Origin of the sequence: Gilliamella sp. B3127, assembly GCF_026536935.1 — a bacterium.
In the GTDB taxonomy this organism is placed as follows: Bacteria; Pseudomonadota; Gammaproteobacteria; order Enterobacterales; family Orbaceae; genus Gilliamella; species Gilliamella apicola_E.
In genome coordinates this window covers 1-57671 of record NZ_JAFNNI010000008.1, presented here as the reverse complement: position 1 = coordinate 57671, position 57671 = coordinate 1, and the positions used below count along the sequence as shown (strand labels likewise).

At 35.3% G+C, this 57671-nt stretch carries 51 protein-coding genes (1 of these 51 running past the window's edge); 30 read left to right on the top strand and 21 right to left on the bottom strand.

The features are described from left to right. The 4 genes from purB to syd all read right to left on the bottom strand — a co-directional run. Positions 1-987, bottom strand: the 5' portion of a protein-coding gene (gene purB, locus J3U00_RS10830) for an adenylosuccinate lyase (protein WP_267332393.1). Its footprint begins 375 nt before the window's first position; only the first 987 of its 1362 coding nucleotides appear in the window; it begins with the start codon at positions 985-987; its stop codon lies off the left edge, out of view. 482 nt (positions 988-1469) lie between these two features. Further along, positions 1470-2057: a hypothetical protein gene (locus J3U00_RS10825; RefSeq protein ID WP_267332392.1), complete on the bottom strand. Its 588-nt coding sequence runs from the start codon at positions 2055-2057 to the stop codon at positions 1470-1472. A gap of 99 nt (positions 2058-2156) precedes the next feature. After that, positions 2157-3332 (bottom strand): aromatic amino acid transaminase, encoded by a 1176-nt coding sequence (locus tag J3U00_RS10820; RefSeq protein WP_267332391.1) that lies wholly within the window; start codon positions 3330-3332, stop codon positions 2157-2159. A 128-nt stretch (positions 3333-3460) separates the two neighbouring features. Then, on the bottom strand, positions 3461-4012 hold the full coding sequence (syd, locus tag J3U00_RS10815; protein WP_267332390.1) for a SecY-interacting protein: 552 nt from the start codon (positions 4010-4012) through the stop codon (positions 3461-3463). 700 nt (positions 4013-4712) lie between these two features. Between syd and rne the strand changes: the two genes are divergently transcribed. From rne to pgi, 7 genes are all read left to right on the top strand, one after another. After that, complete coding sequence (gene rne, locus J3U00_RS10810; protein ID WP_267330997.1) at positions 4713-7349, top strand: ribonuclease E; 2637 nt, start codon at positions 4713-4715, stop codon at positions 7347-7349. A 62-nt stretch (positions 7350-7411) separates the two neighbouring features. Then, positions 7412-8341 carry an ABC transporter permease subunit gene (locus J3U00_RS10805; protein WP_267332389.1) on the top strand — a complete coding sequence of 310 codons (930 nt, stop codon included), beginning with the start codon at positions 7412-7414 and terminating at the stop codon, positions 8339-8341. Then, the gene (locus J3U00_RS10800) at positions 8334-9194 is read left to right on the top strand and encodes an ABC transporter permease subunit (protein WP_065735240.1); all 861 of its coding nucleotides are present in this window, start codon (positions 8334-8336) and stop codon (positions 9192-9194) included. Before J3U00_RS10805 ends, J3U00_RS10800 begins: the two co-directional genes overlap by 8 nt. A 2-nt stretch (positions 9195-9196) precedes the next feature. Further along, positions 9197-10186: a putrescine export ABC transporter ATP-binding protein SapD gene (sapD, locus tag J3U00_RS10795; protein WP_065561781.1), complete on the top strand. Its 990-nt coding sequence runs from the start codon at positions 9197-9199 to the stop codon at positions 10184-10186. A 15-nt stretch (positions 10187-10201) separates the two neighbouring features. Then, on the top strand, positions 10202-11014 hold the full coding sequence (locus J3U00_RS10790) for an ATP-binding cassette domain-containing protein (RefSeq protein WP_065561782.1): 813 nt from the start codon (positions 10202-10204) through the stop codon (positions 11012-11014). A 208-nt stretch (positions 11015-11222) separates the two neighbouring features. Then, positions 11223-12152 carry a homoserine O-acetyltransferase MetA gene (metA, locus tag J3U00_RS10785; RefSeq protein WP_267332388.1) on the top strand — a complete coding sequence of 310 codons (930 nt, stop codon included), beginning with the start codon at positions 11223-11225 and terminating at the stop codon, positions 12150-12152. Positions 12153-12327: 175 nt separating this feature from the next. Further along, positions 12328-13977: a glucose-6-phosphate isomerase gene (gene pgi, locus J3U00_RS10780; protein ID WP_267332387.1), complete on the top strand. Its 1650-nt coding sequence runs from the start codon at positions 12328-12330 to the stop codon at positions 13975-13977. 94 nt (positions 13978-14071) lie between these two features. Here the strand turns inward: pgi and crr are convergent, their stop codons facing one another. From crr to J3U00_RS10760, 4 genes are all read right to left on the bottom strand, one after another. After that, a complete protein-coding gene (gene crr, locus J3U00_RS10775; RefSeq protein ID WP_065561785.1) occupies positions 14072-14575 on the bottom strand; it encodes a PTS glucose transporter subunit IIA in 504 nt (167 codons plus the stop codon). A gap of 9 nt (positions 14576-14584) precedes the next feature. Further along, complete coding sequence (ptsI, locus tag J3U00_RS10770) at positions 14585-16312, bottom strand: phosphoenolpyruvate-protein phosphotransferase PtsI (protein WP_220225519.1); 1728 nt, start codon at positions 16310-16312, stop codon at positions 14585-14587. A 52-nt stretch (positions 16313-16364) separates the two neighbouring features. After that, positions 16365-16622: a phosphocarrier protein Hpr gene (gene ptsH / locus J3U00_RS10765; protein ID WP_065561787.1), complete on the bottom strand. Its 258-nt coding sequence runs from the start codon at positions 16620-16622 to the stop codon at positions 16365-16367. Positions 16623-16762: 140 nt separating this feature from the next. Then, complete coding sequence (locus J3U00_RS10760; RefSeq protein ID WP_065561788.1) at positions 16763-17089, bottom strand: hypothetical protein; 327 nt, start codon at positions 17087-17089, stop codon at positions 16763-16765. A 129-nt stretch (positions 17090-17218) separates the two neighbouring features. Between J3U00_RS10760 and J3U00_RS10755 the strand changes: the two genes are divergently transcribed. Then, positions 17219-17761 carry a YecA family protein gene (locus tag J3U00_RS10755; RefSeq protein ID WP_065561789.1) on the top strand — a complete coding sequence of 181 codons (543 nt, stop codon included), beginning with the start codon at positions 17219-17221 and terminating at the stop codon, positions 17759-17761. Positions 17762-17794: 33 nt separating this feature from the next. After that, positions 17795-19108 carry a Xaa-Pro aminopeptidase gene (gene pepP, locus J3U00_RS10750; RefSeq protein ID WP_267332386.1) on the top strand — a complete coding sequence of 438 codons (1314 nt, stop codon included), beginning with the start codon at positions 17795-17797 and terminating at the stop codon, positions 19106-19108. Between the two features lie 91 nt (positions 19109-19199). Here pepP and J3U00_RS10745 read toward each other — a convergent pair whose 3' ends face one another. Then, positions 19200-20015, bottom strand: a complete 816-nt coding sequence (locus J3U00_RS10745) for a TonB family protein (RefSeq protein WP_267332385.1) — start codon at positions 20013-20015, stop codon at positions 19200-19202. A 154-nt stretch (positions 20016-20169) separates the two neighbouring features. Between J3U00_RS10745 and ispB the strand changes: the two genes are divergently transcribed. Then, entirely contained in the window at positions 20170-21153 is a 984-nt protein-coding gene (gene ispB, locus J3U00_RS10740; protein WP_065561792.1) for an octaprenyl diphosphate synthase, read from the top strand. Between the two features lie 153 nt (positions 21154-21306). Continuing rightward, complete coding sequence (locus J3U00_RS10735) at positions 21307-22179, top strand: EamA family transporter (protein WP_267332384.1); 873 nt, start codon at positions 21307-21309, stop codon at positions 22177-22179. Between the two features lie 68 nt (positions 22180-22247). On the opposite strand, the gene ffh is transcribed toward J3U00_RS10735, so the two are convergent. After that, positions 22248-23615: a signal recognition particle protein gene (ffh, locus tag J3U00_RS10730; RefSeq protein ID WP_065561794.1), complete on the bottom strand. Its 1368-nt coding sequence runs from the start codon at positions 23613-23615 to the stop codon at positions 22248-22250. 146 nt (positions 23616-23761) lie between these two features. Here ffh and J3U00_RS10725 point away from each other — a divergent pair, with 146 nt between their 5' ends. The 6 genes from J3U00_RS10725 (at position 23762) to galU (ending at position 27782) form a co-directional block, all read left to right on the top strand. After that, the gene (locus J3U00_RS10725; protein WP_267332383.1) at positions 23762-24145 is read left to right on the top strand and encodes a RidA family protein; all 384 of its coding nucleotides are present in this window, start codon (positions 23762-23764) and stop codon (positions 24143-24145) included. A gap of 264 nt (positions 24146-24409) precedes the next feature. After that, entirely contained in the window at positions 24410-25606 is a 1197-nt protein-coding gene (locus J3U00_RS10720) for an aromatic amino acid transaminase (protein WP_267332382.1), read from the top strand. 63 nt (positions 25607-25669) lie between these two features. After that, complete coding sequence (locus J3U00_RS10715) at positions 25670-25780, top strand: entericidin A/B family lipoprotein (RefSeq protein ID WP_370632592.1); 111 nt, start codon at positions 25670-25672, stop codon at positions 25778-25780. 47 nt (positions 25781-25827) lie between these two features. Then, the gene (locus J3U00_RS10710; protein WP_267332381.1) at positions 25828-26325 is read left to right on the top strand and encodes a hypothetical protein; all 498 of its coding nucleotides are present in this window, start codon (positions 25828-25830) and stop codon (positions 26323-26325) included. 10 nt (positions 26326-26335) lie between these two features. Then, positions 26336-26866, top strand: a complete 531-nt coding sequence (locus J3U00_RS10705; RefSeq protein WP_267332380.1) for a DUF2569 domain-containing protein — start codon at positions 26336-26338, stop codon at positions 26864-26866. A gap of 1 nt (position 26867) precedes the next feature. Continuing rightward, positions 26868-27782 (top strand): UTP--glucose-1-phosphate uridylyltransferase GalU, encoded by a 915-nt coding sequence (gene galU, locus J3U00_RS10700; RefSeq protein ID WP_267332379.1) that lies wholly within the window; start codon positions 26868-26870, stop codon positions 27780-27782. Positions 27783-27862: 80 nt separating this feature from the next. On the opposite strand, the gene J3U00_RS10695 is transcribed toward galU, so the two are convergent. The 5 genes from J3U00_RS10695 to orn form a co-directional block, all read right to left on the bottom strand. Then, complete coding sequence (locus J3U00_RS10695) at positions 27863-29284, bottom strand: cation:dicarboxylate symporter family transporter (RefSeq protein ID WP_267332378.1); 1422 nt, start codon at positions 29282-29284, stop codon at positions 27863-27865. A gap of 122 nt (positions 29285-29406) precedes the next feature. Next, positions 29407-30732: a CoA-disulfide reductase gene (locus tag J3U00_RS10690; protein WP_267332377.1), complete on the bottom strand. Its 1326-nt coding sequence runs from the start codon at positions 30730-30732 to the stop codon at positions 29407-29409. A 154-nt stretch (positions 30733-30886) separates the two neighbouring features. Continuing rightward, positions 30887-31864 carry a ferrochelatase gene (hemH, locus tag J3U00_RS10685; protein WP_065561802.1) on the bottom strand — a complete coding sequence of 326 codons (978 nt, stop codon included), beginning with the start codon at positions 31862-31864 and terminating at the stop codon, positions 30887-30889. Next, positions 31861-33138 (bottom strand): lipid IV(A) 3-deoxy-D-manno-octulosonic acid transferase, encoded by a 1278-nt coding sequence (waaA, locus tag J3U00_RS10680; protein ID WP_267332376.1) that lies wholly within the window; start codon positions 33136-33138, stop codon positions 31861-31863. The genes hemH and waaA overlap by 4 nt, the downstream gene beginning before the upstream one ends. Positions 33139-33140: 2 nt before the next feature. Beyond that, entirely contained in the window at positions 33141-33695 is a 555-nt protein-coding gene (gene orn / locus J3U00_RS10675; RefSeq protein ID WP_416379918.1) for an oligoribonuclease, read from the bottom strand. A gap of 81 nt (positions 33696-33776) precedes the next feature. On the opposite strand from orn, the gene rsgA reads away from it, so the two are divergent. Next, complete coding sequence (gene rsgA, locus J3U00_RS10670; RefSeq protein ID WP_267332375.1) at positions 33777-34802, top strand: small ribosomal subunit biogenesis GTPase RsgA; 1026 nt, start codon at positions 33777-33779, stop codon at positions 34800-34802. An 81-nt stretch (positions 34803-34883) separates the two neighbouring features. Here rsgA and J3U00_RS10665 read toward each other — a convergent pair whose 3' ends face one another. Together J3U00_RS10665 and dauA are read right to left on the bottom strand one after the other, a co-directional pair. Beyond that, positions 34884-35435, bottom strand: coding sequence for an HdeD family acid-resistance protein (locus J3U00_RS10665; RefSeq protein WP_267332374.1), 552 nt, complete (start codon positions 35433-35435; stop codon positions 34884-34886). A 176-nt stretch (positions 35436-35611) separates the two neighbouring features. After that, complete coding sequence (gene dauA / locus J3U00_RS10660; RefSeq protein ID WP_267332373.1) at positions 35612-37285, bottom strand: C4-dicarboxylic acid transporter DauA; 1674 nt, start codon at positions 37283-37285, stop codon at positions 35612-35614. A 185-nt stretch (positions 37286-37470) separates the two neighbouring features. Between dauA and J3U00_RS10655 the strand changes: the two genes are divergently transcribed. After that, positions 37471-38838 carry a histidine-type phosphatase gene (locus tag J3U00_RS10655; RefSeq protein WP_267332372.1) on the top strand — a complete coding sequence of 456 codons (1368 nt, stop codon included), beginning with the start codon at positions 37471-37473 and terminating at the stop codon, positions 38836-38838. A gap of 3 nt (positions 38839-38841) precedes the next feature. Here the strand turns inward: J3U00_RS10655 and dtd are convergent, their stop codons facing one another. From dtd to rpsT, 4 genes are all read right to left on the bottom strand, one after another. Then, positions 38842-39276: a D-aminoacyl-tRNA deacylase gene (gene dtd, locus J3U00_RS10650; protein WP_065561808.1), complete on the bottom strand. Its 435-nt coding sequence runs from the start codon at positions 39274-39276 to the stop codon at positions 38842-38844. A gap of 8 nt (positions 39277-39284) precedes the next feature. Further along, positions 39285-40127 carry a virulence factor BrkB family protein gene (locus J3U00_RS10645; RefSeq protein WP_267332371.1) on the bottom strand — a complete coding sequence of 281 codons (843 nt, stop codon included), beginning with the start codon at positions 40125-40127 and terminating at the stop codon, positions 39285-39287. A 12-nt stretch (positions 40128-40139) separates the two neighbouring features. Next, positions 40140-40724 (bottom strand): SPOR domain-containing protein, encoded by a 585-nt coding sequence (locus tag J3U00_RS10640; RefSeq protein WP_267332370.1) that lies wholly within the window; start codon positions 40722-40724, stop codon positions 40140-40142. Between the two features lie 117 nt (positions 40725-40841). After that, complete coding sequence (rpsT, locus tag J3U00_RS10635; RefSeq protein WP_025316521.1) at positions 40842-41105, bottom strand: 30S ribosomal protein S20; 264 nt, start codon at positions 41103-41105, stop codon at positions 40842-40844. 229 nt (positions 41106-41334) lie between these two features. Here rpsT and pgk point away from each other — a divergent pair, with 229 nt between their 5' ends. The 11 genes from pgk (at position 41335) to J3U00_RS10580 (ending at position 57406) form a co-directional block, all read left to right on the top strand. Continuing rightward, on the top strand, positions 41335-42498 hold the full coding sequence (gene pgk, locus J3U00_RS10630) for a phosphoglycerate kinase (protein WP_267332369.1): 1164 nt from the start codon (positions 41335-41337) through the stop codon (positions 42496-42498). A gap of 73 nt (positions 42499-42571) precedes the next feature. Then, entirely contained in the window at positions 42572-43651 is a 1080-nt protein-coding gene (fbaA, locus tag J3U00_RS10625) for a class II fructose-bisphosphate aldolase (RefSeq protein ID WP_065561812.1), read from the top strand. Positions 43652-43821: 170 nt separating this feature from the next. Then, positions 43822-44250 carry a 50S ribosomal protein L11 gene (gene rplK, locus J3U00_RS10620; RefSeq protein ID WP_034884321.1) on the top strand — a complete coding sequence of 143 codons (429 nt, stop codon included), beginning with the start codon at positions 43822-43824 and terminating at the stop codon, positions 44248-44250. A gap of 3 nt (positions 44251-44253) precedes the next feature. Continuing rightward, positions 44254-44955, top strand: coding sequence for a 50S ribosomal protein L1 (gene rplA, locus J3U00_RS10615; RefSeq protein WP_065561813.1), 702 nt, complete (start codon positions 44254-44256; stop codon positions 44953-44955). A gap of 223 nt (positions 44956-45178) precedes the next feature. Beyond that, positions 45179-45676, top strand: coding sequence for a 50S ribosomal protein L10 (rplJ, locus tag J3U00_RS10610; RefSeq protein WP_065561814.1), 498 nt, complete (start codon positions 45179-45181; stop codon positions 45674-45676). A 58-nt stretch (positions 45677-45734) separates the two neighbouring features. Further along, positions 45735-46103, top strand: a complete 369-nt coding sequence (rplL, locus tag J3U00_RS10605; protein ID WP_065561815.1) for a 50S ribosomal protein L7/L12 — start codon at positions 45735-45737, stop codon at positions 46101-46103. A gap of 243 nt (positions 46104-46346) precedes the next feature. Then, positions 46347-50375, top strand: coding sequence for a DNA-directed RNA polymerase subunit beta (gene rpoB, locus J3U00_RS10600; protein WP_267331018.1), 4029 nt, complete (start codon positions 46347-46349; stop codon positions 50373-50375). Between the two features lie 90 nt (positions 50376-50465). After that, positions 50466-54683, top strand: coding sequence for a DNA-directed RNA polymerase subunit beta' (rpoC, locus tag J3U00_RS10595; RefSeq protein ID WP_267332368.1), 4218 nt, complete (start codon positions 50466-50468; stop codon positions 54681-54683). A gap of 80 nt (positions 54684-54763) precedes the next feature. Continuing rightward, complete coding sequence (locus tag J3U00_RS10590; protein WP_267332367.1) at positions 54764-55075, top strand: antibiotic biosynthesis monooxygenase family protein; 312 nt, start codon at positions 54764-54766, stop codon at positions 55073-55075. Positions 55076-55511: 436 nt separating this feature from the next. Next, the gene (locus tag J3U00_RS10585; protein WP_065561819.1) at positions 55512-56108 is read left to right on the top strand and encodes a LemA family protein; all 597 of its coding nucleotides are present in this window, start codon (positions 55512-55514) and stop codon (positions 56106-56108) included. A 371-nt stretch (positions 56109-56479) separates the two neighbouring features. Further along, positions 56480-57406 carry a TPM domain-containing protein gene (locus tag J3U00_RS10580; protein ID WP_267332366.1) on the top strand — a complete coding sequence of 309 codons (927 nt, stop codon included), beginning with the start codon at positions 56480-56482 and terminating at the stop codon, positions 57404-57406. Positions 57407-57671: the final 265 nt, after the last annotated feature.

Genomic DNA, 57671 nt, shown 5'->3' with positions numbered 1-57671 from the left:
TGGCAGGGCAATCCATTCTGCTCGCCAGCTCATAGCATCACGTTCATGTTCAACTTTCATTGATTCATGAATAAGTGCCACACTTTTTAATAAAGGCGCGGTAAGACTAGCTAAACCTTCTAAGGCTGCTGGATTACGCTTATGTGGCATGGTAGTTGAGCCAATTTTACCATCTGAAAAGGGTTCTTCCACTTCATTAATTTCCGTTCGCATAAGGTTGTAAAATTCGTTACCAATTTTGCCAAGCGAACCGCTAATAAGAGCAATAACTGATGCGTATTCAGAAAAACGATCTCGTGCAGATTGCCAACCAATATTGGGTGTATTTAGTCCAAGTGAAGTTAATGCACGATTTTCCACTTGTGGACCCAATTCACCCATTGATGCATAAGTACAAATAGCTCCGCTAATATTGCCGACTAAAACTCTTTGTTTTATTTCAGATAAACGTTGTAAATGACGAACAAACTCGTCTAACCAAACCGCTAATTTAAAACCAAATGTCGTCGGTAATGCTTGCATACCATGGGTGCGGCCTACCATCGGTAAAAATTGATATTTTTTTGCTAACCGTTTGAGTTCATTTGCGATCAGTTTGGTATCACGTTCAATTATTGCAAATGATTGTTTTAGTTGTAAGACTGTCGCCGTATCAACAATATCTTGGGTCGTTGCACCATAATGAATAAATTGACCCGCTTCACCCACTTGTTTCTGCAGTGCATTAATGGTTGACATTAAGGAGTGTTTGGCTTTAGCTGCTTCATCGGCTATTTGTTCAATAGATAGTTGAGATGCATCGGCTTTTTCAATAATTGCATCGGCAACCTCGCGTGGAATCACACCTAGTTCACCTTGTGCCTGCGCTAGGGCGACCTCAACTTGTATTTGTTTTTCTAAACGATGTTGTTCTGACCAAATGGCGCGCATTTCACTCGTGCCAAAATTATTACCTAAAATCAAAAAATCTATAACGTGTGATGCCACTAAATCACCCTCAATAATTATTCTCTACTCTGTTTAATAATTATTCATAATAATTCAATCATCGTCTAATAATCAGTTTGTCTATTGATATAACAAAAAGGAATAAAAACGTTGAGTTTTAGCTCATTTTGGTTTCAACCGAACCATTATTGCTAATCATTGATGAACTGATTGGATTTTGGTGTGATACTCCATATCAATTTATATATTTGCTATCAGACGACTACTTAAGTGGGGATTTATAAAAGTGAATAAAAATAAGAATTAGACTTTATATAATTAAAAGATAATCGACAATTATTTTTGTTAGCTCAGTATGTTTAACTTCATTTTGTTACACTTATTTATCTTTGCATTAAAATAATTTAGCACGGATAATATTCAGGTTACTGCTTGATGAATCGGTAAATAGTATGATTCACTGTTTTTGATGATGATTCTTGACAGCAATAGAATAGACGATATTGCTGTCATACTTAGTTCTATGATGCAATATGCAATTCTAATTTTGCTTTCCAGTTTCTGGCATCATTGCCATTTTTTATCGGAATTGAAATTCTTGGCATATTAAAATCATTGGTAAAAAGTATTAAACTATAATGCTCTTTTTCTTTATAATGCGTTTTTGCTGAATTTCTATTACCCTCTGTTTTAGCTACCGTTTTTGTCGTTACTTCCAGTTCAACATTTCTGAAAAAATCATGAGGAACGCTAGCATATATATTTGCTACTGGATTCACAAAATAAAAAGTCTTACTATTGGGATAATATATAACAGAAGTTGCATTTATTTTTCCTATAGTAAGATCAGGCGTCCAACTCATATTTAAATTTTTTGCTAAAAATTTTATTTTATTTGAGTTTTTTAGATTTACATAAATACTAAGTATGAAAGTCACGACAAAAATCACAAAGAAAAGATAACCGATATTCCTTAGTATATTTGAACTAACAAAGAGATTAACGAATAATATAATTAGAGATATAAAAAAATAAAAAAAATTTGCGTTAATTAAACCAATAATTATCGAACCCGCATTTAAAACTGAGCGTAAATCTTTACTAATCATTTTACAATCCTTGATGCTTTAAATAAAAAATGCCTATATATCATGATACAGCCCTTACAACTACAAATTAAATCATCCAAAATTTTGCTAATAATATTTTTATAACACTTCAACTATTGATTCACAAAGTCTAGACATATTATCAATAGTCATTCCCGCAACATTGATACGACCTGAATTGACCATATAGATGCCATACTCATCACGCAATTTTATTACCTGTTCTTCACTTAAACCACTAAATGAGAACATACCATTTTGTTTAGCAATAAAGCTGAAGTCTTGGTTAGCACTTTTATCTTGTAGTGTTTTTACAAATAACTGTCGCATACGATGAATTCGTTGTCGCATACTGGTTAATTCGTCAATCCACTCTTCTTTTAGCTCATCATTATTTAAAATATAAGAGACAATTTTGGCGCCATGTGCTGGTGGATTAGAGTAATTGGCTCTAATAATAGTTTTTACTTGACTAAATGCTCGATCGGCAATTTCGCTATCAGCAGCAATTAAAGTAAATGCCCCAACACGTTCATTATAAAGTCCAAAGTTTTTTGAGTAAGAACTAGCAATTAGGAGTTCTGGTTGGTTATTGGCAAATAGTCTAAGTCCATATACATCTTCTTCTATTCCTTGTCCAAATCCTTGATAAGCTAAGTCGAATAGTGGTAACCAACCGTTTTTTAACGCTAATTCCGAAATAGCTTGCCATTGTTCAGGCGTTGGATCGATACCAGTTGGGTTGTGGCAGCAGCCATGAAATAGTACCGCATCACCAGCGACAACTTGACTTAAATCAGTCATTAAACCATCAAAATCTAGGTCTCGCGTTAATGAATTGTAGTAACGATATTCACGAACTTCTAAGCCTGCGGTTTGAAATACGCTACGATGATTAGGCCAAGATGGATTACTTATCCATACTCGTTTTACTTTGGTACGTCGAGATAAAAAATCAGCCATAATTCGTAATGCACCAGTGCCTCCAGGTGCTTGAGCTGTTCTAGCTCGTTGATTTTCAGTACCAAATAGTAGAATTTGGGTAGCATTATTAAATGAGTTAAGACCATCAATTGGTAAATAACTTTTTGTGATTTCATCATTTAAAATCAGATGCTCAGCTTTTTTTACACTTTCTAAAATAGGTGTTTTGGTCGTCTCGTCTTTATAAACACCAACACTTAAATTGATTTTGTTAGTGCGTTCGTCCTTGTTATAAAGATCCGCTAAACCTAAAATGGGATCTGCAGGCGCTGCTAATAAATATTCAAACATAATATACCTATTTCTTTTTTTGAGCTTCAATGCATTATATACACATTGTTTGGCAAGTTACAATTTCGTTAACAATCAGGCTTCAAAGCAATAATTTTACCACTATGGGTGTTTTCAAATACAAATTGTTAACTTTCAATTTCAAGTTTTTCAAGAAATGATTTTAAATCAGGTGCTAATGTGATTAATTGTCCTGTTATTAAATCTTCTTTAACAATTTCAGCAGTTAAATTATTTATTGCAATAATTTCAGTGTCCTTATTAGTTGAGCCAATAAAAAGAGTCGGTTGGCGTTTTAATTTTTTTTGCTGTGATAAATGCGCAATTAAATTTTGCTCTAAATTAGAGAAGTCGTCATCACTCCATGGTTGAAGTAAAATTACATCAATATCGGCAAACTTTGCAGCCATATTAGCCGCATATTGTGTCCCATAATAAATATGAGCGCTTTGATGTATTTTTATATTAATTACTTGTTCAACGATGGTTAAATTTCTTGGTGGAATAAGTAAATAAGGCTGCCAATAAACAGTAAGATTTTCGGTTTTTATAATACAAGGAGAAGGTAATGAATGTAACTCTTCACTTTGGGGTACACCATCAAATTGAGCAATCCAACGATGGGTAAAATCAATTAAGGCAATTTTTTCAGGTAATTCCATAGATAAATATTTGTTCATTTTGTAAGCAAATCTAAATTATATTATACGGATAAAATTGGGATATGCACCTGTGTTAATGTTAGGTTTGTAAATTACTAAAATAGGTCATAAAACTATCAGTAATGATGTAGAAAATTTAGACAAAATCAAATTTAGAAAACTAGCGACTAATGCTGCATTTTATTATACTTTTAGCCTATTTTATTGAGCGTTTAAAATTAATACTTAATTGTTTATAAAATAATCACTTTAATTTACTTGCTATCCTCTGCTGAAACGTGAATAATAGACAAGGATAATTTATCCTTGTAATGCAGCAATGGCGTTAGACATTACAGTTTGTCAAAATAAAATAGCGTAAGTAGAATTATTATAATTAATTAATATGTTTATTTTAAACAATCATATAAAGATTTAGTGGTTTGTTAAATTGTAGAAATTTGCAAACTCATCATTGAAATAATATCAATAATTGTATGTTTAGTGGTGTTCAAAAAGTATATAAGTGTTTTGAATGTAATATTACCTCTAAAAATGTATTGATGTTGTATATACGGATTTCACATAAAATAATAACAAAAATAACATAAATAAAATAATGAAATACTGTATACAAAATATTAAGTTAAGTACTATTGTTTATCATTGTTAAAATAAGCATTTATTAATAATAAGATTCTACCTACAGTTAATTTAGATTAATGAAGAGTGTAGAATAATGAAAAGAATGCTAATCAATGCAACCCAGCAAGAAGAGCTGCGAGTTGCCCTTGTTGATGGCCAACGCTTGTATGATTTAGATATCGAAAGCCTTGGTCACGAACAAAAAAAAGCCAATATATATAAAGGCAAAATCACTAAAATCAACCCTAGTTTAGAAGCCGCTTTTGTTTCATATGGTGGTGAGCGAGATGGTTTTTTACCATTAAAAGAGATCGCAGAAAGCTATTTCCCTTCAAATATTTCTGGCCGGCGTAGTATTAAACATCTGCAAGAAGGCCAAGAAGTCCTTATCCAAATTGAAAAAGAGATTCGTGGTAAAAAAGGTGCTGCTTTAACGACTTATATTAGTTTAGCTGGTAGCTATTTAGTTTTAATGCCAAATGACCCAAGAGCAGGTGGGGTTTCGCGCCGTATTGAGGGAGAAGAGCGTGCAGATCTAAAAAGAGTTATCGATGCGCTAGAAAAACCAAAGGGCATGGGTGTAATAGCTAGAACAGCGGGTGTGGGTAAAAGCCAAGAAGAGTTACAACAGGATTTAAATGCGTTAGTTAATTATTGGACAGCGATTCAAAATGAGTCAAAAAATCATCCAGCACCAAGCTTAATTCATAAAGAAAGTGACATTATTACTCGAGCATTTCGTGATTATTTACGTGATGATGTGGGTGATATTCTTATTGATAATCCTAAAGTACTGGAAATTGCAAAAAAACGATTAGCTGATTTAGGTCGTGTTGAGTATGTTAGTCGTCTTAAACTTTATGAAGGTGATGTACCATTATTTAATCATTTTCAAATCGAAGGTCAGATTGAATCGGCATTCCAACGGGAAGTTCGCTTACCATCTGGTGGTTCGATTGTTATTGATGCAACTGAAGCATTAACTGCGATCGATATTAACTCAGCTAAATCTATTCGTGGTAGCGATATTGAAGAGACTGCATTTAATACTAATCTTGAAGCGGCAGAAGAGATTGCTCGCCAATTGCGATTACGTGATTTAGGTGGCTTGATTGTCATCGACTTTATTGATATGACGCCAATTCGTAATCAACGTGAAGTGGAAAATCGCTTAAAAGAAGCGATGAAAACCGATCGAGCAAGAATCCAAACCACTCGTATTTCCCGTTTTGGTTTGCTCGAAATGTCTCGTCAACGTTTAAGCCCATCTCTACGTGAAGCAACTCATCATATATGTCCTCGTTGTCAAGGAACAGGTACAGTTCGTGATAATAATTCATTATCACTTTCAATTCTTCGCTTAATTCAAGAAGAGGCGATGAAAGATAATACGGTTCAAATTGATGTGATTGTGCCAGTACCAATTGCTAGCTATTTGCTTAACGAAAAGCGTCGTGCGATTAATAATATCGAAAGAATGCATCCGGATGTTAAAATCGTCATTGCTGGTGATGAAGAAATGGAAACACCACTTTATAAAGTGATTCGTAAACGTAGTGGTGAAGAGACAGATGTATTAAGCTACAATTTACCTAAACTAATCCGTGAGCTTGAAGAGGAAGAAGAAGATCAAGTCGCTGAATTAGTGGTAGAGCAAGCTGTATTATCAGGTCCTAAAGTAGAAGCGAGTAAAGCATCTAAAGCGAAAAGTGAACCGAAAAAAGTTGAAAAATCTAGTGGCTTATTTGGTGGTTTATTTAAGAAAATTCGTCAGTTATTTGTTTCTGAAAAGGTAGAACCTAAACCAGAAGTTAAGCCTCAATCAAATAAAAAACGAGATAATCAACGCTCAAATAATAGACGTCAGCGTAATAATCGTAACAATTCAGCTGCAAATAATAATGTTGCAACTGATGAAGTTAAAGAGACTACACGCTCTAATCGGCGTACAAAACAAAATAATAATTCATCTAATGCTGCGAATAATATAAAAGCTGATAAAGTCGTTAATGAGGCGGCACAACCACCTAAGCAAAAAGAAGCGAAACCAAGACGTCAACAGCGTGCATTAACGAAGAGTGTTCGTGTTAAAAATAGTGATGTACCTGCTCAAGCTGAAAAAGTGTGTATCCCTACTTTATTATTGCCAGTTATTGTTCCTGAAACAGGCGATAATGCTGTAACTAACGATTCACAACCGAAGCGTCAACGAAGAACATCTCGTCATTTGCGTATGAATACACCACGGACTAAACGACGCGGTAAAAATAGCGAATTAAAACAGTCTGCAATGCCATTGCAATTTGCTGCTGCGTCATTAGAGCTTGCATTAGGCCGTGTATCGGTTGATTATAGTCAAGTTAGCCATGATGAATCGTGTAATGCTGTTCCAGTGATCCCTTCACTTTTATTACCAATTGTAATTAAAGATGATGTAGACATCGCTAAAAACGTAGTTGCTAGTGAATCTCAATCAAATATCACAACTCAAGCAAATATTGAGAAATCACCTACAACTCAGGTAACAACAGAATCTACAGCAGATCCTGCAGCGGGTTATTCATCATCAATAATGACTAAGGCTCCAGCTCCGGACTATGTGGAATCTGATAGTGGAATAAAAACACGAGAAGAGTTGGATTATCGTTATGACGGTAAAGGTAATGCTGGTGGATTAAGTGCTCAAGATCATGCTTATGCCGCAGCAAGTAAACCGGTCATACCTGAATAGCAGATAACGAAAACAACAGTGATAGATATCACTGTTGTTTTTACTCATAATAAAGATAAACAATGATTATCTATATTTTAAAAAAAATAGTGACGTTTTCATTTATTATCTGCGTACTTGCTCAGATCAGCTTTTGTCTGGTCTATTTTGATCCTCAATCTATTTTTAATGATTTAACTTTTGTTGATGCCTATAATGCTTTTTTTAAACAATTACTACAAGGTCAATTTAGGTTAGTATCAGGTGAAACTTTGCCATTTTTAGATACCTTATTAACAACGTTTGAACTTTGTATTTTAGCATTGCTTGTAGCTTTACTTATTGGATTACCTTTGGGTATTTTTCTAGGTTTAAGTAATATAAATTGGTTGAATACTACCATTCGTTTAGGCTGTTTAATCTTTTATTCTTGCCCGATTGTTATGCTCGCAACAATTGTAATGTTTTATCTTTCCTCGACAATGCCGATTTCAATGAACTTTGATATCGCACCATCAGTAACCGGAAGTTCTTTGCTAGATATTTTAATTTCATCAAGGCCAGATAAATTCACTGCATTGTTAGATCAGCTTCACTATTTACTTTTGCCAACAATTATTTTAGCTATTCAACCAAGTATTATGACCATTCAACTAGTTAGTGAAAATGTCAAAAATACTTCAAGACAAAATTATATTAAAATGGCAATTATCCGGGAACGTTCACCGTTTAAAGTGTTACGTCGACATTTATTACCAAATTCAATTCCGGTAACAATTCCACAATTGACATATAACACCACGACTTTATTATTTTTAACTATGGTTATTGAAATTTTATTCAATCGAGTTGGTTTAGGCCAATGGGTGATGATGGCTTATCGTAACCATAATTATTTTATTATTGCGATAGCAATTCTTGCGTGTGGAACAGTAATTAGTTTATTGACTTTATTAGGTGAGATAACAGCTATCGCTATTTATCCATTACGTCATAAGGAACATTATGTCTAGGATAATTTTGTTAGGTAAGCGAATAAATTCATGTTTCCAAAGACTTCATAGCAATTTATATCTGATCATAAGTTTTTATGGGGTTTTAGCAATTGCTTTTATTGCATTATCAACCAAATGGCTTTTTCATGCTCACTTGAACCCTATCTATGCAACTTCATTGCCTCCTGCTTGGTGGCCTAATGGAGATATTAATCACATATTAGGAACAACTGATCAAGGGCAAGATATTTTTGATTACTTATTAATTGGTTATCGGTCAACCATTTCAATGACTTTAAAAGCGGTTTTTTATGTCATCATAATCGGTGGAGTGATTAACTATTTAATGTTTTTTGTTTCATTTATTAGGCCTTTTATTTTATTTATTTTTAGATTTTTTATGGTCGTTCCGCCATTACTTGGTGTAATTGTTATTAGCTTGTTATTGGAAGATGATATTACCAATATTTTAATTGTGATTGGTTTATCCTATTCACCGCGCTTCATTTATAATATCCATCAACGTGTTATTAAGGAATGGAATAAAACCTATATTACTGCGTATCGACTCGATGGATTATCCTCATTTTCTATCTTAAATCATTATATTATCCCTAATATTTTACCCGTTTATTTGGCTGAAATTGTTTCATTATTTGGTTCAGTTATTTTAGCGATAACAACAATTACCTTTTTGGGTTTTGCTAATGATTTTTCTCGGCCAGATTTAGGCATGATGATGTTTAAGATGAAAGATATGATGGATGTTAATTTGCTTGCTTTTTTAGCTCCGGGTATTGCTGTGTCTACTACAATTACTTTGGTTTATTTATTCAATTTTGGATTATTTGGCCAGCGAGTAGGACATTAATTATGGCATTATTAGACATTCGTAATTTAACTATTGAGTTTATTACTCCTGATGGCCTTTTACGCGCAATTGACCGCGTGAATTTGAAGCTGTCTGAAGGCGAAATTCGAGGTCTAGTTGGCGAGTCTGGTTCTGGTAAAAGCCTTATTGCTAAAGCTATATTGGGTGTGACAAATCATAATTGGAAAATATCTGCTGATCGTTTTCATTTTAATGATATCGATTTACTTAAATTAACACCAAAACAACGTCGAAAAGTCATCAGTGACCATATTTCGATGATTTTCCAAGAACCGCAGTCTTGCTTGGATCCCTCAATGAAAATAGGGCAACAGTTAATCGAGGCTATCCCACGAAGAACCTTTAAAGGACATTGGTGGCAGCGTCTATTTTGGCGTAAACATCGAGCTGTTGAATTATTACATCGCGTTGGAATTAAAGATCATAAAGAAATCCTTAAATCATATCCTTTTGAATTAACGGAAGGTGAATGTCAAAAAGTGATGATTGCAATTGCATTAGCAAACCAACCTAAGTTACTTATTGCAGATGAACCAACTAATGCTATGGAAGCAACAACTGAAGCGCAAATCTTCAGGTTATTAGCGAGTATGAATCAGAATATGGGGACGACTATTTTACTTATTAGCCATGATTTACAAATGGTTACTCGCTGGACAGATCGTATCAATGTCCTTTATTGTGGACAAACCGTTGAGGTTGCGGATAGTGAAGATTTAATAAAATCGCCTTATCATCCTTATACTCAGGCATTGATTTATGCTATACCTGATTTTGGTAAAGCCATGCCACATAAAAGTCCATTGAACACGTTACCAGGGGTTATCCCTTCATTGGAGCATTTACCTATTGGTTGTCGATTAGGGCCACGATGCCCTTATGCTCAAAAAAAATGTATTCAAGCACCTGAACTTATTCTTATAAAAGATCATTCTGTGGCTTGCCATTTCCCATTAAATACTGATGAGTAAATACAGGAATAGTTAATGAACCCAATATTAAAAGTCCGAAATTTATCAAAACGATTTAAAATTCCTAAAGGGCTCTTTGGTCATTTACAAATTGATGCCGTTAAACCATTATCGTTCTCGCTCAACGAAGGTAAAACACTTGCCATTATAGGGCAAAATGGTTCAGGAAAATCGACACTAGCCAAAATGCTGGTGGGTATGATAAAACCAGATAGTGGGGATATTTGGATTGACGGTAATAAAGTTGAATATGGTGATTTTGTTCATCGGTCACAACTTATTAGAATGATTTTTCAACATGTTGAAAGCTCTTTTGACCCAAGACTTCGTATTGGTCAATTACTTGAAATTCCACTTAAACGCAATAGCAATTATAGCGCTCTTGAACGTGAAAAATTGATTAGTGATGTTTTAAAACAAGTAGGGTTACTGCCTGAACATGCTTCTTATTATCCATCAGTGATGGCAGCAGGGCAAAAACAACGCGTCGCATTGGCTAGGGCCTTAATTCTGAAACCCAAAGTTATTATTCTCGATGAAGCTTTAGCTGCGTTAGATATTTCAATGCGTTCACAGATTGTTAATTTGATGTTGTCTTTACAAGAAGAACAGAATATTTCTTATGTCTATGTAACTCAAGATATTGGTATGATGAAACATATCAGTGACCAAATTTTAGTTATGCATAATGGTGATTTAGTTGAATATGGTAATACTGCTGAAGTCTTAGCTTCGCCATTAAGCGAAATCACACAAAAACTGATTAATAGCTATTTTGGTGAGGCTTTAACCGCAGATACTTGGCGGACCGATACTCGAATCATTTAAATTTTATTTTTACTATTTATATTACTATCATCACACTTATTTGTTAATTCATATAATCTGCTATTGTTCTGATTTTGTTTAAAATATTATATCTATTTTTTCTAACAAAACGCTCGACAATCTTTCTAAAAAACACTATATTTAGCTATATGGATTTCTAGACGTCTATTTGAAATATTATAAAAAGTAATTAATAGGAGCTTTTAATATGCCTATATGTATTCCAGATTCATTACCGGCAGTAGATGTGTTACGTAATGAAAATGTATTTGTGATGACTTCAACTCGTGCTAATACTCAAGAAATTCGTCCACTAAAGCTTCTCTTCTTAAATTTAATGCCTAAAAAGATCGAAACTGAAAATCAGTTTTTACGTTTGCTTTCCAATTCATCTTTACAAGTCAATATTCAACTCTTGCGTATTGATCAACGTGAATCCAAAAATACCCCTGTAGAGCATTTAAATAGCTTTTATTGTGATTTTGAAGATATTCGTGAGCAGAATTTTGATGGTCTTATCATAACTGGAGCACCATTAGGTAAAGTCGCATTTTCAGATGTAGTGTATTGGCCAAAATTAGCTGAAATAATTACTTGGGCAAAAGATCATGTTACTTCAACAATGTTTGTTTGCTGGGCTGTACAAGCTGCATTAAATGTACTCTATGATATGCCAAAATTTACTCGCTCACAAAAATTGTCAGGCGTCTATCAACATCAAATCATACAACCTAATGCACTTTTAACTCGAGGTTTTGACGATACTTTTTTAGCGCCACATTCACGTAATGCTGATTTTCCAACAGATAAAATTAAAAGTTATACTGATTTGACGATTTTAGCTGAATCAGATTTAACCGGTCCATATTTGATGGCAACTGCTGATAAACGTATGGCTTTTGTAACAGGGCATCCAGAATATGACTCCTTCACCTTAGCTAATGAATATAATCGAGACTTGAAAGCTGGAATAAATCCGGAAATTCCTTACAACTATTTTCCTGAAAATAACCCAAATTTAACGCCAAAAGCCACATGGCGAAGCCATGCTTATTTATTATTTAGTAACTGGCTCAATTATTATGTTTATCAATTAACACCATTTGATTTAACAACTCGCAATTTGACAATTGATTAAATGGGAAAGTAAATAAATTTATAAACTAGATACCTACTGGTAAAAAAGTTTAATTAATTACCAGTAGATAGAATTTTTCAACTAACTTAATTTGAATGGATAAATCCTTATCTTGCATCATGTTATCCATAGTTATATCATGGTTAATAGTGCTATATTAATTAAGGAATAAGTTATGTTAAAGTCAATAGATCCAACTACTACATCCGCTTGGAAGTCCCTTCAAGTTAGTTATCAGAAGCATTGCGATAAGACGATTGCTCAAATTTTAAAAGATGAACCTAAACGAGTTGAAAAGTTAAGTATTCCTTTTGAAGATGAGTTCTTGGTTGATCTGTCTAAAAACCGCATTACTGAGGAGACCTTAAAGCAACTTTATCAGCTTGCTGACGAGTGTGATTTAAGCGGGGCTATTAATGCCATGTACAGTGGTGAAAAAATTAATCGTACCGAAAATCGAGCCGTTTTACATATTGCGCTTCGCAATGTATCAAATTCACCAATTTATGTTGATGGTAAAAATGTTATGGATGACGTCAATGCTGTGCTGGCTAAGATGGAATCCTTTAGTAAAAAAATTATTAGTGGTGAATGGAAAGGCTATACTGGTAAAGCGATTACTGATGTAGTTAATATCGGAATTGGAGGTTCAGATTTAGGACCAGTGATGATTACCGAAGCATTACGCCCTTATAAAAACCATCTAACTATGCACTTTGTTTCTAATGTCGATGGTACTCACATTGTTGAAGCTTTAAAAGGTTTAAATCCAGAAACAACGCTATTTTTAGTTGCATCGAAGACCTTTACAACTCAAGAAACTATGACTAATGCACAAACCGCTCGTCAATGGTTACTTGATGCTGCAAAAGATGATAAAGCTGTTGCGCTTCACTTTGTAGCTTTATCAACCAATGCCAAAGAAGTAGAAAAATTTGGTATTGATACTGCCAATATGTTTGAATTTTGGGATTGGGTTGGTGGTCGTTATTCTTCTTGGTCTGCAATCGGCTTATCAATTGTACTTTCAATTGGTTTTGAAAACTTTAAACAGTTTTTAGCTGGTGGACATGCGATGGATAAACATTTCCAAAGCACACCAATTGAAAAAAATATCCCAACATTACTTGCTTTAATTGGGATTTGGTACAATAACTTCTATGGTGCAGAAACCGAGGCAATTCTACCTTATGATCAATATATGCATCGCTTTGCAGCTTATTTTCAGCAAGGGAATATGGAATCAAATGGTAAAAGTGTTGATCGTAATGGCAACAAGACTACTTATACTACAGGTCCTATTATTTGGGGTGAACCAGGGACAAATGGTCAACATGCGTTTTATCAATTAATTCACCAAGGTACTAAACTTATTCCTTGTGATTTTATTGCACCGGCAATTAGTCATAATCCAGTTGGCGATCATCATCCTAAATTGCTTTCTAACTTTTTTGCTCAAACAGAAGCTTTAGCTTTTGGTAAGACTGCTCAACAAGTAGAACAAGAGTTTCTTGCTGCTGGTAAAAAGCTTGAAGAAGTTAAATTTATTGTTCCATTTAAAGTTTTTGAAGGCAATAAACCGACTAACTCTATTTTAGTGAAAAAAATTACACCGTACACTTTAGGCGCATTAGTGGCGATGTATGAGCACAAAATCTTCACGCAAGGCGTTATTTTAAATATCTTTAGCTTCGATCAGTGGGGGGTTGAATTGGGTAAACAGTTAGCTGGTCGCATTTTACCTGAACTTGCTGATGATAAACCAGTCAGCTCGCATGATGAATCAACCAACAGCTTGATTAATCAATACAAAAAATGGCGTTAAACGAATTATTTGAACTCTATGTTTGATTATTTTCAATAAAAAACCTTCAGTGAAAACTGAAGGTTTTTTTTATGAGTAGTAACGTTGTGCGATGTTATTTTTTAACACGCATAATTGGTGTTTTACCTGCTTCAACTGAGCCGGATAACTTAGTTAATTCAACAACAGTTTCCATATTAGATATCACGACTGGTGTTAACACTGATTTGGCTTTACTTTCAAGTAAAGGCAGATCGATTTCGATGATGGTATCTCCAATTTTAACTTGTTGTCCTTCTTCGGCAACTCGTGTAAAACCTTCACCTTTTAATTCTACCGTATCTATACCGAAATGAACAAAAAGTTCGATACCTTCATCTGATTCAATAGCAAATGCATGATTGGTTTCAAAAATTTTACCAATTTTACCATTTAATGGTGCTACAATTTTATTACCAGAAGGTTTTATAGCAACACCATCACCAACGATTTTTTCTGCAAAAACTACATCTGGCACATCTTCGATCTTAACGATTTCACCACTAAGAGGTGCAATAATTTCGATGCTGTTTTTGTTATCATCAGATACAAATTGCTTTATTTTATCGAATAAACCCATCATTGCCTCCTAACAAATTTGCTTTTCAGCAGTATATTTTTCAATTAAATCGGTTATTTCTTTAGCTGTTGCTTTTTCAAGAACAGTATCAGCAAATTTCTTCGCTTCTTCATAATTAGTATTACGAATTAATTTTTTGATTTTAGGAATTGATACCGCACTCATACTGAACTCATCAAGCCCCATACCTAGTAATAAAATTGTTGCTCTTTCATCACCAGCAAGCTCTCCACACATTCCTGTCCATTTACCTTCTTTGTGAGAAGCATCGATTACATTTTTAATCAATGTTAATACTGATGGTGAAAGTGGATTATAAAGATGTGAAATAAGCTCATTACCACGGTCAACAGCAAGTGTATATTGGGTTAAATCGTTAGTTCCAATACTAAAGAAATCAACTTCTTTAGCTAAATGTCTAGCAATAACCGCAGCGGCTGGTGTTTCGATCATCACACCAATTTCAATGCTTTTATCGAATGCTTTACCTTCAGATGTTAATTGTTCTTTAAGGATATTAATTTCAGATTTTAGAATACGAATTTCTTCTACCGAAATAATCATTGGGAACATAATACGCAATTTACCAAATGCAGAAGCACGTAAGATTGCTCGTAACTGTGCATGTAGTATTTCTTTACGATCTAAACAGATACGAATTGCACGCCAACCTAAGAATGGATTTTCTTCTTTTGGTAAATGCATATATGGTACATCTTTGTCACCACCGATATCCATTGTACGAACAATAACTGATAGGCCATTAGTTGATTCAGCAACTTCTTTATATGCTTTGAATTGTTCATCTTCATTAGGATAAGCTTCACGATCCATGAATAAGAATTCTGTACGATAAAGCCCAACACCTTCATAACCATTACGATCTGCACCAGCAATATCACGAACAGTACCAATATTTGCACAAATTTCAACTTGATGACCATCAAGTGTTACAGCGGGTAGATCTTTTAATTTTGCTAACTCTTCTTTATCAGCAAGATATTTTGTTTGTACTTGTTTTAGTTTTTCTTGAGTTGCATGATCTGGATTAATGTAGATAGCATTGTTGATTGCATCTAAAATAACAAAATCACCTTGTTTGATTTCTTGTGTCGCATTAGATGTCCCCACGATTGCTGGAATTTCTAATGAACGGGCCATGATTGATGTATGTGAAGTGCGCCCTCCCGCATCAGTGATGAAACCTAACACCATATCTAAATTTAATTGAGCAGTTTCAGACGGTGTTAAATCAGTCGCAACTAAAATACAAGGTTGGCTAATAGCACTTAGATCAACAATTTCGATGCCTAAAATATTTTTTAGCAGTCGTTTACCAATATCACGGATATCGGCAGCACGTTCTTTTAGATATTCATCATCTAAATTTTCTAACTCTTTTGCTTGGGTTTCAAATACAGATTGGACAGCTGCGTCAGCACTTGAGTGTTTACTTTTAATGCGTGAAATAACTTCTTGTTCAAGATCTTCATCTTCAAGAAGCATGATATGACCTTCAAAAATAGCAGCTTTATCCTCACCTAAAGTGGTTTTAGCTCGTTCCATGATCGCATGTAATTGTTCGCTTGATTTTTCACGTGCTTCTTTAAAACGATCAATTTCAGCGTCAATTTTGTTATCAAGAATTTGCCTATTATTTATAACAATAGGTTCTTCTTTTAATAATAGCGCTTTTGCAAAAGCGATACCTGGGGAAACAAGTATACCTGATACCATAACATTTAATCCTTATCTAATATTAAAACCGTTCAACGCTAACATGGGAGTATTATTCCAATTCAGGAATTAATTTTACTAAATGAGTTACTGCTTCTTTTTCATCTTCACCTTCGGCTGAAATAGTAATAGTTGTACCTTGAGTTAAGCCTAATGTTTGTAATTTGAATAAGCTTTTAGCACTTGCACTTTTTCCATTTGATGTGACAGTAATTTCAGAATTGAAGTTTTTAGCTTCCTTTACAAATTGTGCAGCAGGGCGGGTGTGAAGACCGTTCGATGCAGTAATGGTTACATCTTGCTTGTACATAATTATTTTACTCCCAAAAATATATTTGTTCATGCGACAATATAAATAAAAACAGCTTGAAAGGCTAGTAAGATTTCACGGATATGTGACAATTAGTCAATCTTATTAGCGATACTTTACAAAGTAAGCTGAAATATTTATTAATATCGGTAAATTCGAGTGACTCTATCACTACATTTTTTAAATTCAACCTGACCGTGAATTCCTCGTTTGATATTTTCAAATACCATCTCTTCACTACCATCTAGTTGTGAGGCACGGATCTCGTCTCGGCAGAAAGCTTCAAACTTATCAAGTTCTTGTTCTCCATTGCCTAACTGATAATCTTTAGGTAAGTCTTGGCTGGTTATATAGGTATTATTCTGTACATCAAGAACAATCACACCTTTATTTTTCAGCCATGAACTACAAGCAGTTAACGATATAACTATATACAGTGATGTTAAAATTAATCTAAAAATGTTCAAAATAATTCCTTTATAAAGCACAATAACCTGTTTATTATTTACAGCTAGGCACAAATTATATACTAATAATGAGTGAAAGTGCAGAGGGATGTATTTTCACTATTATTACAAACTAATAAGGTGGAGTTAATGACTAATACCAAGATTTATGACGAGCTTAATCGTCAACTTATCCAAAATAAAGTTGGCATAACTGCAGCCGAGTTACATGGATTCTTATCTGGCTTATTAGCTGGAGGAAATCATGACGAAAGTTGGAGAGTGTTAGTTCAAGACATGTTGAATGATGGGCAAAAAATAGCTGAACCTTTAAATAAGGAAGTGGAAGAATTATATCATACAACTAAACAACAATTTATTGATGAAGATTTTGAGTTCCAACTTCTACTTGGTGAGCAAGATTTGTTTACACAAATTGACGATTTAGTGGGATGGGTAAATCATTTTTTATTGGGTATTGGTTTAGTTCAACCTAAACTTAATCGAGTCAAAGGTGATGTGGGTGAAGCAATATATGATCTAAGACAAATAGCTAAACTCGGTTATGATGAAGATGAAGATCAGCAAGAGCTGGGCTTTGCATTTGAAGAGATCAAAGAGTACGTTCGCATTACGGCGATGTTATGTTTTGATGAATTTAATGAACCCGATATCACACCAACACTTCACTAATATACGATATTACTGATTATCAAGGTAAACGCTATGATAGATATTCAGACCAAGACAGAACTGCTAGATCGGCGAAATAAATTATTGGCTCAGATGGAGCCAAATAGCATTGCCTTATTTTTTGCTTCACCAGAAGTTAAACGAAGTAATGATACCCACTATCCTTATAGACAAGATAGTGACTTTTGGTATTTTACTTTTTTTGCAGAGCCAGAAGCGCTTTTGGCAATAATTAAGCAACAAGACGGTCAAGGACGATATATTTTATTTAATCGCAAGAAAGATCCTTTAGCCGAAACATGGACTGGCTATCGCTTAGGCCAGCAAGAGGCATTAACAAAGATTTTAGTCGATGAGGCTTATCTTTTCGATGATATAGAGAGTGTTCTACCAAATTTAATAAATGGAAAAAAAGCAATTTATTATGCAGACCAGCTATATGATTATGCTGACGAGATAATTAAGAAAGCAATCAATACATTACGGCAAGGTGCTCGATTTAAACTTTCTGCGCCGAGTACAGTTATTGATTGGCGACCAATTGTTCATGAAATGCGAATGTTTAAGTCTGAATATGAAATGGCTCTTTTACGTAAAGCGTGCGAAATCAGTGCTCAAGCACATATTCGGGCAATGCAAAAATGCCAGGCTAATTGGTATGAATATCAATTAGAAGCTGAAATATTACATGAGTTTGCATGGCATGGCGCTCGATGGCCGTCATATAATACTATTGTAGGCGGAGGTAATAATGGTTGTATATTGCATTATGAAAATAATAGCGACACGCTCAAAGATGGCGATTTAGTCTTAATTGATGCAGGTTGTGAATATCATTATTATGCAGGTGATATTACTCGAACATTTCCGATTAATGGTAAATTTAGTCAAGCACAACTCGAAATATATAACATTGTGTTAACTGCGCAATGTACAGCTATCAAATTATTGAAACCAGGCACCTCAATATCATTAGTTAACCAAAAAATTATTCGGATTATGGTTGAAGGATTAGTTAAGCTTGGAATTATGCAAGGTGATGTTGAAACATTGATTACAAACAAAGCTTATTTAGCATTCTATATGCATGGATTAGGTCACTGGTTAGGTATTGATGTGCATGATGTTGGCAGTGATCGTGATCGCATACTCGCTCCGGGTATGGTCTTAACCGTTGAGCCTGGACTTTATATTAATAAAGATGCTGATGTGCCAGAATGTTATAAAGGTATTGGGATTCGTATCGAAGATAATATTTTGGTTACCGAATCTGGCAACGAAATTTTAACCTCAACGGTACCTAAACAACCGCAGCAAATTGAACTTTTAATGCAAAAGAATAGATAAACTATTTATCAACTAAGCACTAATTGAATTATAAAATTAGTGCTTTTTCAGTTTTTTATTCAATAATGGTTATTGATTGAGGAATGAGTGATTAATTGCTTCCTAAGCTAATTGAACTATCACGATTGAAAACAATTTTTATTTTGAGATCTTTTCCGGCAATCGGCTTATATTTCCACATTTTCATTGCTGAGATAACCGAGCGATTAAAAATATTATTAGGTTGGGCTTCAATAATCCTAATATTTTCAACACGGCCCTCACTAGTTACATCAAACATAGCAACAACATAACCTTCTAAGCGCATATCTAGTGCTCTTCGAGGATATTCTGGTCGATTACGACTAATTGGAGAGGGATTACCAGAATATTGTCGATTATCAGATACTTTAGGAGCTACTGAAGTATTTGCTATATTATCACTTACCACATCTTGTCTAACTTGTTGACGAGATGATTTTTGTGTCGGTGGTTTTTTCTTATTTGGTTTAGGTTTAACAATAACTGGTTTATCTGGCTCTGTTGCTGTTTTTTTTTGTTCTATTTCAGGTGTAGGTTCCGGAATCTTTTCTTCAACGACTTCTGGCTCTACGACTGGTTCTTCAATTGGTTTATTGTCAATGATTTCACTGTTTTTAGCACCTTTGATTTCAGGTGTTTCTTCAACCAATGATTGTTCCGGAGCTGCTAACTGAGTAAGGTCAATCATAACAGCTTTAATTGAATTATCACCTTCATCAACAACGATATTATTTGCAAACAGTGCAGAGCTGAACAATAATCCAAATAAAAATAAATGTGATATTACAGAGATCGATGTATATATATAGGCATCCTTTTGCTTATTAGAAGCAGGTGATTGCGGCTCTTTTTCGTTGTTGATATCTATATCAAAGTTGATCTTCATAACAGTAATTAATGTTCATTTAAGGTGTGTATTCTAAATGAAAATGCTTATCATTTGTAGTATTTTTTTAAATATGATTTAGCAATACTTGTTGCTTAAAAATATTTATCAGATAATAGTAAATAAATATCTCCCATTTGTAGTGGTTAGACTGATGAATAATCCATCGATAAAACAAATACTCGATCTAGTGCAAGATGATTTAGTTAAAGTTAATGAAGCAATACAAGCAGAACTTAGTTCCGATGTTGTACTAATTAATCAATTAGGGAATTACATCATTAGTAGTGGTGGAAAACGGATTCGCCCAGTTATTGCCTTGTTAATAGCTAAAGCGCTTAATTATCAGGGTGATAAACATATTATTACCGCAGCTTTTATCGAATTTATTCACACTGCAACTTTATTGCATGATGATGTTGTTGATGAATCTGATTTACGGCGAGGTAAATCAACCGCTAATGCGCTATTTGGTAATGCGGCAAGTGTCTTAGTTGGTGATTATATTTACACAAGATCTTTCCAAATGATGGTACGCACAGAATCATTCAAAGTATTGAAGATAATGTCAGAAGCAACAAATATTATTGCTGAAGGTGAAGTTCAACAGCTGATAAATTGTAATGATCCTGATATTACTAAAGAGCAATACTTACAAGTTATTTATCGCAAAACAGCAAGACTGTTTGAAGCAACATCGCATTCAGCAGCAGTATTAGCAGGAGCAACACCAGAGCAAGAATTTGCACTGCAAGAGTATGGAAAATACTTGGGTACCGCCTTTCAAATTATTGATGACTTATTAGATTATAGTGCGGATAGTAATCAAAAATTAGGTAAAAATTTGGGTGATGATCTCAATGAAGGTAAACCAACCTTACCATTATTGCATGCAATGCATCATGCTAATTCAGAAGATGCGACATTAATCCGTCAAGCTATCGAGCAAGGTAATGGCAGGCATTTATTAGATCATATTTTAAAAGTTATGCAGTCGTGTGGATCTCTTGAATTTACTTTAAAAACGGCTCAGCAAGAGGCCAATAAAGCATTCAATGTTATTTCAATCTTACCTGATTCCCCTTATAAAAAAGCGCTACAAGATCTGGCTTTACTATCAGTAAAAAGGGATAACTAAACGTGATGTGATATTGAAAAAATATTATTTATACGATTCGTTTAATAATAAAGCTTTTAGCGAAATATCGTAATAATCTTAAATTGATTTTACGTTGCTGTATAAACAAATTGCTTCCCTTAATATGCAATTACTTTAATCTAGGTAGTCATTATGCTCAAAAGATCTTGGCCTGTTTTTTTAATTTTTATTTCGATGATATCAGTGCAAGCAAGTGCTTCATTTGCTAAATACTTGTTTCCTGTACTAGGGCCTGAGGCGATGACAGCATGGCGGTTGTTTTTCTCAGCGATTTTATTGGTAATAATCTTTAAACCTTGGCGTAAAACTATTACTAAGCCAGCCATTAAATATATTATTCTGTATGGTGTCGCTATGGGATGTATGAATTTGGCTTTTTATAATGCCATATCTCGAATCCCAATAGGAATTGCTGTGGCAATAGAGTTAACTGGACCAATTATGGTTGCGATGTTTTCAGGGCGCCGATTAACAGATTTTGTTTGGTTAGCTATTGCGATCATTGGATTGGTGATGTTGCTTCCTATTCATCAGGCTTCTAACGATTTGGATCCTATCGGTATATTACTAGCTTTATGTGCAGGAAGCTGTTGGGCTGGTTATATTGTTTTTGGGCGAAAAGCGGGTGAAATTTATGGTGCCTCAAGTGTTGCGGTAGGTTCGATTATTGCCTCAATATTACTCTTTCCTATTGGTGTATGGCACAGTGGTAGCACCATGTTTTCGATGGATCTGTTGCCTCTCGTTTTTGTCGTTTCATTATTGGCGTCTGCTATTCCATATGGACTGGATATGATCGCTTTGCCACGATTACCCGCACAAACTTTTAGTACTCTGATGAGCTTGTCACCTGTATTTGCTGCGTTTTCTGGATTAATTGTTTTACACGAACAGTTAACTCATTATCAATGGATTGCTATTCTATTTATTATAGTTTCATCGATTGGTACTGTATTAACTATGCAGCGTCCAACTAAAATTAAAGCGCTAAATCGAGAAAATTGAGTTTATTGAAATACTATCGTGTAACTTTGCACGATAGTATTTTATTGAAAGAAAAGCGAAGTAAAATGTTATCTAGGTGGGAAGCCCATGCCTCCACCCATTAGACCTTTCATTTGGCGCATCATCTTCATCATGCCACCACCTTTCATCTTTTTCATCATTTTTTGCATATCTTCAAACTGCTTAAGCAGCTTGTTAACATCTTGCACTTGGGTACCTGAACCATTAGCAATACGGCGTTTGCGTGAGCCTTTGATGATTTCGGGATTAGCTCGTTCTTTTAATGTCATCGAACCAATTATGGCTTCCATCTTGATGGTGATTTTATCATCCATCTGTGCTTTGATATGATCAGGAAGTTGACCAACGCCAGGTAGTTTAGCCAGCATAGCGCCCATTCCACCCATATTACGCATTTGTCGAAGTTGATCTTGGAAGTCATTAAAATCAAACTTATCGCCTTTTTTGAGTTTTTTGGCGATTTTCTCTGCCTTTTCACGATCAACATTACTCTGTAACTCTTCAATTAAAGAGAGTACATCACCCATCCCTAAAATACGTGAAGCGATACGGTCAGGATAAAAAGGTTCTAATGCATCCGTCTTTTCACCCATCCCTAAGAATTTGATTGGTTTACCGGTAATATGACGAATCGATAACGCTGCACCGCCACGAGCATCACCATCCACCTTAGTTAAAATAACCCCGGTCAAAGGTAATGCATCATTAAATGCTTTTGCCGTATTAGCAGCATCTTGCCCGGTCATAGCATCGACCACAAATAACGTTTCAATTGGATTGATTGCATCATGCAGTGCTTTGATTTCATCCATCATCTCGCTATCGACATGTAATCGACCAGCGGTATCGACAATAAGGACATCAAAAAATTGTAATTTAGCATGTGAAATTGCTTTGTTAACAATATCAATAGGTTTTTGATTGATATCTGACGGGAAGAACTCCACATCAATTGCTTTAGCTAGTGTTTCTAACTGTTTTATTGCCGCAGGGCGATAAACGTCGGCAGAGACAACTAATACTTTCTTTTTCTGTTTTTCTTTTAAAAATTTTGCTAGTTTTGCGACGCTGGTAGTTTTACCCGCACCTTGCAAACCTGCCATGAGAATGACGGCTGGAGGCTGGGTGGCTAAGTTAAGTGAACTATTAACTTCACCCATAGCTGTAGTAAGTTCTGCTTGAACGATTTTGATGAATTCTTGGCCTGGTGTTAGGCTTTTATTAACATCTAAACCAACAGCTTTTTGTTTAACTTGGTTAATAAATTCTCGTACCACAGGTAGGGCAACATCAGCCTCAAGTAATGCCATACGGACATCACGTAGGGCATCTTTGATATTATCTTCAGATAAGCGTCCACGCCCACTAATATTGCGAAATGTCTGTGATAAACGGTCAGTTAAATTCTCAAACATGCTAACTCTCAACAAATGAAAAAATTTTCAACTATCATATCAGAAAATTGGCAGAAGTCCCATGATCATAAATTTACCATGACTTGACACCAAATTTGGTTCCTGTTGAAATGAGATGCATAACAAGATGAAAGGAGAAATCATATATGGTAAAAGTTGTTAATACCAACAAAGCACCAGCAGCTATAGGTCCTTATGTTCAAGGTGTTGATTTGGGCAACATGTTATTTGCATCAGGTCAAATTCCAATTAATCCAGCTACAGGTGAGATGCCAAGTTGTGTCAAAGAGCAAACTAAACAAAGTTTAGCGAATGTAAAAGCAATTGTTACTGAGGCAGGATATCAAGTTAAAAATATCGTTAAAACGACGATTTTTTTAGCGGATATGAATGATTTTGCGGATGTGAATAGTGTCTATGAGGCATTTTTTACAGAGAATCAGGCAACATTCCCTGCTCGTTCTTGTGTGCAAGTTGCTCGCATTCCTAAAGATGCGAAAGTTGAAATAGAAGTTATTGCGGTTAAATAATCGACTTATAATTGTTAGCACCGAAAGGTGCTAATGAAGTAAAAAAAGTTGAGGAACGGGGTTTTTGAGGTTTTTTTATTTAAAATCCCTTTTTTGACCATCTATTCTAACGTTTTATATCCAAATCAGTCTTTTAAACGGTCTATTTTATTATCCTAAAATTATTTATATTTAAACTATTATTTAGTGATTGATTGCCAATTAAGTTGGTGCAATAATCTACAATTATCTATTGATATTTACTGATTTAATTAGGTTGGGAAAATGTTTGAAAAAGTAGAGTCGTACGCAGGGGATCCAATATTATCATTAGTCGCTGAATTCAATAATGATAAGCGCGAAAACAAGACCAATTTGAGTATTGGTTATTATTATGATGAAAATAGTGTGGTTCCTCAATTATCGTGTATTAAAACGGCTCGTGACTATATTTATCATCATCAACAAGGCGCACAACTTTATTTGCCGATGAGTGGCTTACCGAGTTATTGTCAGGCAATCCAATCATTGCTTTTTGGTGAAGATAATCCTGCTTTTCAAACGAAGCGGATAGCCACTGTTCAGACATTAGGGGGATCAGGTGCGCTGAAAGTCGGTGCTGACTTTTTATATCGTTATTTCCCTAATTCTCAAGTTTGGGTTAGTGATCCAACTTGGGAGAATCATATTGCCATTTTTAATGGCGCAGGATTTAAGGTAAATAAATATCCCTATTTTGATCCTAAGACTTGTGGCGTGAATTTTGATGCGATGCTTGAAACACTTAATACCTTACCAGCTAAAAGTATTGTGTTATTGCATCCTTGCTGCCATAACCCAACTGGTGCAGAATTAACAAACCAACAATGGGACAAAGTGATTGATGTTTTACAAAACCGAGATCTCATTCCATTTATGGATATCGCTTACCAAGGTTTTGGCGAAAGTATCGAAAGTGATAGTTATGCAATAAAAAAAGTGGCTGATCGAGGATTATGTGGGTTTATCAGTAATTCGTTTTCTAAAACTTTTTCACTTTATGGTGAGCGAGTGGGCGGTTTATCCGTTTTATGTGATAATAACCAAGTGGCTAATCGAGTGTTTGGTCAATTACAAGCAACGGTTCGTCGAAATTATTCTAGTCCTGCCGCTTACGGTGCACAACTTGTATCATACGTATTAAATAATGCTGAACTTAAAGCTTTATGGTTTAAAGAAGTCGAATCAATGCGTAATCGTATTGTTATCATGCGCTCAACATTAGTCGATTTATTAAAAACAGCAGCACCTAAACAGAATTTTGACTACCTACTTAAACAAAGAGGTATGTTTAGTTACACCGGTTTTTCTAAAGAGCAAGTCGCACAACTAAAAGATGATTTCGCTGTTTATTTGGTGGGCAGCGGGAGAATGTGTGTGGCGGGTTTAAATCACCATAATATACATCGTGTAGCAGAAGCATTTGCCACAATCAAATCATAATGTGACTAACTAGAGGAGAATCACATGTTACGTAAAGTATTTATTTTATTGGTAAGTATCGCGATGACAACACTTGTAGTAGGTTGTAACACGGTTAAAGGTGTAGGTAAAGACGTGCAATCTGGCGGTAAAGCTATTACCAATACTGCCGAAGATGTTAGTGAAAAATTGTAAATAATAAATGGGTTTGCTTATAGCTTCTTAAAAGCAAACAAAACCATATGTATCGACTATTTATTTTAGCATTTTTACTTGTAGGGTGTGGTTCGTTGAACTTTCGAACTGCACCTTTAATCATGGATAATTGCCAGTATCAAAATCGTTCTGGTGTTGAATTTAAGTTAAACCAACTTGAATCCAATCTTACACAATATCCCCATATTTATCTTTCACAAAGTCGAGCTAGTCGACACTTACCCATGAGTTATGCTGGCTTAAAAGGCAAATTAACAGGTCAAACTTTTGAGCGAGATTATCCAAAAGAGACTTTTTGGCGTAGTACTAATATATTTGAAAGAGCATCAATGTATGATGATGGTTATGATGATCTTTACATTAGCGCCAAACAGAAAGAAGAACGCGATCGTAAAGCAAAGTTTGTTGTTAAAGAAGCTGTGTTAGAAACGTGTCAAATTGTTTATATTTCCATTGATTCTTTAGCTAAAGACAGTGATAATTCGTCATTAATTAAATTTAATGATTTATCTATTATTCATTAAGGATCTTTATATGACGGATAATCCAAAACTTAAAGGATTAGGTGGCTGGCTTATAGTTGTTGCAATATTCATCGTATTTACGCTTGTACTAAATCTATTCACTATTGGCTTTATTGTAATGACTTTGAAGTTCCATGGGAGTGATTTTATTAATCAAGTTTCTGACCAATATATTCCTAATATTAGTTGGATTTTATCTGTAGAAATAGGTCTAAACGCAATTTTAATTCTTTTTGCTATTTATTTGCTTTATCTTTTTTTTACTAAAAACTATAAATTTCCTTATTATATGCTAGGTTATCTATTCACTTCATGTTCATTTCTTCTTTTGGACCAATATCTTTGTTATCATTATACTAAACTTCCGATCGAATCAAGAGAGATAGCTAAAACAGTAAAACAACTCATTTGGAGCGGTATTTGGGCTGCTTATATATTAAGATCAGAGCGAGTTGTAAATACCTTTGTTGAAGGACAATGTAAAAGTCATAACAATATAATTAATTTATCATTTTATTATTTTATTATTTTAAGGAATTAAAATGCCATTAAATTTTGAATCATCTATTAAAGGAATAGTTAAAAAAGCAGTTATACCTGTTGCTGGTCTTGGCACAAGAATGTTACCTGCAACCAAAGCGATTCCTAAAGAGATGTTACCTGTGGTTGATAAACCACTTATTCAGTATGTTGTCAAAGAGTGTATTGCGGCAGGGATAACTGAAATTATTTTTGTAACGCACTCGTCTAAAAATTCTATAGAAAATCACTTTGACACCAGTTTTGAGCTTGAAGCTATGCTTGAGGCCCGAGTTAAACGTCAACTCTTGCAAGAAGTACAAGGGATTCTGCCCAAAAACGTGACGATTACTAGTGTTCGCCAGGGGTTAGCAAAAGGACTTGGTCATGCTGTGCTTTGTGCTTATCCTTTAGTTGGTGATGAGCCTTTTGCTGTAGTATTACCGGATGTGATTATTGATGAGTATGATAGTGATCTTACTCAAGATAATTTAGCGGCGATGATTAATAATTATCATAACACTAAACATAGCCAAATCATGGTCGAACCTGTGCCAAAAGATCTTGTTTCATCTTATGGTATTGTTGACTGCCGTGGTGAAGAGTTATCTGCAGGTAATGTAACGCAAATGTATAGTGTAGTTGAAAAACCGTCAATAGAAGAAGCGCCATCTAACCAATCAGTTGTTGGTCGTTATGTTTTGTCTGAGAAAATTTGGCCGTTGTTAGCGAAAACACCTTTAGGTGCTGGTGGTGAAATTCAATTAACTGATGCAATTGCAATGTTATTAGAAGAAGATCCAGTTGACGCATACTGTATTAAAGGCCGAAGCCACGACTGTGGTAATAAATTGGGTTATGTACAAACTTTTGTACAATACGCAATGCGTCACAAAAGTTTGGGTGATGATGTTAAAGCATGGTTAAAAACCATTTAATTTTGTTTTTCCGCTGATATAAAAAGACGCCAATTGGCGTCTTTTTGTTAATTAAATTAAACTGAAAATTATCTTTATTGTTAAACTTCAGACTGTTCATTATCCAAAGTCACATTAGGATCATTATAAATATCCATATTCATTAATCCAACTTCATGATCGGTTGCTATTGCTGCGGTCATTGATCCAGATACATTAGCTAACGTTCTGGCCATATCAATGATTGGATCGACGGCTAACACCATACCAATTAATGGGAAGTATTCAGCCATACCCATGCCTGAAAGTACGACAGTCGCTGCGACTGTTGCAGTGCCTGGAATACCTGCGATACCAATTGATCCGATAACTACCACAATGACTAGCATTATATAGAATTGAATATCAGTATTAATGCCTACCATATGAGCAACCATAACCGCGAGTAAGGCTGGGAAAAAGCCAGCGCAGCCATTCATTCCCATTGTACTTCCGAGTGATCCAACTAGATTCGCTGTACCTGTATTGACGCCCATTCTGACGGTCAATGTTGAGATAGTCATCGGTAATGTACCAACAGATGAGCGGCTAGTGAAAGCAAGTAACCATGTGCCAAGTGCTTTTTTGATAAATACGATAGGTGAAATTCCATGAAGCATGACAATCACAATATGCACAACAAGCATTATTATGGTTGCAAGGTAAATCGCTAATACAAAGCTTGATACATCAATAATTGCTGGGATACCGTTTGAAATAATTGTACGAGCAAGTAAAGCAATCACCGCATAAGGCATATATTTAATAACCGTCATGGCAATTGACATGATAATTTTATAAAGCGCTTCAATAAAGGTTTTAAAAAGAGCAATAGGTTGTGGATTCTTTTTTTCCATTCGGTTTGCGGCAAGTCCCATCAATGCTGAAAAGATAACTAAGCCTACAATATTCTCTTTTACCATAGAGCCGATGATATTACTTGGAATAAGATTCACGAAAGTATCAATAATATTGGTATATTGTTTGGCGGTAGCCGTTTTGGTTGATGCTGAACTCAACTCACCTAATGATAGTAAATTTGCTAAAATAATACCGACAATACAAGCGATGGCTGTAGTGAATAGTAACCAAAAAATTCCTCTGAATGCTATTTTCGGCAAATTGTCTTTACCAGAAAAATCAATAATCACTTTTACAATTGAGACAAAAATTAATGGAATCACTAACATGCGTATGAAGGCAATAAAGGCACGACCAAACAAACCATACCATGTTGCTGTTTCTTGCATCCAAACAGTTGAACTTTCTGGAAAACCGGCTGCAGCTTGAATACCTAAACCAATAACAGCACCAAGCACCAATCCGACTAACATTCTAATGGAAAAATTAACTTTTTTGGTTTGCATCGGTCGCATGACGGCAAAAAAGCAAAGCAGTAATAAACCAATCCCGATTATAGTTTGATAATGGGTGATGGATAAGAACTTTTCGAAAAAAGTGCCCTGAAAAATGGCATCTGACATGTTTACCCCCAGCTTTTGGATAAAATTGAATTAATTTTTAATAATCTTTTATGGTTTGGATTAAAACCAAACCACATATTTTGAATTTTAATAATTTTGCAAATATTTGAAATATTTCAATACTATTTAGCAATGCCCCCAGCGATATTTAAAATATCCCATGGTCTTGAAAAAGGTGGTGCATATAAAAAATCCATCATGGCTAATTCATCAATTTTCATATTAGCCCAAATAGCGGTGGCTAAACTATTCGTTCTTAATACAGCACCACTACCCCCAGCAATCTGTCCACCTAATAAAATACGAGTTTCGGCGTGATAAATAAGTTTAGCCGTGACGCTAGTTTGCCCTTCAACATAGTTACTATGATTTTTATCTTTAACTACTACTGTTTTGTATGGGATACCAGCTTTAATAGCTTGTTGTTCGGTTAATCCTGTTCGACCGGCTTCAATATCAAATACTCTTAATGCTGATGTCCCAAGGGTTCCTGGGAATTGATTGTTACCGCCTGCTAAATTGTCACCAACAATTTTACCTAATTTGTTCGCTCCGGTCGCTAATGGAATATAAGTCATTGATTGGCTAACGCGATGATGAAGCGCGACACAGTCGCCTGCAGCATAAATATCAGCTATGTTAGTTTGTCCATAATTATCAACGACAATTGCACCATTACTAAGAGTTTCAATATTGAGATGTTTATAAACTTCGCTATTAGGCTTTACTCCTGTGGCAATAATGACAATGTCGGCGGGATATTTAGCTTTATCGGTGATAACATGAGTAACTTTTTGTTCACCTTCAAAGCCTTGTACTTGCTCTTGTAGATGTAAATCACAATGTTGTTTTAGATTTTCTTCAATTATCTCAGTAAGTTCTGGATCGAAGGCATCGGTCAATACTCTATCATCTAATTGAATTAATTTTACATTTTTATTCAATTTTACTAACGATTCAGTGATTTCTAGCCCGATATAGCCGGCACCAATGACCACGACATTACTATTTTGGTTTAAAGCTTTTTTTATTGCCAGACCATCATACATATCACGTAAAGTGAAAATATTTTCCAATTGTAGATTTTTTAAAGGTGGAATTATCGGTGTTGCCCCAACGGCAATGAGTAACTTATCATAATCGTCTTCAAAACAATTATTGTTTTTGATATCTTTGACGGTGACTTTTTTTAAATTAGGATCAATAGCGATAACTTCATGTAATGTTTTGATTTCAATGCCATCTTTAGCAAATTGTTCTGGCGTTCTGGATATCATTTCATTTTCATCGCCAAAATGATTGCCAATAAAATAAGGTAATCCACAAGCTCCAAATGAAACTATATCTGATTTTTCATAGATACAAATTGTCGCATTGGGGTCCCTTCTTTTGGCTTTTGCAGCAGCACTTGCTCCAGCTGCTTGAGCGCCAATGATGATTATTTTCATCGATAATTCTCCTTTGAGCGCAGATAATTTTTAACTATCATCCTAACACAGGTTATCATCTAGGTTAAATTAGTTGGTAATTTAGCTTTAATCTTAATCAATTTTACGTTCAGCTGATGTGATTTTGGGTAGTTTATTATCGTTAGAATAAATATTAATTAGTCAAAAAAGTTGAGGAACGGGGTTTTTGAAGTATATTTTTGATTAATTCCACCTGTAATGGCGTATCGTTTAAGGCTGGAATGTAATAAAATTGTTTACCACCAGCATTTAAAAATATTTCTCTGTTTTGCTCATCAATTTCATAAAGTGTTTCAATGCAATCCGCCGAAAAACCCGGGCAGATAACATGGACATGTTTGGTCCCGGTTTTAGCTAGGTTTTCTAATATATCGCTGGTGTTTGGTTCAACCCATTTCCCTTTACCAAATTTTGATTGATAAGCCATTTTGATTGGTAAGTCGATACCATTATCTTGGCATTTTTTTATCAATAACTTGGTTGTTAACTGGCATCTTTGCACATAGTCATCTTGCCGTTTATCAATATAGCGTTGAGGTATGCCATGATAGGAAAGAAGCAATACATCAGGTTGTCCTTGCGTTGAAAAAGCTTGTTGCACTTGTGAATAAAGCGCATCGATATAACTTTCGTCATCTGCATAATCACGAATATAGTTAATCTTGAACGCACAATCACGAATAAGTTGCTTAACTTTATCTAATACCGCCTGAGTTGTAGTTGTAGAATATTGTGGAAATAACGGTAATAGTGTTATTTTTTCACATGATTTTAAATTATTTAGTGCGGATTGTAAGCTCGGTTCACCATAGGTCATGGCTAATTCGCATTGTATATCCGGTAATGCTTGTTGTAATTGATTCATCAAGCGTTTACTGTAATGGAGTAATGGTGATTCCTCATTTATCCATATTTTTTGATAATGGTTAATGATGTAGGGAACGCGTTTAGGTAATACTAGGTATTTTAGTATTGGATACCAAATAAAAGCAGGAAGATCGACAACATGACGATCGAGTAAAAACTCTGTTAAGTAAGAGCGTATTGCCTCTGGCGTTGCAGCACTTGGCGTACCTAAATTAACAATTAATACTCCCTGTTTGTTTTTCATCGGTTATCCTTATATGGTTCAAGATAGTGATGGATAACCTTAAGTAGGCGATTTAGTGCTCCTTGGTTTCTTTTTAATACTTGATATGCGTTTTCGCCCATTTGCTGACAACGATTGTCGTCATTCAATAAGCTGTTTACAGTTGAATAGAGTGAATCAGCTGTGCTGTCACATATCAACATACCATTAGCTTCAATTAACTGTTCACAAATCACTTTAAAGTTAAAAAAGTATTTACCGCTAATAATTGGAATATGGTGTAGTGCCGGTTCTAATGGATTGTGACCACCATGTTCAATTAAGCTACCGCCAACAAAAGCGATATTAGCTAAACCATAAAGTTCTAATAGTTCTCCCATGGTGTCGCCCAAAATCACTTGCGTCTGCTCAGTAGGGATTTGTTTCGTGCTTCGTTTGATATAATTTAACTTATTGTCGGAAATTAGTTCTTCAACAGTTTTAAAACGTTCTGGATGACGCGGAACTAAGATAAGTAATAAGTTAGAGTGATTTTTTAGTAGTCGTTGAAATGCTGATAAAATGATTTCATCTTCACCTGAATGTGTGCTCGCTGCTATAAGAACTGGTCGATTTAATTGCCATTGCTGTTTTAATTGCGCAAGACTTTGTTTATCAGTTAGTTCAATATCAAATTTAATACTACCGGTTACGGTTAAATGCTCTTTTGGCAAACCTAACGATAAAAATCGCTCTCCATCTTGTTCGTTTTGAGCGGCGACTGTGCTGATTTTAGTTAATAGTTTACTAATCGCTTTTCCTAATTTGTGATACCTATTGGCTGAACGTTCAGATAATCGCGCATTAGCAATAATTAATGGGATTTTTTTGTTATGGCATTGGCTAATTAAGTTTGGCCAAAGTTCGGTTTCCATGATTATGACTAATTTAGGCTTAACTGCTTTTAGAAAACGATGTATTGCACAGGGCAAATCATAAGGTAAATAGACATGGCTAACGCTATCTTTGAGTAGCGTCTTAACTTGTTTAGAGCCAGTAGGTGTCATTGTTGTAACGGTAATTGGTAACTGCGGATATTGTTTTTGAAGTGTTTTTATCAATGGAATTGCAGCGAGTGTTTCGCCGACAGATACCGCGTGAACTAAAATTCCACCTGATTTGACTTTATTTTTACAAAATCCATAGCGTTCTAACCAACGCTTACGATAATCTGGTGCTTTGCGACTGCGCCAAAGCAGTCTAAACCAGACAAGCGGTTGGATTAAATAAAGTAAAATCGTATATAAAATATTCATGATTACTCATTAGTTAGATTGAAAAAGTGTTCTCGGTAATAAAGTAATTCAGCGATTGAGTCGCGAATATCATCTAACGCTTGGTGAGAACTCTGTTTACTGATACCTTTTAATATTTCAGGTTTCCAGCGTCTGGCTAATTCTTTAATCGTACTGACATCTAAATAACGGTAATGAAAATACTTTTCTAGATTTGGCATATAATTAAACAGAAAACGTCGGTCTTGACCAATCGTATTACCACAGATTGGTGAACAGTTTTCGGGAACCCATTGTTTTAAAAACGCAAGAGTTTGTTGTTCAGCTTGTTGTTCGGTAACCGTACTTTGACGAACACGATCGATTAATCCTGACTTGCCATGCGTTTTTTGATTCCAATCATCCATAAGCGCAAGTTGTTCATCTGTTTGATGAATGGCAATGACTGGACCTTCAGCGAGAATATTTAAATTAGAATCAGTTACAATAGTTGCGATTTCGATAATGCGATCGCTATTTGGATTGAGGCCTGTCATCTCCAGATCAATCCATATCAGATTATTTGATAGAGTAGTCATAATTTGTGGTATAAATTTTCTTTTTAATGCTGAGTAGTGTAGCATAAGTACTAAACTGTTTGACCAAAAAAATTAGCAACCGTGGCAAAAAATCAACTTTCAAAAAATCAAAAAAGGCGTATGGCCGCTAAGCATCAACAACGTTTAGAAACTAAGATGGATGAAAATCTATCAAATTTCTCTGCGCCTCGTGATGGGGTGGTGGTAAGTAGGTTTGGCAAATCAGCGGATGTTGAAGATAATGCTGGGATTATTTATCGATGTAGTATTCGCCGTACTTTACCGTCATTAGTGACGGGGGATAAAGTATTGTGGCGTGAGAGTTTGGAACCGAATACTAATGGTATTATTGAAGCAGTTCATCCTCGTCATTCCGAGTTAGTACGGCCTGATTTTTATGATGGAGTTAAGCCTGTTGCAGCAAATGTCGATCAAATTGTTATTATTTCAGCCGTTTTACCTGAATTATCGTTTAATATCATCGATCGGTATTTAGTCGCTTGTGAGGCGACGAAAATTAAACCTATTATCGTATTGAATAAAATTGATTTACTTGATGAGCAAAAAAAACAAGAAATTGAGCAACAGTTTCTTATTTACACTAAAATTGGTTATCAGGTTTTATTTGTTTCATGTCAGTCACAACAAGGTATTGAACCTTTACAGAAGGTTTTAGATGGTAAAATTTCTATTTTAGTTGGTCAATCAGGTGTTGGTAAATCCAGTATCATCAATTTACTATTGCCTCATAATCAAGCTACGCTAACCGGTGAAGTATCTGAAATATCTGGACTTGGTCAACATACCACAACTTCAACTCGGCTTTATCATTTACCAAATGGTGGTGATATTATTGATTCCCCAGGAATTCGTGAGTTTGGTTTATGGCATTTAGAGCCAGAGCAAGTAATTGCTGGTTTTGTTGAATTTGATGATTATTTAGGTGGTTGCCAATTTCGTGATTGTAATCACTTAGATACACCTGGATGTTTACTCCAGAAAGCTGTTGCACAAGGCGCGATTGCGCCATCAAGGTTAGATAATTATCATCGAATATTACAGTCAATGCGCGAAGTCAAAGCAAAAACCAATAAAAGTTATAAATAGTTGCTTTTGGTTAGAAAGTTTTATTTTTGAACTGTTGAGGCTTATTGCTCACAAGCCATGTTGTGAGCAATAAAATGAAATTTAAGATCTATGATTTTTTAGTGCAAAACCAATTGCAATATAAGCAAAACCTTGGAAAACTAGATCAATACCTAAAAACATACCTAATACGTAAACACTATCATATGGCCAGCCTGCTATTAGCATAAAACCTAAAATAATGTTAATAATTCCCGAAAAAATGATCCATCCCCAACGAGGTATGTTGCGGTTATTCATTGCTGCAAAAATTTGAGTAAATCCACTCATTGTCAATAATAAAGAAATCAATAATGTCAATGCACTTGAGACAGCAATTGGTTGGAAAAATGACATTGCACCAATAAAGATATATAAAATTCCCATAACTGCCCATAAAGCAGTTTGGCCAAATCCTTTGATGTTAAAAGAATGGATTACTTGGATAACCCCTGCGATAAAAAGGAGTGAACCGATAAAATAAACTGAAAAAACGGTGGCTATGAATTGATACCCCAATGCCAAGCAACCGAGAATAATTAAAACTATACCAATAATAATAAACCAATTGGATTTTTGTTTAAAACTTTGAATAGTGTTTTCATTAGCTATCATATTTATTTCCTGTTGTTAATGTAATGTATAAAATGAACACCATTTTTCTGAGCTAATCTTGACTCATATGAAAAAGGGAAGTGTACATAGCTGATAAAAAATACTTAGTGAAAACTCGGACGGTTTACTTTCACTAAGTATAATATTTAATCAATATAATAATATCAATTTTGATATTAAATTTTATCTTTCAGTGCTTCATCTAAAGTTGAATAAAACATTAATTTATTTGATTTAGGTACAATTCTCGCCCGAGCTAAGGTTTTTAATGGTTGGAATTGTAATTCGCAAATAGATAGATCGACTGACTCTGGTAATTCATCAATAAAATGAATCAGTGCATTTAAGCCTCCTGCATCTAGGATTGGTACAGCATCCCATTGTAAAACAATATGTTGATAACCATTGATTTTTTGGTATAACTCTAAAAAAGTCCGTTCAGCAGCTGCAAAGAATAAAGGACCATTAATTCTTAGCACTAACGTTTTTTCATTGCTTTGGTTCAATTCGACCAAACGAGTCATACTAGCAATACGACGCATAAACAAGATTGAGGCTAATACGATCCCAAGCGTAATAGCGATTACCATGTCGAATAATACGGTAAGGGACATGCAAATAAGCATGATCATGATATCGTCTTTAGGTGCGCATTTAATAATGTAGACAACGCGTTGAATGGCACTCATGTTCCATGCAACAATTAATAATAATGCTGCCATAGCTGATAATGGAATAAATGATAAAAGTGGAGCAAAACAGATAAGTGCCAATAATACGATTAATGAATGCAATACGGCGGCAATTGGCGATGTTGCGCCCGCTTTGACATTTGCCGCTGAACGCGCAATAGCCGCTGTTGCTGAAATGCCACCAAAAAATGGCGCAATGATATTTCCTAAACCTTGGCCAATCAGTTCGCTATTTGAATGATGTTTGGTATGGGTCATTTCATCTAATACAACTGCGCATAGTAGTGATTCGATCGCACATAACATAGCCATCGTTAATGAGATTGGAATTAAAGCCGTTATTGTTGACCAATCCCATGTGAAACTTGCATGTTCCCATGGTAAGATAAATTCTGGTAAAACAGGTGGAATACCATGACCAACAGTGTTATCGGCTAATGTATAAGTGAATCGTGAACCGATTGTTTCGATTTGATAGCCAAATTGATTGAATACTAACATGGTTAGTATGCCTGCAATTAAAGCCGGTAAATGGCCAGATATTTTTACTCGAAATTTTGGCCATATGATTAAAACAATCAGTGTAACTAAGCCAACAAAGGTATCTGCGATATTAATGGTTGGAAAAGCTTTAACTAGTTCAATAACTTTATTAACATAATTTTCTGGCATGTGTTCTAGCGTTAAGCCAAAAAAATCTTTTATCTGCATGGTGGCGATGGTTATTGCAATACCAGAAGTAAAACCTAGCACCACTGGTAGAGGAATGTATTCGATTAATCGACCTAAACGAATTACACCCATCAATATTAAAAAAATGCCTGAAAGTAGAGTGGCAATTAATAGACCTGATAAGCCAAATTGTATGGAAACAGGATATAGAATGACCACAAACGCTGCAGTTGGGCCTGAAACACTAAAACGTGATCCTCCAGTGAGAGCTATCACGAAGCCTGCTATAATTGCGGTATAGAGGCCATGTTGAGGAGCAACACCACTTGCAATAGCTAAAGCCATAGCAAGCGGGATAGCAATAATGCCAACCGTTATTCCGGCAATTAAATCTTTAAGAAAACGAGTTGTGTTGTAAGGAGTATTTATGCATGCAGATATAAACGCACAGCTTATTTTAATACCAGAAAGGCCATATAATTTCATTATGTTTTAAAGCAGTTAAATGAGTTATAAAAAGTAGCTAATAAGATAATCTTTTTTTAAAAAATTGAAAGAGTATTCTAAAAATAATTGTATGATTTTCAGTTAAATTAGGTGATTAATGGTATAAAATGCTTCAAAAGCACGTTCTTGTTATTTTGCTCTTATATTATTAGGTAGGAGTCATTATGTCTTTTATAAAACAATCTTTTTTTATCCAATTTTTAATCTTAGTCATCAGTTTACTGATGTTTTCACCATTAAGTTTTGCAGAAATGATAACATCAGGTTCAAAGACCGCGTATCAGTATGATAAACAACATACCCCTGCACCAGATGGATATCAAGCATTTTATATTGATCATATTGGTCGCCATGGTTCACGTTATATTAGTAAACCTAAATATGAAGATATTGCTTATAACGTATTAATTTTAGCTGATAAAAATAATCAATTAACCGAAATGGGAAAATCATTATTAAGGCAAATTATTCGTATTAAAGCATTGAATAAAAATCATTATGGTCAGCTTACTGATCTTGGTCGAAAAGATATTAGTTTAATTAGTCAACGCATGTTAGCCAATAACCCAACGGTTTTTAAAGGACAAAAAATCGAAGTGCTATCATCAACCTCACCAAGAGCTAAAGAAACAGCAGAAATTTTTATTAAAACATTTAAAAATAACTATTCTGATATCAATATTTATCAACAACCAGAAGATCAACAAAGTCTATTACGTTTTTTTGAATATTCTCCGACTTATAAAGAATATAAAAAGAGTAAAAGTGTTAAAAATGCCTTAAAATCGCTAGAAAATTCGACTAAAACAGTAGAGATGAGTCAAAATGTTGCAAGTTTGATATTTACTCAAGGCTTTTGTAATGAGTTGAATATTGGGATTTCTTTACCTGAAAAATCTTCAATTAAAACAGCAGATTTTGTCATTGCAGTTTATCAACTTTACCAGGAGTTATTATCATTTTCTCCTGAAATTTTAGCTGATAATCATCTTGATTTTAGCCTATATTTCACTAAAAATCAGTTATTATGGTTTGACACGGTAGTCACTTCTAAAAATTTTTTACAAATTGGTCCAGCGTTTGATGCGAATGGTATCCAGATTAAAATTGCTGCGCCATTATTGTTGGATATGTTAAAAACAGCTGATAAGGCAATAACTGATAAAAATATTGATGCTAATTTACGGTTTGCTCATGCTGAAACTATTTCGCCATTAGCAACATTGCTTGAACTTGAAGGCACTTATACTGCTGTTAACTCAGTCGCGGATTATCCATTCGTTTGGCAAGCAGAAAAAATTATTCCTATGGGCGCTAATATTCAATGGATTTTTTACCAAAGCAATCAACCCCATCAACCCATATTAATCAAAGTGATGTTAAATGAAAGAGAAGTGCATTTACCATTGAAAACCGATAATTATCCGTACTACCGTTGGGACGAGGTAAAACAGTTTTATGAAAATAAGCTGAGTAAACTAGGTTTTACTGATAATAACACATCTTTAGAATGGCTAAATAAAGTAAAATAATTTTTAAACTTGTAGCCAAAAAGTTACGGGTCCATCGTTAATAAGAGAAACCTGCATGTCAGCGGCAAATTGTCCAGTTTGTGTCTCAATTTGTTGCTGACATTGTCTAACAAAAAATTGATAAAGTTCATTAGCTTTATCGGGTGGAGCACCTTTTGTGAAGCTTGGGCGCATACCTTTTTGAGTATCAGCAGCCAGAGTGAATTGAGAAACAACCAGCAATTTTCCATTTATTTGTTGAACATTGAGATTCATTTTGTCATTAATATCACTGAAAATACGATACCCAAGTACCTTTTCACTCAAGCGTATCGCTTTTTGCTCGTTGTCATCTTGTTCAACACCGAGTAAAACAAGTAATCCCTGATCGATTTGACCAATAATTTGATTATCAACAGAAACTGATGCTTGTTTTACACGTTGGATTAAGGCAATCATAATTTATATTACTCCGATAGCGATGTGGGTTTTAATAGTGCCTTTCTTTGTTTATTATAGTCATTTAGTGTTGCTGCAAATTCGGCGCCAAATAAAACAATACACCACGAGCAATAGATCCAAACCAACATAATCGGAATTGAGGAAACTACTCCATAAATGAGCTGATAAGTCGGAAAAGAAGTAACATATAGCGCAAAAGCACGTTTACCAATTTCGAATAATATTGCTGCAACTAATGCACCAATTGCTGCTTCTTTAAATGGAATTGATTCAGTTGGAATAATGCTGTAGAGCAACCAAAATCCAACAACCGATATGATAAATGGTAAAGTACTTAGTAGGAGATCACCACTAGCAGCGTTCGATAACCATTTTAAAGAAAATATATAAGAACTTACTGCAACACTTGAACCGACTAAAATAGGACCTAATGTTAAAATTGTCCAATACATAGTTAAGTTATACATGAATGAACGTTTGCGTTTGGTTTGCCAGATACGGTTTAGTGCATTATTAATAGAATTAATAAGTAGTAGTGATGTTACTATTAAACCGATAATTCCAATAAATGTCATTTTTTTTGTATTGGCAATAAATTGTTCTAGGTAATTTTGAATGGTGTCACTTGCAGTAGGGACAAGATTGCTATAAATGAGCTGTTTTAAGGATTGGCTAACTTCATTAAACATAGGAAACGCAGAAAGTAAAGAAAACACAACAGTTATTAATGGGACTAATGCAAGTATTGTCGTATAAGCTAGTTCTGCCGAGGATGAGGTTAAACGATCATGATTTATACGAGACCATAACATTACCAAAAAGGTCTGTATATGCTTAAGTATATTCATAATATATCTTATTTAATTAGAAATAATACAGTTATTAATTCCATTCGTTTTTAAAGTGTTTAATGCTTTTTGCACATCACCTTTATTTGTATAAGGCCCAACGGTAACTCGATATAACTGCTGACTTAAAGATATGTTACCACTAATACCGGTCATTGCCAAAGATGCTTTTAATGTATCTGCATTAGTTTTATCTTTAAAAGCCCCACATTGTAGTAACCATTTATTATTATCATTACTTGATGATAAAGTCGATGTGGTCGTGGTGTTATTCATAAAGCTATCTAATATTTGTTGCCGTTCACTTGCTGTTTTATTTGAGTTACTACTAGCATTTGGTGTTTCCAATTCTTTAAGGTACGTCCAGCGTTCTTGTGGTTTTTCCGGCAGGGTTATCGCTGGTGATTCAGTTTTGACTTTTGGTTTTTCAACTGGTTTTTCAGAAGAATTGGTTGAAAGATAATATAGAATAGAAGAAAACAAAATAATAATGATGATTGCAAGGAATATCATTAAAGATGGGAATAATCGTGACTTATTTTTTTTAGCTTTTCCTTTTGATTGGCTCTTTTTTCTTACATAATCACGCTGAACCACAATACGCTCTCTTTTCTTTTATTCACATAAATTTAAATAATAGTATATAAATAAAAAAAGTGGCTTACACCACTTTTTTTCAATTTTCTTTAACTCTATTGTCAACAGATTAGAAAATTAAGCTAATGCTTTAATCTGTTTAATTAAATTCGCTTTATGACGTGCTGCTTTGTTTTTGTGGATTAGACCACGAGCCGCTTGACGGTCAACAACTGCTTGCATGTCTTTGAATGCTACTTCAGCTGTTTGTTTATCACCAGCTGCTACAGCTGCGTAAACTTTTTTAATATAAGTACGCATCATTGAACGGTTACTAGCATTATGTTTACGGCGTTTTTCGGACTGAACCGCACGCTTCTTAGCTGATTTGATATTAGCCAAAGTCAACTCCCAAGTTTAGATAAAAAATACATATTAATAAGGCGGGGAAATATGCCTGATTTTCTTTCTATTGTCAATGCTGTTACATAAAAAAATTTCCTATATAGTATAAATTACTAATTTCTACTAAATGTTTACTATATAACCGATAATGGATGTAACCTAAAAAGAAATTTTATGTTAGAATAGCAAAAATTTTATTGTTTTTATATTTAAAAGAGGAAGTCTCATGTCTATCATTAGAATGCAAGATCTTGATCTAAAAGGGAAACGTTTATTTATTCGCTCAGATCTTAATGTGCCGGTCAAAAATGGTAAGGTTACTTCTGATGCTCGAATTAAAGCATCATTACCGACTATTGAAGAAGCCATTAAAAAAGGCGCTAAAGTAATGGTTACTTCTCATATTGGCCGTCCAACTGAAGGCGAATATAACCCTGAGTTCTCTCTACAACCAGTGGTTGATTATTTAAAAGAACATGTTTCTTTCCCTGTTCGTCTAGTAAAAGATTATCTTAACGGTGTTGACGTTAAAGAAGGCGAACTAGTTGTTCTTGAAAACGTACGTTTTAATGTAGGCGAAGGTAAAGATGATGAAACTTTATCTAAAAAATATGCAGCACTTTGTGATATCTATGTAATGGATGCATTTGGTACTGCTCACCGTGCTCAAGCTTCAACTCATGGTGTTGGTAAATTTGCGCCAGTAGCTTGTGCTGGTCCATTATTAGCAGCTGAACTTGATGCTTTAGGTAAAGCGTTAGATAATCCAGCTCGTCCAATGGTTGCGATTGTTGCTGGTTCTAAAGTATCAACAAAATTGACTGTTCTTGATTCTTTATCAAAAATCGCTGACCAAATTATTGTTGGTGGTGGTATTGCAAATACATTTATCGCAGCTGAAGGCTATAATGTTGGTAAATCACTTTATGAAGCTGATTTAATTCCTGAAGCAAAAAAATTAATGGCTAATTGTCATATTCCAGTTCCTACTGATGTTCGTGTAGCAACAGAATTTAGTGAAACTGCAACAGCTACTGAAAAATCAGTTGCCGATGTAAAAGAGAATGAACAAATTCTTGATTTAGGTGATAAATCAGCTGAAGCATTAGCAGACATTATCAAAAAAGCCAAAACTATATTATGGAATGGCCCTGTTGGCGTATTTGAGTTCCCTAATTTCCGTCGTGGTACCGAGATTGTTGCTAAAGCAATTGCTGACAGCCAAGGTTTCTCAATCGCAGGTGGTGGTGATACATTAGCTGCAATTGATTTATTTGGTATTGAAGATAAAATCTCTTATATTTCAACTGGTGGTGGTGCCTTCCTAGAGTTTGTAGAAGGTAAAAAACTTCCTGCTGTTGCAATGCTAGAAGAGAGAGCAAAAGCGTAATAATTTTCTATATGAAGGATGAGCCAATCACTCATCCTTTAATTTTTATATAAATAAATCTATAGGTATTAAAATGGCTACAAAGATTTCTGATGTCGTTAAACCTGGTGTTGTAACCGGTGATGATGTTCAAAAAGTGTTTCAAGTTGCTCGTGAAAATAATTTTGCATTACCAGCTGTTAACTGTGTTGACACTAATACAATTAATGCAGTAATCGAAACTGCGGCTAAAGTTGGTTCTGCTGTTATCGTTCAATTCTCTAATGGTGGTGCTCAATTCATCGCAGGTAAAGGATTGAAATTAGATGGGCAAGAAACTGCTGTTTTAGGTGCAATTTCTGGCGCTAAACATGTTCACCTTATGGCTGAAAAATATGGTGTGCCAGTTATCGTTCATACCGACCACTGTGCTAAAAAACTTCTTCCATGGGTTGATGGATTACTTGACGCAGGTGAAGCTCACTTTGCTAAAACGGGTAAACCTCTATTCTCTTCTCACATGATCGATCTTTCAGAAGAATCTTTAAAAGATAATATTGATATTTGTTGTCAATATCTTGCTCGTATGTCAGCAATGAAAATGACATTAGAATTAGAGCTTGGTTGTACTGGTGGTGAAGAAGATGGTGTTGACAATAGCCATATGGATAGTTCAGCACTTTATACTCAACCTGAAGATGTTGCTTATGCTTATGAGCGTTTAAGTGCAATTAGCCCACGTTTCACTATCGCAGCTTCATTCGGTAACGTTCATGGTGTTTATAAACCAGGTAATGTTAAATTAACGCCAAAAATTTTAGATAACTCTCAAAAATATGTATCTGAGAAATTCAATTTACCAGCTAAATCATTGAACTTTGTGTTCCATGGTGGTTCTGGTTCTACTCCTGAAGAAATTGCAGAAGCAGTAAGTTACGGTGTTGTTAAAATGAACATCGATACTGATACGCAATGGGCAAACTGGGCTGGTGTTCTAGAATATTACAAAGCAAATGAAGCTTACCTTCAAGGTCAATTAGGTAACCCTGAAGGCGTTGATGCTCCAAATAAAAAATATTATGATCCACGCGTATGGTTACGTAAAGGTCAAGAATCTTTAGTTGCTCGTTTAGAACTTGCATTTAAAGAACTTAATGCGATCGACGTACTTTAATATCATTCATTTATTATATAAAAGCAGGGTTATTCCTGCTTTTATTTTATCCGCTAATAAAAAGTCTTGCATTTTTGTATTAGTTGTAGGATAATTTCGCCCTCATTTAACTTAGGGGAGCTGTCTATTGATTAATAGAAGCGTTTGCACCCGAGAAAAAGGAAACTAAAATGGCAAAAAAAGTACAAGCCTACATCAAGTTGCAAGTTGCAGCTGGTGCAGCAAATCCTAGTCCACCAGTTGGTCCAGCACTTGGTCAACATGGTGTTAACATCATGGAATTCTGTAAAGCATTTAACGCTAAAACAGAAAGCATGGAAAAAGGTCTACCTATTCCTGTTGTTATTACAGTATATTCTGACCGTTCATTTACTTTTGTAACTAAGACTCCTCCTGCGGCTGTATTATTAAAGAAAGCAGCTAAAATCAAGTCTGGTTCTGGTGAGCCTAATAAGAAAAAAGTAGGTAAAGTAACAAGCGCTCAAATTCGTGAAATCGCTGAATTGAAAGCTGCTGATATGAATGGTGCAACTATTGAAACGATGATGCGTTCTATTGAAGGTACTGCTCGTTCAATGGGCTTGGAAGTGGAGGGTTAATTCATGGCTAAATTATCTAAGAAAGCTAAACTTATCCGCGAAAAAGTAAACGCGACTAAACAATATGAAATCAATGAAGCAATCGCTTTATTAAAAGAATTTGCTACTGCTAAATTTACTGAAAGCGTTGATGTTGCAGTTAATTTAGGTATTGATTCACGTAAATCAGATCAAAATGTGCGTGGTGCTATCGTTCTTCCTCACGGTACTGGACGTAGTGTACGTGTTGCTGTATTTACTCAAGGTGCAAACGCTGATGCCGCTAAAGAAGCTGGTGCTGAATTAGTTGGTATGGATGATCTAGCGGATCAAATCAAAAAAGGCGAAATGGACTTTGATGTTGTTATTGCATCTCCAGACGCAATGCGTGTTGTTGGTCAATTAGGTCAAATTTTAGGGCCACGTGGTTTAATGCCAAACCCTAAAGTTGGTACTGTAACACCTAACGTTGCTGAAGCAGTGAAAAACGCTAAAGCTGGTCAAATCCGTTACCGTAATGATAAAAATGGTATTATCCATACTACTATCGGTAAAGCTGATTTCGATGCAGATAAGCTTAAAGAGAATTTAGAAGCATTACTTGTTGCATTAAAACGTGCAAAACCAGCATCTTCAAAAGGTGTATTTGTGAAGAAAGTTAGTCTTTCTACTACAATGGGCGCTGGTGTTGCTATCGACCAAGCAACTTTAAATGCATCTGTTTAATTAATTGTTAAACAAAGAATCGGTTGGTGTCTGGCCTTAACCAGACCCCGTCCAAGACCGTAGGTGTAATTGATATTTAATTACTTAATCTTCCTACGTAGACGGTGACAGAACCTGATAAGATATAATACAGGCATTCTGCTCATCGTGATTGTGCTAACTACATTTGTAGTTAGTTTAAATAATTCTAGGCTTTGCCTAGTTTAATCCAGGAGCAATACCAATGGCACTAAATCTTCAAAATAAACAAGAAATTGTTGCTGAAGTTAATGAAATCGCCAAAGGTGCGCTATCTGCAGTTGTAGCTGACTCTCGTGGCGTAACTGTAGAAAACATGACTGCATTACGTAAATCTGCTCGTGAAGCTGGTGTTTATATGCGTGTTGTTCGTAACACCTTATTACGCCGTGTTGTTGAGGGAACTCAATACGAGTGCTTAAAAGATTCGTTTGTTGGTCCAACTCTAATTGCATTTTCAAATGAGCACCCAGGTGCTGCTGCGCGTATTTTTAAAGCGTTTGCAAAAGAAAATGATAATTTTGAGATTAAAGCCGCAGCCTTTGAAGGTGAGTTAATTACTGCAGCGAACATTGATCGCTTAGCAACATTACCTACTTATGAAGAAGCATTAGCTCGCTTGATGTCAACCATGAAAGAAGCCGCAGCTGGCAAATTGGTTCGTACTCTTGCAGCGGTTCGCGATCAAAAACAAGCTGCTTAATAGCGCTGTGATTGTGAATTTTATCAATTAAAAAAATGTAAATTTGGGAAACTATATTATGTCTATCACTAAAGAACAAATTTTAGATGCAGTTGCAGAAATGTCTGTAATGGATGTTGTTGAACTTGTATCAATGATGGAAGAAAAATTTGGCGTTTCTGCAGCAGCAGCTGTAGCAGTTGCAGCAGCTGGTCCAGCTGAATCAGCTGAAGAAAAATCTGAATTTGATGTAATCTTAAAAGATGTTGGCGCTAACAAAGTAGCTGTTATCAAAGCAGTTCGTGGTGCAACAGGCTTAGGCTTAAAAGAAGCAAAAGACCTTGTTGAATCAGCTCCAGCAACAGTTAAAGAAGGTGTTAGCAAAGCTGACGCAGATGAACTTAAAAAGGCACTTGAAGAATCTGGTGCAGTTGTCGAACTTAAGTAAGTTTATCAATAGCAAGCTAAACGGCTGGGGGTTTTATACCTCCAGCCTTTTTGCGCTGTAATAAGTCAAATAATTTTATTTGAAGATTATCAATAAAAAGTAATAAAGAAATAATATATTTATTAAGCCTAATCAATTGATATTTATAGATATTTTCGATGAGGTGTCAGGCGTTATCATTTCGTAGTACCCTGATGAATATTTAATCATGCTAAAATAGCAGATAAGCAAGTTGAGGAACTAATGGTTTACTCTTATACCGAGAAAAAACGAATTCGTAAGAATTTTGGTAAGCGTCCACAAGTCTTGGATATACCGTATCTTCTTTCTATTCAACTTGATTCGTTCCAGAAGTTTATTGAGCAAGACCCAGAAGGTCAATATGGCTTAGAAGCCGCATTCCGTTCAATATTTCCGATAAAAAGTTATAGTGGTAGCGCTGAGTTACAATACGTAAGCTTTAAAATGGGCGAACCTGTGTTTGATGTAAAAGAATGTCAAATCAGAGGGATCACTTACTCAGCACCATTGCGCGTTAAATTACGTTTAGTTATTTATGATAAAGATGCGCCAGAAGGAACAGTTAAAGATATTAAAGAGCAAGACGTCTATATGGGCGAAATCCCTTTAATGACGGACAATGGTACTTTTGTGATTAACGGTACTGAACGTGTTATCGTTTCACAATTACATCGTAGTCCAGGTGTGTTCTTTGACAGTGATAAAGGTAAAACGCACTCTTCTGGTAAAGTTTTATATAATGCTCGGATTATTCCTTATCGTGGCTCTTGGCTTGATTTCGAATTTGATCCAAAAGATAATCTTTTTGCTCGTATCGACCGTCGTCGTAAACTTCCAGCAACAATTATTTTACGTGCGTTAGGTTATGAAACTGAAGAAATTTTAGATATGTTCTTCGAAAAAACTATTTTCGAAGTAGGCAAATCAAAATTAAAAATGGAACTTGTGCCAGAGCGTTTACGTGGTGAAACAGCGCTATTTGATATCGAATCTAAAGGCAAAGTTTACGCAGAAAAAGGTCGTCGTATTACAGCTCGTCATATTCGTGAGCTTGAAAAAGATAAAGTAACTAAAATCGACGTTCCAGTTGAATATATTGTAAATAAAGTTTTAGCAAAAAATTATGTTGATGAAGAAACTGGTGAGGTTATTGCTTTTGCCAATACACCAATTTCTTTAGAACTATTACTTGAATTAACCAATGCTGGTTATAAGAAAATTGAAACATTATTCACTAATGATTTAGATCATGGACCATTTATTTCTGAAACATTAAATGTTGATTCAACACGTGATCGATTAGGTGCATTAGTTGAAATTTATCGAATGATGCGTCCAGGCGAGCCACCAACAAAAGAAGCAGCCGAAGCGTTATTTGATAATCTATTCTTCTCCGACGAACGTTATGACTTATCAGCGGTAGGTCGTATGAAGTTCAATCGTTCTTTAGGACGAGACGATATTGAAGGCGAAAGTGTCTTAACAAAAGCTGATATCGTTGATGTAATGAAGAAATTAATCAGCATCCGTAATGGTCATGGTGAAGTTGATGATATCGATCACTTAGGCAATCGTCGCATCCGTAGTGTTGGTGAAATGGCTGAAAACCAATTCCGTATTGGTTTAGTTCGTGTTGAACGAGCTGTAAAAGAGCGTCTATCTTTAGGTGATCTTGATTCATTAATGCCACAAGATATGATCAATGCTAAACCAATTTCAGCGGCAATTCGTGAGTTCTTTGGTTCTAGCCAATTATCTCAGTTTATGGATCAAAACAATCCATTATCTGAAATTACTCACAAACGTCGTATTTCTGCATTAGGTCCAGGTGGTTTAACTCGTGAACGTGCAGGCTTTGAAGTGCGTGACGTACATCCTACACATTATGGTCGTGTATGTCCGATTGAAACGCCGGAAGGTCCAAATATCGGTTTAATTAACTCATTAGCGGTTTATTCACGTACCAATGAGTATGGATTCTTAGAAACGCCATATCGTCGAGTGATTGACGGTGTTGTGACTGATGAGATTAACTATTTATCAGCAATCGATGAAAGTGAGTTTGTTATAGCTCAGGCTAACTCAAATCTTGATGACGATGGTCGCTTTAAAGAAGATTTAGTGACCTGCCGTTTAAATGGTGAATCTGGTTTATATAGCCCGGAACAAGTTCATTATATGGACGTATCAACACAACAAATCGTTTCTGTTGGTGCTTCATTAATCCCATTCCTTGAGCACGATGATGCGAACCGTGCCTTGATGGGTGCGAACATGCAACGTCAAGCTGTACCAACATTAAAAGCAGAAAAACCTTTTGTTGGTACTGGTATGGAACGTGCGGTTGCGGTTGACTCAGGTGTTACTGCGGTTGCTCGTCGTGGCGGTACAGTACAATATGTTGATGCTTCACGTATTGTTATTAACGTTAACGATGATGAAATGTATGCCGGTGAAACAGGTATTGATATTTACAACTTAACTAAATATACCCGTTCTAACCAAAATACTTGTATTAACCAAATTCCATGCGTGGAATTAGGTGAAAAAGTTGAGCGTGGTGATGTACTTGCAGACGGCCCATCAACGGATTTAGGTGAGTTAGCACTTGGTCAAAATATGCGCGTGGCATTTATGCCATGGAACGGTTATAACTTTGAGGATTCTATTTTAGTCTCTGAAAAAGTGGTACAAGATGATCGTTTCACTTCGATTCATATTCAAGAACTATCTTGTGTATCTCGTGATACTAAACTTGGTGCTGAAGAAATTACTGCTGATATTCCAAATGTGGGTGAAGCAGCACTTTCTAAACTTGATGAGTCTGGTATTGTTTATATCGGCGCTGAAGTAAAAGGTGGTGATATTCTTGTTGGTAAAGTAACGCCTAAAGGCGAAACGCAATTAACACCAGAAGAGAAATTACTACGTGCTATTTTCGGTGAAAAAGCATCTGATGTTAAAGATACTTCATTACGTGTACCAAATGGTGTTTCAGGTACGGTTATTGATGTTCAAGTCTTCACTCGTGATGGTGTACAAAAAGACAAACGTGCACTTGAAATTGAAGAGATGCAACTCAAGCAAGTAAGAAAAGACTTAACTGAAGAACTTAAAATTTTAGAAGCAGCATTGTTTGCTCGTATCCGTGATGTATTAATTTCTGGTGGTATTAAAGCAGACAAACTAGATGCTTTACCACGTGAAAAATGGTTAACCATTGGTATTTCTAATGAAAGTAAGCAAGCTCAATTAGAACAACTTGCTGAACAACATGATGAAATCAAAGCTGAATTTAATAAGAAGCTTGAAGCTAAACGAATGAAGATTACTCAAGGTGATGATTTACAACCTGGAGTTCTCAAAATTGTTAAAGTTTACTTAGCAGTTAAACGTCAAATTCAGCCTGGTGATAAGATGGCGGGTCGCCATGGTAACAAAGGGGTTATCTCTAAAATCAACCCAATTGAAGATATGCCATATGATGATAAAGGACGTCCAGTTGATATCGTATTGAATCCACTTGGTGTTCCGTCTCGTATGAATATCGGTCAGATTTTAGAAACTCACTTAGGTATGGCGGCAAAAGGTATTGGTCAGAAGATCGATGCAATGCTAAAAGAACAGCAAGAGTTAGCTAAATTACGTGATTTCATTCAGAAAGCTTATGACCTTGGTTTAGGGGCAGCACAGAAAGTCAATGTTGCTGAATTTACTGACCAAGAAGTGATGACATTGGCACAAAATTTACGTAATGGTATGCCACTTGCTACACCAGTGTTTGATGGTGCAAAAGAGCAAGAAATCAAAGCATTACTTGAACTTGGTGATTTGCCAACGTCAGGTCAAATTACATTGTTTGATGGTCGTACAGGTGAGCAATTTGAACGTCCAGTAACTGTAGGTTACATGTATATGCTGAAATTGAATCATTTAGTTGATGATAAGATGCATGCGCGTTCTACAGGTTCATATAGTCTGGTTACACAACAACCATTGGGTGGTAAAGCTCAATTTGGTGGCCAACGTTTCGGTGAGATGGAAGTATGGGCACTTGAAGCATATGGTGCTGCTTATACTCTACAAGAAATGTTAACTGTTAAATCAGATGATGTGAATGGTCGTACTAAGATGTATAAAAATATTGTAGATGGTGATCATCGTATGGAGCCTGCGATTCCAGAATCATTTAATGTATTATTAAAAGAGATTCGTTCGTTAGGTATTAATATCGAGTTAGATGAAGAGTAATCTTAACTAACTGAAATGATTTCTATTTATAGGGATAACTTATCAGCAATGATAAGTTATCTAATTGGTTTAACTCCATAGGAGTCAATTGTGAAAGACTTACTAAAGTTTCTAAAAGCACAAACTAAAACTGAAGATTTTGATGCTATCAAGATAGGCCTTGCCTCTCCTGATATGATTCGTTCATGGTCTTTTGGTGAAGTTAAAAAACCTGAAACAATTAACTATCGTACGTTCAAACCGGAACGTGACGGATTGTTTTGTGCTCGTATTTTTGGACCAGTAAAAGATTATGAATGTTTATGTGGAAAATATAAACGTTTAAAACACCGTGGTGTGATCTGTGAAAAATGTGGTGTTGAAGTTACTCAAGCCAAAGTACGTCGTGAGCGTATGGGGCATATTGAGCTCGCATCACCTACTGCACATATCTGGTTTTTAAAATCATTACCATCACGTATTGGTCTATTATTAGATATGCCACTTCGTGACATTGAACGTGTGCTTTATTTTGAATCATTTATGGTTCTTGACGGCGGAATGACAAACTTAGAACGCGGTCAAATTTTAACAGAAGAACAATATTTAGATGCGTTAGAAGAGTTTGGTGATGAATTCGATGCTCGTATGGGTGCCGAAGCAATTCAAGAATTACTACGTAATATCGATGTGCAAGCTGAATGTGAAGCACTACGTGATGAGCTTGAAACTACCAATTCTGAAACTAAGCGTAAAAAACTGACTAAACGTATTAAGATTATTGAAGCATTCATTCAATCAGAAAATAAACCAGAATGGATGATCTTAAACGTATTACCTGTGTTGCCACCCGATTTACGTCCATTAGTACCACTAGATGGCGGACGTTTTGCAACATCAGATTTGAACGATCTATATCGTCGAGTGATTAACCGTAATAATCGTTTAAAACGTTTATTAGATTTGGCAGCGCCAGATATTATCGTACGTAACGAAAAACGTATGTTACAAGAATCTGTTGACGCATTACTTGATAATGGTCGTCGTGGTCGTGCTATTACCGGTTCAAACAAACGTCCATTAAAATCACTTGCCGATATGATTAAAGGTAAGCAAGGTCGTTTCCGTCAAAACCTATTAGGTAAACGTGTTGACTACTCTGGTCGTTCTGTAATTACTGTAGGTCCATACTTACGATTACATCAATGTGGTTTACCGAAGAAAATGGCACTTGAACTATTCAAACCATTTATTTACGGTAAATTAGAACGTCGTGGTTATGCAACTACCATTAAAGCAGCCAAGAAAATGGTTGAACGTGAAGATGCAATTGTTTGGGATATCTTAGATGAAGTTATTCGTGAACATCCGGTATTACTAAACCGTGCACCAACACTTCACCGATTAGGTATTCAAGCGTTTGAACCTATTTTGATTGAAGGTAAAGCGATCCAATTACATCCATTAGTCTGTGCGGCATTCAATGCTGACTTCGATGGTGACCAAATGGCGGTTCACGTACCATTAACGCTAGAAGCTCAATTAGAAGCGCGTGCGTTGATGATGTCTACCAACAACATTCTTTCGCCTGCGAGTGGTGAGCCTATTATTGTTCCTTCTCAGGACGTGGTATTAGGTCTTTACTACATGACTCGTGATAAAGTCAATGCGAAAGGTGAAGGCATGATTTTAACCGGACCTAAAGAAGCAGAAAAACTGTATCGTTTAGGTCTTGTTGAGCTACATGCTAAAGTTAAAGTCCGTATTACTGAAAGCCACCGTAATAGTATTGGTGAGTGGGAAGATACAACTTCAGTAGTTGATACTACAGTTGGTCGAGCTATCTTATGGTTAATTATGCCTAAAGGTATGAGCTTCTCTGTCATCAATCAACCACTTGGCAAAAAAGCGATTTCACGAATTTTAAATATTTGTTATCGCCAATTAGGCATGAAAGAAACTGTTATTTTAGCTGACCAAGTAATGTATACCGGATTTGCTTATGCAGCGCGTTCTGGTGTATCGGTTGGTATTGATGATATGGAAATTCCAGCGAAGAAATTAGAAATCATCAATGAAGCTGAAATTGAAGTTGCTGAAATTCAAGAACAGTTCCAATCAGGTTTGGTAACAGCAGGTGAACGTTATAACAAAGTTATCGATATCTGGGCAGCAGCGAATGAACGTGTTGCTAAAGCGATGATGGATAACTTATCAACTGAAAAAGTAATTAACCATGAAGGTAAAGAAGAAGTTCAATCTTCTTTCAACAGTATCTATATGATGGCCGACTCTGGTGCTCGGGGTTCTGCAGCGCAGATTCGTCAGTTAGCTGGTATGCGTGGATTGATGGCAAAACCGGATGGTTCAATCATCGAAACACCAATTACGGCAAACTTCCGTGAAGGGTTAAACGTTCTTCAGTACTTTATCTCGACCCATGGTGCGCGTAAAGGTCTTGCCGATACCGCATTAAAAACTGCGAACTCAGGTTACTTAACTCGCCGTTTAGTTGACGTAGCTCAAGATCTAGTCGTTATTGAAGATGACTGTGGTACTTTAGAAGGCGTAGTGATGACACCAGTTATCGAAGGTGGAGATGTTAAAGAGCCACTTCGTGAACGTGTATTAGGTCGTGTAACAGCAGAAGATGTATTGAAACCAGGTAGTGCGGATATTTTAATTCCTCGTAATACACTACTTGATGAAAACTATTGTGATTTACTTGAAGAAGAATCTGTCGATAGCGTTAAAGTTCGTTCAGTTGTTTCGTGTGATACTGACTTTGGTGTCTGTGCGAAATGTTATGGTCGTGACTTAGCCCGTGGTCACCTAGTAAATAAAGGTGAAGCAATCGGTGTTATCGCTGCTCAATCAATCGGTGAGCCAGGTACACAGTTAACCATGCGTACGTTCCATATCGGTGGTGCGGCATCACGAGCAGCAGCAGAATCAAGTGTTCAAGTTAAAAACAAAGGTAGCATCAAATTATCTAATGCTAAATTTGTAACTAACCCAGATAAGAAACTGGTTATTACATCTCGTAATGCTGAATTAACGATTATCGATGAATTAGGTCGAATGAAAGAAACTTATAAAGTTCCTTATGGTTCGATTCTAACTAAAGGTAATGGTGCAGCGGTTGATGCCGGTGAAACAGTTGCTAACTGGGATCCACATACCATGCCAGTTATCTCTGAAGCGAAAGGCTTTGTTAAATTTGTTGATATGGTTGATGGTCAAACTATCACGCGTCAAACCGACGAATTAACAGGTTTATCATCAATTGTTATTTTAGATGTCGCTGAACGAACAGGTGTTGGTAAAGATTTACGTCCAGCAATCAAGATTGTTGATGCTAAAGGTAAAGATATTTATGTTGCAGGTACAGAGATGCTTGCTCAATATTTCTTACCAGGTAAAGCATTAGTACAATTAGAAGATGGTGCTGAAATCAATGTGGGTGATACACTTGCACGTATTCCACAAGCATCGGTTGGTACTAAAGATATTACCGGTGGTTTACCACGCGTTGCTGACTTATTTGAAGCACGTAAACCTAAAGAGCCAGCAATTCTTGCTGAAATAGATGGTATTATCTCGTTTGGTAAAGAAACCAAAGGTAAACGTCGCTTAATTATCACTCCATTAGATGGTAGTGATCCATATGAAGAGATGATTCCAAAATGGCGTCAACTCAACGTATTTGAAGGCGAACAAGTTGGACGTGGTGATGTGATTTCTGACGGTCCAGAATCTGCACATGACATTTTACGTTTACGTGGTGTTAATGCAGTGACACGTTACATCGTTAACGAAGTTCAAGAAGTTTATCGCTTACAAGGTGTAAAAATCAATGATAAACATATTGAAGTTATTGTTCGTCAGATGTTACGTAAAGCGACAGTTATTCATCCGGGTGGTTCTCGTTTACTTGACGGCGAACAACTTGAAGTTTCACGCTTGAAGATTATTAATCGTGAGCTTGAGGCACAAGGTAAAGAGCCAATTGTTTACTTGCATGATCTGCTTGGTATTACTAAAGCATCACTTACTACTGAATCATTTATTTCTGCGGCATCGTTCCAAGAAACGACTCGCGTATTAACTGAAGCAGCAGTAGCTGGTAAAAATGATGAGCTTCGTGGCTTGAAAGAAAACGTTATTGTTGGTCGCTTGATTCCAGCTGGTACTGGTTATGCTTATCATAAAGAGCGTTTGCGTAAACGTACAATGCCTATTGATGATGAAATTCAACCAACTGTTTCAGCTGAAGAAGCAACAGCTAACTTAGCAGAATTACTCAATTCTGCAGAAGAAAATCAATAGTCAGTAGGACTAAGTTATTAAAATAGCACGTGTAAGCACGTGCTATTTTTTTATGTGTATTTAAAAAAAGGAGTTTTGATATGTATATTGTCATGAACCGATTTAAAGTAAAACGAGGTAGTGAAGAGGCTTTTATTGAAATATGGCGTAATCGTGATACCCATTTAAAAGAGATGAAAGGCTTTAATCGTTTTTATTTTTTAAAAGGGAAAACTGAGGAAAATTATACGTTATTTTCATCATTTGCCGAATGGGAATCAAAAGCCGATTTCGACGCTTGGGTAAACTCAGAACAATTCAAACATACACATCGTAATACCGGAAATAGACCAAATAATAAGGATATTTACTATGACCCGGCACAGTTAGAATGCTTTGAAAGTGTATTATAAATAATTATCAAATAATAAACCGCTTATTATAAATTGGTAAAATCTACCTAAATCATCATTAATAAAAGTTTTATGATCAAGAATAAAAATAAGCGGTATATTTTTTATGCGTAAATTAGGATTATACATAGCATGCATTATAAAAATGGCTATAATAATATTGAGTAAATTATCTTAAACGGTGTGGATTAAGGCGATATTAATTTGCAATATAGCCAATTCAATATTAGTGAGTCCACAGATTGATAACTTACATTCCTTGTTTTTTTCAGAGCTTGTTCTTTTTATCGAAATATCGGTATAAATTTGTTAGTGAGATTTAAACTTGAGGTATAAATAAGTGTTTAAAAATCGCAGATAGCTTATTTTAATTCTATTTTTTGATGTATTCATTTGTTAAGCTATCCATAAATTCAACTATTTATAGGAATATACAATGAAATCAAAATTTCTATTATGTGTTTTGGTATTAATTATTGTTGGAGCATTTTTTTGTTTTAGTCGATACAATGATATCCAAACTCGTGACGAAGGTGTAGCAGCTGCATGGTCAGAAGTTGTCAACCAATATAAGCGTCGGGCTGATTTAACTCCAAGTTTAGTTAATACGGTTAAAGGTTATACTACACACGAAAAAGAAGTGTTAACTCAAGTGACCGAAGCAAGAAGTAAAGTTGGCTCAATTCAAATCAACGCTGATCAGCTAACCGATCCGGCTTTATTTGCTAAATTCCAACAAGCGCAATCAGAATTAAGTACTGCCTTAAGCCACTTAATTGCTGTCAGTGAAAACTATCCAGATCTTAAAGCCAGTTCACTTTTTCAGGATCTTATGAGCCAGTTAGAAGGCACTGAAAATCGGATCGCAGTTGCCAGAGGACGATATATACAAGCAGTTCAATCGTTTAATATTTATATCAGAAAAATACCAAATAAGTGGATTGCTGGCTTTATAGGTGTAGAACCTAAACAGCAATTTACGGTTGATAATGAAAAAGAAATTTCAAATGCACCCGCAGTTAACTTTCAATAAACATAATTGCTCAAAAAATATTGAGTGTTAAGTTTGCTGTTAATCATCAGTTGGTATCGATCAACTGAAATTCTCTTCCTTTAAGATCGAGTTATGACCATACGTTAACTCGATCTCATAGAAATATTTTACAATAAAGCTCTATTAAGTTTCCCCAATACAAAATAAATAGTGCCAAATTTCCATGACGGCAAAACTTGATAAAAAAAGCAGATGTTAATAGCAAAATTGTTATCTGGCTATATAATAGTCATTTCTACCCATTGAAGTCTTATACTACTTAAACCTAAAATAGAGTAGATTAGCTTTTGATATGCGTTTTTTAAAAGTAATAATATTATTCTATTGCAGGTCATTTTGGTCAAAATATAATGAAAAAATATGTTTTCTTTAGTATGTTGTTAATGCTTAGTTGGTTTAGTTATGGTTTGACTGAAATTCCTGCTTTTAATAGTCATATTATTGATACAACCAATACTTTAAGTGCATCACAAGTCAAGTCTTTAGAATCAAGCCTAATTCAATTTGAACACTCGAAAACTGATGGGGCGCAAATAGCGGTTTTGATGATCGCAAATCTCGACAACGAAACCATAGAGCAGTACGCGCAGAGAGTTTTTAACCAATGGAAAATTGGAAGAAAAGGGCTGGATAATGGTATTTTATTGTTAGTAGTAAAAGATGACCGACAGATGCGTATTGAAGTGGGGTATGGGCTTGAAGGCATTGTTACTGATTTAGTTGCTAGCCACATCATTCGGGAACAGTTAGCTCCACAATTTAAGCAAAATAATTATTATCAAGGTATTAATGATGCAATTTCGGTATTAAAAGATGTCACAATAGGTTATGAAATTCATCCAGAGAAACAAACCCAGAATAATCATAGAATTGGGTTAAGTGAAATGTTAGATATGTTGTTTAACTGGATTATTCAACAAAGCTGGAAAGTGTTTTCCTTTTTTGTTTGTTTAGCCTTCACGGTTAAATTCGAAAAAAATGTATTTAAACGCATTATCATTACATCACTATCAAATAGTTTATTTATCCTAATTGTAACTTGGTGTGTTCACGGTTTTACTTACTTATATCTAACCGATGTCGTTTTTATTTTTGGTATAAATTATGTAGTTGCTAACTTGTTATTCATCGCTATCAGTTTTAAAAATGGCACTAGAAGAAGTCGTAGCGGGAGTGGCAGTAGCAGCCGATCTTCATATAGCCATTCGAGTAGAAGTTCCCGAACCGGCGGAGGCGGCGGCCGCAGTGGTGGTGGCGGTGCATCTGGTCGTTGGTAATGAGATGAACAAAGATAATACTCATTAAGTTTTAATAGTAAGATTATGATTCGACTATATACTAGTTTTAGTTAACCAATGATATCTTGTCTAAACGCTTTATTAAATGGATCGCAATTAACTGTTTGTTGTAAAAAGTAAAATTTTATTTAGCGTTGTTAATCATAAGGCAAAAAATACAATGAAAAGATATTTTCTAAGTAGTTTATTGTTAATATTCAGTTGGTTTTGTTATGGGCTAACAGACATCCCGGAATTTGCACAT

What these genes read in the sequence shown, in the direction of transcription:
- J3U00_RS10725 (WP_267332383.1), top strand. Translation starts at nt 23,762, where the DNA reads ATGGTAAAAGTTGTTAATACCAACAAAGCACCAGCAGCTATAGGTCCT.
- J3U00_RS10585 (WP_065561819.1), top strand. Translation starts at nt 55,512, where the DNA reads ATGAAATCAAAATTTCTATTATGTGTTTTGGTATTAATTATTGTTGGA.
- waaA (WP_267332376.1), bottom strand. Translation starts at nt 33,138, where the DNA reads ATGAATATTTTATATACGATTTTACTTTATTTAATCCAACCGCTTGTC.
- J3U00_RS10745 (WP_267332385.1), bottom strand. Translation starts at nt 20,015, where the DNA reads ATGAAGATCAACTTTGATATAGATATCAACAACGAAAAAGAGCCGCAA.
- J3U00_RS10590 (WP_267332367.1), top strand. Translation starts at nt 54,764, where the DNA reads ATGTATATTGTCATGAACCGATTTAAAGTAAAACGAGGTAGTGAAGAG.
- J3U00_RS10800 (WP_065735240.1), top strand. Translation starts at nt 8,334, where the DNA reads ATGTCTAGGATAATTTTGTTAGGTAAGCGAATAAATTCATGTTTCCAA.
- ffh (WP_065561794.1), bottom strand. Translation starts at nt 23,615, where the DNA reads ATGTTTGAGAATTTAACTGACCGTTTATCACAGACATTTCGCAATATT.
- J3U00_RS10690 (WP_267332377.1), bottom strand. Translation starts at nt 30,732, where the DNA reads ATGAAAATAATCATCATTGGCGCTCAAGCAGCTGGAGCAAGTGCTGCT.
- crr (WP_065561785.1), bottom strand. Translation starts at nt 14,575, where the DNA reads ATGGGTTTATTCGATAAAATAAAGCAATTTGTATCTGATGATAACAAA.
- metA (WP_267332388.1), top strand. Translation starts at nt 11,223, where the DNA reads ATGCCTATATGTATTCCAGATTCATTACCGGCAGTAGATGTGTTACGT.
- J3U00_RS10715 (WP_370632592.1), top strand. Translation starts at nt 25,670, where the DNA reads ATGACAACACTTGTAGTAGGTTGTAACACGGTTAAAGGTGTAGGTAAA.
- J3U00_RS10645 (WP_267332371.1), bottom strand. Translation starts at nt 40,127, where the DNA reads ATGAATATACTTAAGCATATACAGACCTTTTTGGTAATGTTATGGTCT.
- ptsH (WP_065561787.1), bottom strand. Translation starts at nt 16,622, where the DNA reads ATGTACAAGCAAGATGTAACCATTACTGCATCGAACGGTCTTCACACC.
- pgk (WP_267332369.1), top strand. Translation starts at nt 41,335, where the DNA reads ATGTCTATCATTAGAATGCAAGATCTTGATCTAAAAGGGAAACGTTTA.
- J3U00_RS10580 (WP_267332366.1), top strand. Translation starts at nt 56,480, where the DNA reads ATGAAAAAATATGTTTTCTTTAGTATGTTGTTAATGCTTAGTTGGTTT.
- hemH (WP_065561802.1), bottom strand. Translation starts at nt 31,864, where the DNA reads ATGAAAAACAAACAGGGAGTATTAATTGTTAATTTAGGTACGCCAAGT.
- rplL (WP_065561815.1), top strand. Translation starts at nt 45,735, where the DNA reads ATGTCTATCACTAAAGAACAAATTTTAGATGCAGTTGCAGAAATGTCT.
- sapD (WP_065561781.1), top strand. Translation starts at nt 9,197, where the DNA reads ATGGCATTATTAGACATTCGTAATTTAACTATTGAGTTTATTACTCCT.
- dtd (WP_065561808.1), bottom strand. Translation starts at nt 39,276, where the DNA reads ATGATTGCCTTAATCCAACGTGTAAAACAAGCATCAGTTTCTGTTGAT.
- J3U00_RS10790 (WP_065561782.1), top strand. Translation starts at nt 10,202, where the DNA reads ATGAACCCAATATTAAAAGTCCGAAATTTATCAAAACGATTTAAAATT.
- rne (WP_267330997.1), top strand. Translation starts at nt 4,713, where the DNA reads ATGAAAAGAATGCTAATCAATGCAACCCAGCAAGAAGAGCTGCGAGTT.
- J3U00_RS10735 (WP_267332384.1), top strand. Translation starts at nt 21,307, where the DNA reads ATGCTCAAAAGATCTTGGCCTGTTTTTTTAATTTTTATTTCGATGATA.
- rplJ (WP_065561814.1), top strand. Translation starts at nt 45,179, where the DNA reads ATGGCACTAAATCTTCAAAATAAACAAGAAATTGTTGCTGAAGTTAAT.
- rpoB (WP_267331018.1), top strand. Translation starts at nt 46,347, where the DNA reads ATGGTTTACTCTTATACCGAGAAAAAACGAATTCGTAAGAATTTTGGT.
- galU (WP_267332379.1), top strand. Translation starts at nt 26,868, where the DNA reads ATGCCATTAAATTTTGAATCATCTATTAAAGGAATAGTTAAAAAAGCA.
- orn (WP_416379918.1), bottom strand. Translation starts at nt 33,695, where the DNA reads ATGACTACTCTATCAAATAATCTGATATGGATTGATCTGGAGATGACA.
- syd (WP_267332390.1), bottom strand. Translation starts at nt 4,012, where the DNA reads ATGAACAAATATTTATCTATGGAATTACCTGAAAAAATTGCCTTAATT.
- J3U00_RS10755 (WP_065561789.1), top strand. Translation starts at nt 17,219, where the DNA reads ATGACTAATACCAAGATTTATGACGAGCTTAATCGTCAACTTATCCAA.
- J3U00_RS10665 (WP_267332374.1), bottom strand. Translation starts at nt 35,435, where the DNA reads ATGATAGCTAATGAAAACACTATTCAAAGTTTTAAACAAAAATCCAAT.
- J3U00_RS10720 (WP_267332382.1), top strand. Translation starts at nt 24,410, where the DNA reads ATGTTTGAAAAAGTAGAGTCGTACGCAGGGGATCCAATATTATCATTA.
- J3U00_RS10655 (WP_267332372.1), top strand. Translation starts at nt 37,471, where the DNA reads ATGTCTTTTATAAAACAATCTTTTTTTATCCAATTTTTAATCTTAGTC.
- rplK (WP_034884321.1), top strand. Translation starts at nt 43,822, where the DNA reads ATGGCAAAAAAAGTACAAGCCTACATCAAGTTGCAAGTTGCAGCTGGT.
- pgi (WP_267332387.1), top strand. Translation starts at nt 12,328, where the DNA reads ATGTTAAAGTCAATAGATCCAACTACTACATCCGCTTGGAAGTCCCTT.
- rplA (WP_065561813.1), top strand. Translation starts at nt 44,254, where the DNA reads ATGGCTAAATTATCTAAGAAAGCTAAACTTATCCGCGAAAAAGTAAAC.
- J3U00_RS10705 (WP_267332380.1), top strand. Translation starts at nt 26,336, where the DNA reads ATGACGGATAATCCAAAACTTAAAGGATTAGGTGGCTGGCTTATAGTT.
- fbaA (WP_065561812.1), top strand. Translation starts at nt 42,572, where the DNA reads ATGGCTACAAAGATTTCTGATGTCGTTAAACCTGGTGTTGTAACCGGT.
- J3U00_RS10825 (WP_267332392.1), bottom strand. Translation starts at nt 2,057, where the DNA reads ATGATTAGTAAAGATTTACGCTCAGTTTTAAATGCGGGTTCGATAATT.
- ispB (WP_065561792.1), top strand. Translation starts at nt 20,170, where the DNA reads ATGAATAATCCATCGATAAAACAAATACTCGATCTAGTGCAAGATGAT.
- pepP (WP_267332386.1), top strand. Translation starts at nt 17,795, where the DNA reads ATGATAGATATTCAGACCAAGACAGAACTGCTAGATCGGCGAAATAAA.
- J3U00_RS10805 (WP_267332389.1), top strand. Translation starts at nt 7,412, where the DNA reads ATGATTATCTATATTTTAAAAAAAATAGTGACGTTTTCATTTATTATC.
- ptsI (WP_220225519.1), bottom strand. Translation starts at nt 16,312, where the DNA reads ATGGTATCAGGTATACTTGTTTCCCCAGGTATCGCTTTTGCAAAAGCG.
- J3U00_RS10710 (WP_267332381.1), top strand. Translation starts at nt 25,828, where the DNA reads ATGTATCGACTATTTATTTTAGCATTTTTACTTGTAGGGTGTGGTTCG.
- dauA (WP_267332373.1), bottom strand. Translation starts at nt 37,285, where the DNA reads ATGAAATTATATGGCCTTTCTGGTATTAAAATAAGCTGTGCGTTTATA.
- J3U00_RS10695 (WP_267332378.1), bottom strand. Translation starts at nt 29,284, where the DNA reads ATGTCAGATGCCATTTTTCAGGGCACTTTTTTCGAAAAGTTCTTATCC.
- J3U00_RS10820 (WP_267332391.1), bottom strand. Translation starts at nt 3,332, where the DNA reads ATGTTTGAATATTTATTAGCAGCGCCTGCAGATCCCATTTTAGGTTTA.